The sequence below is a fragment of the Streptomyces sp. 796.1 genome (assembly GCF_047525675.1).
In the GTDB taxonomy this organism is placed as follows: Bacteria; Actinomycetota; Actinomycetes; order Streptomycetales; family Streptomycetaceae; genus Streptomyces.
On sequence record NZ_JBLIWA010000037.1, the window covers coordinates 1 to 57,671 of the forward strand.

Below are 57,671 nucleotides of genomic sequence, written 5' to 3' on the forward strand. Positions count from 1 at the left end.
GGGCGCCGCGGCGCCACGTCGGCGCGGGTTACGGGGCCACCGGGCCGGCCCCGCCGACCAGCGTGGCACCGGGGGCGGGGCCGGCGGCCACCCGGGCGGTGCGGCAGGTGCCCGAGGCGATGAGGGCCGCGGCGACCTGTTCCGCGCCGGCCGCGTCCTTGGCCAGGAAGGCGCAAGTGGGGCCGGACCCGGAGACCAGCGCTGCGAGGGAGCCGGCGGTCGTGCCGGCGTGCAGCGTGTCGGCGAGTGAGGGCCGCAGCGAGAGGGCCGCGGCCTGGAGGTCGTTGCTCGAACCGCCGGGGCCGGCCGTCAGCGCCGCGGCCAGCGCGGTCACGTCGCCCGCGCGCAGCGCGTCGAGCAGGGCGGCCGACGGCTCGGGGTCGGGCACGTCGGCGGTGGTGTCGCCGGGGCCGTGCGCGGCGCGCAGCCGGTCGCACTCGCCGTAGACGGCGGGGGTGGACAGGCCGCCGTCGGCGACGGCGAAGACCCAGTGGAAGGTGCCGCCGACGGTGAGCGGGGTGAGCAGTTCGCCTCGGCCGCGGCCCAGCGCCGCCCCGCCGACCAGGCTGAACGGCACGTCGCTGCCGAGTTCGGCGCAGATCTCCAGGAGTTCGGCGCGGGAGGCGCCGGTGCCCCACAGGGCGTCGCAGGCCAGCAGCGCACCGGCGCCGTCCGCGCTGCCGCCGGCCATGCCGCCGGCCACCGGGATGTCCTTGGTGATGTGCAGGTGCACCCGCGGTTCGACGCCGTGCCTGGCAGCCAGCAGTTCGGCGGCCCTGGCGGCGAGGTTCGTGCGGTCGCACGGCACCTGGTCGGCGTCCGGCCCCTCGACGGTGATCCGCAGTTCGTCGGCCGGGGTGGCCGTGACCTGGTCGTACAGGCCGACGGCGAAGAAGACGTTGGCCAGGTCGTGGAACCCGTCCGGCCGGCGGCCACCCACCGCGAGCTGGGCATTGACCTTGGCCGGGACGCGGACGGCGATGGAGTCGATCACGGGCTGTTGGCTCCTCGGTTCCGTGGCCACCGCGCGGGCGGGCGGCGGCGATTGGTGGTGCTCGCACCCTACGGACTTCCGGTGCCGCGCGGCTGACCGCCGTCTCAGCGGAAGGCGCGGTCGCCCGCGCGCGGGCGCGGCCCCGGATGCGGGTGCGGTCCCGTGCGCGGGTGCGGTCCCCCGCGCGGGTGCGCGCGAAGCGGTCAGGTGCGTACGGGGCGTGGGGTACGCGGGGACCGTACGGGCACGCGCAGGGGCGGGGTCCGGGTTCGCGCGGGCCCGCACGCGCGCGAGGCTCAGCCCCGCGGCCCGTGTTCCGCGATCGCCGCGAACTCCTCCACCGTCAGCGATTCGCCGCGGGCCTGCGGCGAGACGCCGGCGGCGACGAGCGCGGCCTCGGCGGCGGCGGCCGAACCCGCCCAGCCGGCGAGCGCGGCCCGGAGCGTCTTGCGGCGCTGCGCGAAGGCGGCGTCGACCACCGCGAACACCTGCCGCCTGGTCGCCGATGTGCGCACCGGCTCGGTCCGCCGCACCAGCGAGACCAGGCCGGAGTCGACGTTGGGCGCCGGCCAGAAGACGTTGCGCCCGATCGACCCGGCCCGCTTGACCTCCGCGTACCAGGCGGCCTTCACCGAGGGCACCCCGTACACCTTGGACCCGGGCGGCGCGGCGAGCCGGTCGGCCACCTCGGCCTGCACCATCACCAGGGTCCGCTCGATGGTCGGGAAGGTCGCGAGCATGTGCAGCAGGACGGGCACGGCGACGTTGTACGGCAGGTTGGCGACGAGCGCGCTGGGCGGCGGCCCGGGGAGCTCGGTGACCTGCATGGCGTCGGAGTGGACCAGCGCGAAGTGGTCGGCCCGGTGCGGCAGCCTGGCCGCCACGGTCGTCGGCAGCGCGCCGGCGAGCACGTCGTCGATCTCCACCGCCGTGACCCACTCGGCTGCCTCAAGCAGCGCCAGCGTCAGCGAGCCGAGCCCCGGGCCGACCTCCACGACGGTGTCGTCCGGCCGTACCTCAGCGGTGCGGATGATGCGGCGCACCGTGTTGGCGTCGATCACGAAGTTCTGGCCGCGCTGCTTGGTGGGCCGCACGCCGAGCGCGGCGGCCAGCTCCCGCACGTCGGCCGGGCCGAGCAGCGCATCGGCCGTACGGTCGTCGGCGGTCGGGTGGCCGCCCGGGGCGGCGTCCGGGGCCGCGTCCGGGGTGGTGCCCGGGGTGGCTACGGCCGCCGCGTCCGCGTGCGGTGCGGCGGGGTCGGCGGGCGGCGTCGCGGGGCCGGGGGCACCGGCGCGGTCATCGGCGTCAGGGGTGGAGCTCACCGCTTGAGTTTACGGCCGCCCCACGGCCCCCACCTCGGCCCGGCACCCGAGCGGCCTCCGCAAGGCCCGCGTACGACGTCCGCGCCGCGCCCCGCGGCCCCCGGCGCCGGGGTTCTGCTCCCACGCCCCGATCCGTACGTGCGCCCGCCCGGCAACCGCGCGACGACAGCTCGTACGACACCGCCCGCGTACGCGCGCGAGGACGCGACATCGCTTGGCCCCGCACGGCCGCACGGGGCGGGCCGTACGAGACGAGGCGTACGAGAGGGGGCGCCGCGCGGCTGACGCGCTCAGTAGGCGAAGGCGCGCGCCGTGTTGGCTGCCACCGCCGTCGCGAGGGCGTCCTCGTCGATGCCGCGCACCTCGGCCATCGCGCGCAGGGTGAGCGGGATCAGGTAGGGCGCGTTCGGGCGGCCCCGGTAGGGCATCGGGGTCAGGAACGGGGCGTCCGTCTCGACCAGGATGCGGTCGAGCGGGGCCACGGCGAGGGCGTCGCGCAGCGGCTGGGCGTTCTTGAAGGTGACGTTGCCGGCGAAGGACAGGTAGTAGCCGTGCCGGGCGCAGACCTCGGCCATCGCGGCGTCGCCCGAGTAGCAGTGGAAGACGACGGTCTCCGGCGCGCCCTCCTCCTGCAACACCCGCAGCACGTCGGCGTGGGCCTCGCGGTCGTGGATGACGAGCGCCTTGCCGTGCCGCTTGGCGATGTCGATGTGCCGCCGGAACGAGTACTCCTGCGCGGCCATCCCCTCCGGGCCGGTGCGGAAGTGGTCGAGGCCGGTCTCGCCGACGCCGCGCACCTGCGGGAGCGCGGCGAGCGCGTCGATCTCGGCGAGCGCCGCGTCGAGGGCCGCATCGCCACCCGGCGCGCGCACCGGCCGCGGCCGGCCGCCCGCCGGCGGTTCGGGGTCGCCGAGCACGAGGCGCGGGGCCTCGTTGGGGTGCAGCGCGACGGCGGCCCACACGGGCTCGTACGCGGCGGCCGTCTCCGCGGCCCAGCGCGAGCCCGCCACGTCGCAACCGACCTGAATGACGGTGTGCACGCCGACGGAAGCGGCCTTGGCGAGCGCGTCGGCGACCGTGCCCTGCTGCATGTCGAGGTGGGTGTGCGAGTCGGCGACCGGGACCCGCAGCGGCTCCGGGAGCGGCGGCGGGACGTCCTTGTCGCGGTCTGCCTTCGCACGGCCCGTCTTGGCGCCGTCCGCCTTGGCGCCGTCCGTCTTGGCGCGGTTCTTCTGGCCCGGCTCCGGGCGGGCGCCGTCGGAACCGGCCGCGGGGGCGGTCGCGGGGGCAGTCCCGGGGGCAGTCGCAGAACGGGGCTCGGAGCCGCCGGCCACCGGGGCGCCCGGCCCGCCCGCACGCCGCTCGTCCGCCGCGCCCTGCCCGCCGCCTCGCGTGGGGGCCGCGCCGCCGTTACCGCTGGTGTGTGCCGATTCCGCCATGGTCGCGATTGTATGAGCGCCCCCGCCGCGCCCCCGACGTGCCGTGTGCCAGGGGCTGGCACCGACACTCCCTCGCGTGCGCGCGCCCGCGTGGTGGGCGCGTGATGGGCGGTGGGTGCCACCGCGCGTACAGACTGCGCGTACGGACTGCACGTACGGACTGCACGTACGGATGCGCCGCACCGCACGTGTGCGCCTTCGCGCGTGCCCGCCCGCGTGCGTGCGTGCGAGGCCAGCGCGGCAGTCCCGTGCACGTACGTACGGAGGCCGCGGCGGCGCACCCCACCCCGCGGTACTCCGGTACGGAGCCCCGTGCGCGGGTCCACCCGGCTGCCGCCCCGACGGGCGGCGTGGCCCGGGCATCCGCGAACCCGCGCGCGGTCTTCCGCGCGGCCTCCCGTACGTGCCGGGGCCGCGCGCGGCGGGGCAGCTCCGGCGGAGTGCTCCCGTCCGGGCCGGTGGCCCGGTGGCGCGGGCCACCGCACCGTGCACTCCCCGGGCCCCGCCGGCACGCGGTCAGCCCACGGTCCTCCCCGCGGGCACCCCCACCCGCGGCCGTGCGGCTACTTGCGGTGGAACGGCCAGAGGTCCGCGAGGTGCCAGTGGTGGTCGGCGGCGGCCCGGCCGGTCGGCGACTTGGCCCCCGTGCGCCCGTGCGACATGGCCTCGCAGGCGGAGGAGACCTGGCCCGACCGCATGATGCGCAGCAGGTGCGCGCCGCAGTTCAGGCAGGTCGGCTTGGTGAGCGGCGAGGGCACCCGCTCGCCGTCCGCGTGGTAGCTCACGTACGGCTGCCCCAGGGCATCCACGTGGTGCTCGATCTCGTACGCCTGCTCCCAGCCGTGCCCGCAGTGCAGGCAGGCGAACGCGTACGCCTCGTGGGCGACGGGTTCGGCGGCCGGAGCGGCGTACGCGGGGATCTGCGTCCGGGCCGGGGCCTTGGCTATGGAGTGGCTACCGGCCGTGGTTCCTGCGGTTTCGCTCATGGCAGCTCCTCTTGTCCGTAGGACAAGCCTTCAGGGGTGAGGGAATTTCCCCCGCCTCCAGTGGACTCCCCCGGGCATCGAAGCGCAGCAGCCCTGCCGGCTCCTTGGGCCAGATTTGAATTCCCCGTGCCAAAAGGCCCAACGACGCGACCATCGCTTTGCTTTGGGCGGCTTCCCTTTTACCTTCCACGGGCTTCCTGCGGCACCACCCGATCGCCCGGGTGAACACGTTTCCGCAGGATAGGCGCTCATCCTCGGGGCGCACTCGCTCATCCGAGCCCCAGCGCCGACCTGCCGATAAAGGGGTGCCGGACCCCACCGAGCCTTCAGCCGAGTATGCGACGGCAAATTCGGTAACAGCCCGACGACGACTTCGCCACGGCATCGATAAATAGGGTAACGGGCGTCACCTTATGGCCATCTTATTTCCCGCCGGACATTTACCGGGCGGCTTTTTAGATCGCCGCGCGGGGGCAGTATTCGTCACTCGGGGCGGGGCGCGAGGCCCACCACCCGCGTCAGCCCGTGACGCCCCGCACCGCGTTCTTCGCCGCCACCACCGCGTCGAACACCTCCCGCTTGGGCAGCCCGGTCTCCGCGGCGACCGCCGCGATCGCCTCCTTGCGGCGCTCGCCCGCCTCCTCCTCGCGCACCGCGACCCGGCGGGCCAGTTCGGCGGGGGTGAGGTCGGCCGGGCCGGGCGCCGGGGCGCCCTCGACGACGAGGGTGAACTCGCCGCGCATCTCGCCGTCCGCCGCCCACTGCGCGAGTTCGCCCAGCGGGCCCCGCTTGACCTCCTCGTACGTCTTGGTCAGCTCGCGGCAGACGGCCGCGCGCCGCTGCGCGCCGAACGCCTCGGCCATCGCGCCCAGCGTCTCGGCCACCCGGTGCGGCGACTCGAAGTACACGAGGGTGCGCCGCTCGTCCGCGACCTCCCGCAGCCGACCGAGCCGCTCGCCCGCCTTGCGCGGCGGGAACCCCTCGAAGCAGAACCGGTCCACCGGCAGCCCGGAGACGGCCAGCGCGGTCAGCACGGCGGACGGGCCGGGCACGGCGGTCACCTTGATGTCCCGCTCGACGGCCGCGGCGACCAGCCGGTAGCCGGGGTCGGAGACCGACGGCATGCCCGCGTCGGTGACGAGCAGCACCCGCGCGCCCGCTTCGAGCGCCGCCACCAGGTCGGGCGTGCGGGCCGACTCGTTGCCCTCGAAGTACGAGACGACCCGGGCGGTCGTGCGCACGTCGAGCGCCTGCGTCAGCCGGCGCAGCCGCCGGGTGTCCTCGGCTGCGATCACCTCGGCCGCGGCCAGCTCGGCGGCCAGCCGCGGCGGCGCGTCGGCCAGGTCGCCGATCGGGGTCCCTGCGAGCACGAGCGTTCCAGTCACCGTTCCAGTCACCCGCCCATCCTCGCAGCCGTACGGGCCGGCCCGGGCGAGCCCCGCACGCGCCCGCGCGCGAGGCGCCCCACCGTCCGCGCACAGCTCGCCCCCGTCCGTGGGCCGCACCCGCCCGCGCGAGGCGCCCCGGGGGATAAGGCAGAGCCGACGCGGCCCCCGCGGGACGCCCAATCACCGCCCCCCCGGGACGCCCGTCACCGCACCCCCGCGGGACGCCCGTAACCCCGCCCCCACAACCCACCGGACACGGCCCATGGACGCCGCACCCACGACTGGCCCGGGGACGTTCCCTACGATGGCGCGGTGACGATTGACACCGCGACCGGGGCCCGAGAGGGCCGAGCCGCCGACGAACAGCCGCTGCCCTGGCAGCTCAGGCTGCGCCGATTCGGCTATCAGGGCCGGGCGCGGACCGACGTCCGTGACCGGCTGGCACCGCCGTTCCCCGAGCCGGGCACCCGGCTGTGGACGGCGCTCGGCCTCGGCCCCGCGACCGCGGCCCGGCTGGCCCGCTGGACGGGCTGGGGCGGGCCGCTGCTGGTCGCGCTGTTCGCCGGGCTGCTCAGGTTCTGGCGGCTCGGCAGCCCGAACGCGGTGATATTCGACGAGACGTACTACGCCAAGGACGCCTGGTCGCTGCTCCAGTACGGGTACGAGGGCACCTGGTCCAAGGACGCCAACGGCAAGCTCCTGGAGACCCCGCAACAGATCGCGCTCAGCGAGGCGCCCGCGTACGTGGTGCACCCACCGGTCGGCAAGTGGGTCATCGCGCTGGGCGAGAAGTTCTTCGGCCTCGAACCCTTCGGCTGGCGCTTCATGGTGGCGCTGCTCGGCACGCTCTCGGTGTTGATGCTGTGCCGCATCGGCCGCCGGCTGTTCCGCTCCACGGTCCTCGGCTGCCTGGCGGGCGGGCTGCTCGCGGTGGACGGACTGCACTTCGTGATGAGCCGCACCGCCCTGCTCGACCTGGTGCTGATGTTCTTCATCCTGGCCGCGTTCGGCGCCCTGCTGATCGACCGGGACCAGGCCAGGGCCCGCCTCGCCGCGGCCCTGCCGGTCGGCTCCGACGGCCTGGCCAGGCCCGATGCCGACATCGCCGAACGGCTCGGCCTCGGCTGGCGCCCGTGGCGCATCGCCGCCGGTGTCTGCCTCGGCCTCGCCTGCGGCACCAAGTGGAACGGCCTGTACGTGCTGGCCGCGTTCGGCCTGATGACGGTCGTCTGGGACGTGGGCGCGCGACGCATCGCCGGCGCCTGGCACCCGTACCGCACGGCCCTGCGCCGCGACGTGCCGTGGGCGTTCCTGGCCACCGTGCCGGTCGCGCTCGTCACCTACGTCGCCTCCTGGACCGGCTGGTTCCGCGCCAGCGGCAGCTTCTCCGAGGAACTCGGCTGGCAGCGCAGCGGCTACTTCCGGCACTGGGCCGAGACCGACGGCGGCCACTCGTCGGACGGCGCGTTCGCCTGGCTGCTCAACCCGCTGCGCAGCCTGTGGCACTACGAGAAGGAGGTCTACGACTTCCACGTGGGCCTGGACGCGCCGCACACCTACCAGTCCAACCCGTGGAGTTGGCTGGTCCAGTCGCGCCCGGTCTCCTACTTCTACGAGTCGCCCAAGCCGGGCGAGGACGGCTGCCCAGCCGACGCCGCGGGCAAGTGCGCCCGCGAGGTGCTCGCCCTTGGCACGCCGCTGCTGTGGTGGACGGCCTGCTTCGCCCTCCTCTACCTGCTCTACCGCTGGGCCCTGCGCCGCGACTGGCGCGCCGGTGCCGTCCTGTGCGGCGCGGGCGCGGGCCTGCTGCCCTGGTTCGCCTACCAGGACCGCACGATCTTCTCCTTCTACGCGGTGGTCTTCGTCCCGTTCCTGTGCCTGGCGGTGGCGATGCTGCTGGGCGCGATCCTCGGCCCGCAGGGCGCCAGCGAACGCCGCCGCGTGATCGGCGTGGCCACCACGGGCGCCCTGGTCCTGCTCATCGTGTGGAACTTCATCTACTTCTTCCCGATCTACACGGGGCAGCCGATTCCGCTGGATTCGTGGCGGGACCGGATGTGGCTCGATACGTGGATCTAGCTCGGGAACTCCCCGCGCGAGCGGGGATGGTCCGACGGTCGAAATGACCATAGGCGTCATGGAGCTGTGGTCCCCGCGCGAGCGGGGTGCTCCCCAACCTGCTCACAGGCCCACTCACCCGCACCGTAGCAACCCACCCGGCCGCCACGGAGGGCGGGCAAAGGCGTACGAAGAGTGCCGGTAGAGTGCCCGGCGCCGCCCCCTTCAGCAACTGATGAGGGGTCTGAGTAACTGTGGGGGTTCTCGAATGCGGAGTGGTGCCAAGGCCACCGTCGTTGGTGGGGTCATCGTTGCGGTGGTGGGTGCGGCCGGGTACGGCGCGTACAGCCTGGTTTCGGACGACGGCTCGTCAAACGACGAAACGGTCACGAGCGCACAGACGAACAGAACGAGCAAGAAGGCCGCTCCGGTGAAGACCGGGCCGCCGAGTGCCGAGGAGATAGCGACCACCTCGGGGGACTTCTTCGCGGCCTGGTCCGCGGGGGACGCCGCGAAGGCGGCGGCGCTCACCACCGACGAGCAGGCGGCCCGCGCCGCCCTGACCGACTACCGCAAGAAGGCGGGCGTACAGCAGGTCAGGCTGACGCCGAAGGCGCCGGGCGGCACGACGGCAGGCGGCACGACGGCGAGCAGCACGGCAGCGGACGGCGCGGCGGCGGACGGCGGCGCGACAGCGACCGCGACCGCGGCCGACGGGAAGGTGTCGTTCGGCGTCAGCGCGCAGGTCGCGCACAAGGGGGTGGCGACGAGTTGGACGTACGACTCGGCGCTGACGGTCAAGCGGGACGCGGAGACCGGCGAGGTGCTCGTCGACTGGAAGCCGGCGGTGCTCTTCCCCAAGCTGCAACCCGGCGACAAGCTCCAGGTGGGGCCCGCGAAGAAGCCGCCGATCAAGGCCGTTGACCGCAACGGCAAGGAACTCCTGCCCGACGAGCACCCGACGCTGAAGGCCGTGCTGGCCGGGCTGCGCGACAAGTACGGGGCGAAGGCCGGCGGCACCTCCAGCGTGGAGCTGTACATCGACCGGGCGGGCAAGACACCGGACGAGACGCTGAAGGTGCTCGCGCAGGGCAAGCCGGGGACGCTGCGGACGACGCTGGACGCCGGGCTCCAGCGGGTCGCCGAGCAGCAGGTGGCGAAGAAGCCGAAGTCGTCGGCGGTAGTGCTCAAGCCGAGTACGGGTGAGGTGTTGGCGTTCGCCAACTCGCCGGCCGAGGGGTTCAACGTGGCGCTCCAGGGTTCGCTGGCGCCCGGCTCCACCATGAAGGTCGTCTCCTCCTCGCTGCTCATCGACGAGGGGCTGGCGAAGGTCGGCAAGGAGCACCCGTGCCCGAAGTTCTCTTCGTACGGGGGGTGGAAGTTCCAGAACCTCGATGAGTTCGAGATAAAGGGCGGCACCTTCGACCAGAGCTTCGCGCGTTCCTGCAACACGGCCTTCATCACTCAGGCGTCGAAGCTGTCGGACGACGCGCTGACCAAGGAGGCCCGGGACGTCTTCGGGCTCGGCCTGAACTGGCAGGCCGGGGTGCCCACCTTCGACGGCGCGGTGCCCGTACAGCAGGACGCGAGCAAGGCGGCTTCGCTGATCGGCCAGGGCGGAGTGCGGATGAACCCGCTGACGATGGCTTCGGTGTCGGCGACGGCCAGCACCGGCACGTTCCGCCAGCCGTACCTGGTCGCCCCCAGCCTGGACGGCCGGACGCTGGCCAAGGCGCCGCGGTCGATGAAGCCGGACACGATGCGGCAGCTCAAGTCGCTGATGAAGCTGACGGCCACGTCCGGCACCGGCGCGCAGGCGATGTCCGGGCTGACCGGTGACATCGGGGCGAAGACGGGTTCGGCCGAGGTCGACGGCCAGAAGAAGCCCAACGGCTGGTTCACCGCCTACCGCGGCGACGTGGCCGCCGCGGCCGTCGTCCAGCAGGGCGGCCACGGCGGCAGCACGGCGGGCCCGATCGTCGCGGCGCTGCTCGGCGCGGGCTGAGCGGGGCGGGCCGGCCGGAGCGGTAGGGGCGGCTGGCCTGAGCGGTAGGCAGGGGCCGGCCGGCCGGAGAGGCCGGGGGCGGCGGGGCGGACCGAGTGGGTCCGCCCCGCCGCCCTTTCCGCTCGTTTTCCACCCGCCGGGGACGCCGTACGCCCCCGCCCCCGCGCCCCCGCGCCCCGGGGAAGCCCCACCCCGGGGAAGCCTCACCCCGGTGAAAGTCGCACTCCAGGCAATGCCTCACTCCAAAGAAGCAGCGATGACTGCAAAGTTGGGGAGTTGGGTGTAGCTCTCGATGCCGGGGGTGGTGGGCTCGGCGTCACGAGCCGCGGCGACGGACAGCCCGGGTTCGGCGAGTTCGCGGAGCCGACAGCCCAGGCCGGCCAGTTCGTTGAGGTAGGCGGAGAGCGGCCGGTGGTAGTCGGGGGCGTGGGTCTGCGGAATCTCGTACTCCTCCAGATACCGATGGATGCGGTACGCGCCGTGAGTGCGCCAGGTGCTCAGCAGTTGCTCGAACGCCGGGTGGTTGAGGGAGATCACGAGCAGCCCGCCGGGGCGCAGGGCCCGTACGCAGGAGCGCAGCGCCGGCTTCCAGTCCGGCACCGTCCCCAGCACCATGCTGCACACGACCACATCGAACTCCCCCTCTCCATCCAGTGGTTGGCCGAGTTCGGCGTGCACGTACCGGATGCCCTGGCGGCGCTCGGCCTCCTTCTCGCGGGCGAAGTCGAGCAGGGCCCGGGCCGGTTCGACCGCGGTGACGTGGGCCCCGCGGTCGGCCAACAGCCGGCTGAAGTACCCCTGGCCGCACCCCGCGTCGAGGACGCGCCGGCCCCGCACGTCGCCGAGCAGGCGAAACAGCACCGGGTTGAGCAGATGGCGCTTGGCGAAGTCACCTTCGGGTTCCATCGCCTCCATGGCGGCGCGCGGGTAGGTGTTCCACTGGTCGATGGCCGCACGGTTGGTGCGGTGGTGTGTGGTCACCGCCGGGAGGGTAGGCCCGCCCGGGCCCCCGACGCCGCCCCTTTTCCACCCACCACGACCTGGCTGCCGTACGGGATGACCTCCGCACGGCCCGAAGCGCGCGCACCACACGCGCACCCCGCCCCCCGGGGCTCCCCCACCCGCCGCGTACTGTGCCCGGATGATCGTGATTCCAGAGGAGTTCGCTCGGGACACCGTGGCGCGGGAGGGTGCCGCCGGGGCCGACTGGATCGGCGAACTGCCGGGCATTACTGAGGAGTTGCTGAGTCGCTGGGGATGCGTGCCGGACGGTGCGGTGACCCACGGGGCGGTCGGGCTCATCGTGCCGGTACGGTGCCCGCGACCGGCCGCGGGCGGCGGGCCGACCACCGACCCGAACCCGCCCACCGACCCCAGCACACCCGCCGGCCCAGCCTCGCCCACCGGCCCGAGCGCGCCCACCAGCCCCGACCCGGCCGCCCCCGCCCCCGCCCCGGGGCCCACCACCCCCGCCGTCCTCAAGATCTCCTTCCCGCACCCCGGGAACGTGCACGAGCCCGACGCGTTCGCGCTGTGGGGCGGGCAGGGGGCCGTGGCGCTGTACGAACGGGATGACGCGCGGTTCGCGATGCTCCTTGAGCGGGCCGGGCCCGGGTCGCTCGCGGAGCTGACGGACAGCGAGGAGGTCGGGCGCGTGGCGGGGCGGCTCAGCCGCCGGCTCGCGGTGCCCGCGCCGCCCGGGCTGCCCCGGCTGTCCGACCGCGTCGCGCCGTGGGCCGACGGACTCGCCAAGGACGCCGGCGAGTTGGAGCACCAGCTAGCTCCCCGGGTGCTGGACGTCGCGGCGGCGACCGTACGCGAGCTGGGCCCGGCCCAGCCGGAGACCCTGGTCCACGGCGACCTGCACACCCGCAACGTCCTGCGCTCCGAGCGCGAACCGTGGCTGGCGATCGACCCCAAGGGCTACGTGGGCGACCCGGCGTACGACTCCGGTGCGCTGCTCACCTCGCGGGCGCTGCCGCTGGCCAGCGCGGATGACCTCGGCCGGGCCCTGCACCGGATGCTCGCCGCCTTCGCCGAGGCGGCCGAACTCGACCGGGACCGCGCCCTGCGCTGGGCCCAACTACACGCCGTACGCGCCGCGTTCTGGGGCCGCAGACACGGCTTCCACGTGGCCCGCGACGGCGCGGAACGCGACCAGATCGTGCAGCTCGCGGAGTACGTGGCGACGCTCCTCACACCGGGTGCGGCCTAGCGAGTGTGTGGTGAACGTGCTGGTCACAGCCGTTCATTGCGGGCTGTGACCAGCACGGTCGGCGCAGAGCGGACCGTGCGCTCGCCCTGCCGGGTGGCTCCAGGCCGGAGGTGCTTGAGGTGGTTGCGGAGGCGGTCCGCCGAAGTGGTTGCGCAGGCGGTTGCGCGCAGGCGGTCCGCCGAGACCCCGATGAGCTTGCTTGGAGTGTGCTCCAAGGTCATAGCGTTGCGAAGGCTGAACCGAACAGCCAACGCGTCGACGCATCATCCCGCATGACCAACTGGAGAGATGGCAAGTGGTAGAAAACCCCTTCACGACGCATGCAGAACTTTTCGATCTGCGGGGGAAGCGCGCGCTCGTCACCGGTGGTACGCGAGGCATCGGCATGATGATCGCGCGTGGCCTTCTCCAAGCAGGCGCCCGCGTGGTCATCAGCTCACGCAACGCAGCAGCGTGTGCTCAGGCGCAGGAGCAGCTCTCCGCCTTTGGTGAGGTGCGGGCCGTCCCCGCCGACCTGTCCGGCCACGACGAGTGTCGGCGCCTGTCCGACCTGGTCACCGCCGACTCGGAGCGCCTCGACATCCTCGTCAACAACGCGGGCGCCATCTGGGACGAGCCGTTGGAGACGTTCCCGGACGAAGCCTGGGACACGGTCGTCGACCTCAATCTGAAGTCGCCGTTCTGGCTGGTCCAGGCGCTGCTGCCGGCACTTCGCAAGGCGGGCACCGCCGACGATCCCGCGCGGATCATCAACATCGGCAGCATCGCCGCCCTCCACGTCCCCCAGCGGCCCAACTACTCGTACTCCAGCAGCAAGGCCGCACTGCACCAACTCACCCGAGTGCTCGCCAAGGAGCTGGGACCGCAGCACGTCACGGTGAACGCCGTGGCGCCGGGACCGTTCCGGTCGGCGATGACGGCCGCGGCCCTCGACGAGTTCGGCGAGGCGGTCGTGGCGGCGGCCCCGCTGCGCCGGATCGGCCGCGACGACGACATGGCGGGTGTCACGGTGTTCCTCGCCAGCCGGGCAGGCGCCTACCTCACGGGCGCCGTGATCCCCGTCGACGGCGGCATCGCCACCACCGCGTAGACCGGCCAGCGTCACCCGTCCCAGCCAACAGCCGCCCGCTCCACACCCACCCGAGCCGCCCCCACCCTCCACTCCTCACCCACCCCGACAGATGCGCCCCGCCAGGTCCGCGGGCAGCGGATAGACCCGTTCCGTCGGCAGCAGCCGCTGCGCCTTGCCGGCCTGCCCGGCGTGGGTCAGTGTCGCGACCTTGCGGACCTGTGGGGTGAGGTCGGTGAGGCTGACGATCCAATCGTCGACGTACGTACGGATCAGGTGGCGGCCGATGCCGACCTGGATGCTGTAGTGGTTGAGGGCCGCGCCGCGCGGTGAGCGTTCCGGGTCCCACTGGACGTGTACGGCGGCCCGCGCCAGGGCCGTCTGGTCCGCCGTCGTGAGCGCGGCCAGGGACAGCGCCTCCTCCCAGCCCTGCCGGGTGATCCGTACGGCGAGTATCCGTTCCTGGCCCGGCTTGCGCGCCCAGTTGCTGCGGTGCATGAGCCAGCGGAGCGAGGGCTTGATCCAGGTCATCCGGTGGAAGGAGAACGGCGCGACGAAGCGGCCCGCGCGCAGCGCCGCGTCGGCCAGGGCGGGCGGGTACGCCTGGTAGACCACGATCGTGTCGGCGTCGTAGTCCGCGCGGATCTCGTATAGGTCCGTCATGCGCCGCACCCTCGCACCCGGTGCCCGCGCCCCGCACGCGGTTTTCCGCCCCGCACCCGCGCCGTGCTCGTTGCCCGTGCTCGTTGCCCGCGCCCGCGCCACACCCGCCCCGTACCCACGCGGGCGAACGTGAGTGACCGGTGTGACGCACCCCCCAATGCATGGCCCATACAACTTGAGTTAACGTGACGGCCATGCAAGCACCTCCTTGCACCAAAGGCCGCAGGTCGACCGGCATGCGCGGCGCGCGAGCCCAGACGTCGGGCGGCCGGCCGAGCCACCACCCATCCCCCCAACCGAACGGCCAACCAACCATCCACCCCTCGGTGCCCGCATGACGCCGCTCGTCGCGGCGGCGGTGCTGGCCGCGGCCGTCACGCACGCGAGTTGGAACGCCATCGCGCACGGCATCAGGGACCAACTGCTCGCGTTCACGCTGGTCTCCAGCGGCGGGCTGCTCTGTGGCCTGGTCATGGCGGCGGTGGCACCGCTGCCGGCCGCCGGCGCCTGGCCGTACCTGATCGCGTCGGCCGTGCTCCACATCGCGTACCAGGCGCTGCTGATGCGCTCGTTCCGGCTGGGCGACTTCGGGCAGATGTATCCGATCGCCCGCGGTACGGCGCCGCTGGTGGTGACCGTGCTGGCGGCGGTCTTCGTCCACGAGCGCCCGGACGGTTGGCAGACCGCCGGCGTCGCCCTCGCCTCGGCCGGCCTCGTCGGCCTCGCCCTGTGGGGCATCCGCGGCTCCGGCACCCGCCCGCACTGGGCCGCGCTGACCGCCGCGGTCGCCACGGGCCTGGCGATCGCCGCGTACACCGTCGTGGACGGCGTCGGCGTACGCGCCTCCGGCACCTCGATCGGCTACATCGGCTGGCTGATGATCCTGGAGGGCTTCGCCATCCCGGCCTACGCACTGGCCACCCGGGGCCGCGCGCTCGGCGCACAACTGCGGCCGGTCGCCGTGCGCGGCCTGGCGGGCGGCGTGCTGTCGGTGGCCGCGTACGGCCTCGTGCTGTGGGCGCAGACGCGAGCCCAACTCGCGCCGATCGCCGCGCTGCGCGAGTCCAGCATCATCGTGGGCGCGGCGATCGGGGCACTGTTCTTCAAGGAGCGGTTCGGTACGGTACGCATCGCCGCGGCCGGCCTGATGGTGGCCGGCATCGGCCTGATGCTGCACGCGGGCTGAGGCTGGGCGCGGGCTGACGGCGCGGCTGGGCTCGGCGACCGCCGGCCGGCGGTGGCCGAGCGCGCCCAGCGCACCCTCAGTTGATGTCGTGCGCGGGGTCGTACGGCAGCTCGTCCTCCTCCACGCGCTCGAAGATGAACGTGGGGGCCACGCCGACGGCCGCGCCGAGTGCCATGGCGAGGGCCGTGTAGTTGGCGCACGCCTGCTGGGTGGTGGCCCAGCGTCGCCGGTGGCCGCAGTGCCGCTCGTGTTCGCAGAGGCAGTCCGGGATCTCCAGCAGGTCGGCGTCCGTGCACCAGCCGCCGTCCATCATCAGGACGATCTCGGCGGGCACGTCGTCCGTCGCCGGGGTCTGGTCGACGGCGAGTACGCGGATCACGTTGGGCAGGGTCATGCCGAGCGTGCTGGCGATCCGCATCATCGCCTCCACGATCAGCTCGCCGTTCCGTACGACCACGCCCGGCGGTTCCCAGACGGTGCGGTCCTTCGACAGTTGCACCTGGAGTACGTGAGGCCAGCCCTCCGACAGGTTCATCGGCTCGTCCTCAACGCGCGGCTTCCACACCAACAGCACCACTCGTAACCGCAATTCCTCGTTCATGCGTCACCTCCGCATCCGGCGTTCTCCCACGCCTCGGCCACATCGAACCCGCACTCGTCGGGCGTCTTTCCGTTCACCGTCATGACTCCCGCTTCCGCGCGGCCGTCCGACCAGAAATACCCGCCCGTTCCCACCAGGGTGTCCAGGGCGAGTTGTACGTGCCGCGCATTGGGCCGGATCTCGTTCCGCCGCGCCGCTTCCATGTCGAACAGCGAATTTTCGTAAGCGAGTTGGAACTCACGATCGGATACCGGCCGCCATGCGCCACCACCCGCCCCGGGCCGCACCCGGTCGGCGATGAAGAACCGCAGCACGATCCCGGCGGCGGTGTGGATTTCATGTTCGCCGGTGAGCACATAGTGCAGGGCCCGGGAGTATCCCGCAGGGAATCCCGACTCCCCGTCCACGACCCCCGGCGGCGCGTCGGCGGCTCGGGCCGCCTCACTCACCGGACCGCCCCGTACGGTGCCGGGGGCACCGGCACGGCCCCCAGGCGGTCGGGAGGTAGAAGTCCTCAAGTTCCGTGCGGGTGACGGTGGTTGGGTCGATGTTGACGGTGGTCGTGGGGGTGAGAGGGGTCGGCGGTTCGCCGGGGCGTTGGCGGTAGACCTTCAGGGTCATCCTGTGGGGCATCGCTTCATTCCTGCCGTATCGGTGGGTCACCGGTTGTGACCATCCACTCACAGCTTCGGCCGAAACTGCGTACTCTCAACAGGGCAAAAGCAGTGACCGCACGTCGCTCACTCGAACATGCACAGAGCGGAAAGGCTTGGCCGCAGCATGATGCCTCGGATCACCGAAATCCCCAGCCAACCCATCGGTGGAATCGCCTACTTCGGGAGCGAAGTGCGCTTCGCGCGCGAGTACGCCGGAATGACTCAGGCGCAGCTCGCGATTGCGACTGCGTACGACCGCACGTACATCTCGCGCGTGGAGAACGGCGCTCTGCTGGGCTCCGAACTGTTCGCGCAGGCATGCGACCGCATCTTCAAGACCAGCGGTTACTTCGAGCGGCTGCGCAACCGCATCAGCGAGCACGGGCACCCCGACTGGTTCCGGCCGTACGTTGCGTTGGAGAAGGAAGCGGCGGAGATCGCGGACTTCTCCACGACGTTCCTGATGGGGGCGTTCCAGACTCCGGAGTACGCGGAAGCGATCTTCCGCGCTAGTCACCCGAGGGAGTCCATCGAGGGCATCAACGCGCGCGTGGCCGCCCGGATGGAGCGTCGCGCCGTTCTGGACCGTCCCTCACCACCGCAGTTCTGGTTGATCGTGCACGAGGCCGTGCTCCGGATTCCGGTTGGCAGCCCGAAAATCATGGCGGACCAGCTTGAGTACGTGCTAGAGAGGGCAGCGGAACCGCACGTTACGGTCCAGGTGTTCCCGTTCCGGGCCGGCGCTCCAGCAACTGGACGGCCCTTCACCATGCTGACGCCAGCAGCGGAGGACGAAGGGCCCGTTCTCTACGCGGAGACCACGGGGACGGGGCACATCAACGACTCACAGGAGGCCGTACGAATCTGGGCAGGTAGGTTTGATCACCTGCGCGCATCCGCAGCCTCGGAAGCGGACTCGTTGCGCCTCATCCAGCAGATCCGGAGGGAACACGAATGCACCGATGGGTGAAGTCCAGCTACAGCGACGGCGATGGTGGCCAGTGCGTGGAATGGGCCCCCGACCACGCCGCCACCACCGGCACCGTCCCCGTCCGCGACAGCAAGAACCCGCACGGCCCCGCCCTCACCTTCGAAGCCACCACCTGGAACGCCTTCATCACCAGCATCAAGGCGGGCGACTTCCCAAGCTGAGCCGCGGTGTTGGGCTAAGCCTCGCCCGCCAGGGCGGCCCGGAGGCCGAGGTTGCTGACCAGCAGGCCGCCGTCGACCGGGAGCGTCACCCCCGTGATCCACCCCGCGTCGCGCGAAGCGAGAAACGTGATCGCCGCGGCGATGTCCGCGGGTTCGCCGATCCGGCCCAGCGGGTAGGCCGCCGCGGCGCGGCGCAAGCTCTCGTCGCGGCCGGCCCACGCGTCCGTGCGGACCGTGCCGGGCGCGACGAGGTTGACCCGTACGCCGCGGGGCGCCGCGCGGCCCGCGAGCGTACGGGTCAGGCTGGCGAGGCCCGCCTTGGCCGCGCTGTACGCGTGGTTGCCGAAGTCCTGTTCGCCGTTGACGGAGCCGACGTTGACGATCGACGCCCGGCCGCCGGCCTCGGCGAGCAGCGGCAGCGCGGCCCGCGCGCAGCGGAACGCGCCGGTCAGCGTGATGTCCAGGTCGCGGTCCCACTCCTCGTCCGGCTGGTCCTCGAAGCGCGCCGCATCGGGGTGGCAGGACAGTGCGTTGTTGACCAGCACATCGAGCCGGCCGAGGCGTTCCGCGGCGTGCGCCACGGCCGCCTCCACCGCCGCCCGGTCCGCGACGTCGCAGGCCAGCCCGTACGCGACGCCGCCCGCCGCGCGGATCTCCGCCGCTGCTCGCTCGGCCCGCGCCCCGTCCAGGTCGGTGACCAGCACCTGCCCGCCCTCGTCCGCGAACCGCCGCGCGGTCACCGCGCCGATCCCCCGGCCCGCCCCCGTGAGCAGTACGCCGTAACCCTCGAACCGCCGCATCGCACGCCGCCCTTCTGGCTCTTGATCACCCGCACTCGTCCGGGCAGCGTAGGGCGCGGCTGCACCCGCCGTAAGAGGGCCGCACGCGCCGCCGCCGTGCCCCTACGCGCCCGTCAACCGCGCCGGCCAACCGCACGCCGTACGCGGCAGGCGTGAGACCTCATGCGTCACGAACCCCGCAGGGCGCGTACGAGCACGCGCGCGGGCGGGCCCGCAAGGGGGCCCGTCGGGTTCAGGCCAGACTCTGGCGGACCGCGCGGACCAGCGCCTGCGCACGCGGGTCGGCCGTCACGTTCTGCTGCATGCCGTTGGTGACGTAACCGAAGCCGATGCCCGACTCCGGGTCGGCGAAGGCCAGCGAGCCGCCGCGGCCGGGGTGGCCGAACGAGCCGGGCGCCAGCAGCGGCGACGCCGGGCCGTGCAGCATGTACCCGAGGCCGAACCGGGTCTGCACCACCAGCACCCGGTCCGGGCCCGCCGACTCCTCCGTACGGGCCAGGGTGAGCGTCGCGGGCGCGAACAGGCGGCGGGCGGCGGGGAGCGGGGCGGCCGGCGCGAACGGGTCCGCGGGCGTCGCCCCGGACGGCGGCTGTTCCGCGGCCACGTCGCCGATCAGCGCCGCGTAGAACCTGGCCAGCGCGCGGGCCGTGGCGACGCCGCCCGACGCGGGGAGTTCGGCCGCCCGGTAGGCCGGCGCGTTCTCGTCCGGCAGCGGGTCGACCACCCGGAAGGCCCGCCGGGTCAGCGAGTCCGGGTCGCGGTACGCGTCGGCGACGTTCTGCTTGGCCCGTACGCGCAGGCCCTGCGAGGGCGGCGGCGCGGGCGCCTCGATGGCGGCGATCCGGCCCACCCGCTCCCGCTCCGCGTCCGGCAGCCCGATCCACAGGTCGAGTCCGAGCGGCCCGGCGAACTCCTCGGCCACCCAGGCGCCGACGGTGCGGCCGGTGATCCGCCGCACCAACTCGCCGACCAGCCAACTGAAGGTGTGCGCGTGGTAGCCGTGCGCCGTGCCCGGCTCCCACACGGGCGCCTGCGCGGCCAGCGCCCGCGCGCCGCTCACGCCGTCGAGCGCCGCCTCCGGGCTGAGCGGCGCGTCGAGCACCGGCAGCCCGGCCCGGTGCGACAGCAGGTGCCGCACCAATACCCGCTCCTTGCCGTTCGCCTTGAACTCCGGCCAGTACGTGCCGACCGGCGCGTCGAGGTCCACCAGACCACGCTGGTGCAGCAGCAGCGGCACGGCCGCCGCGACGCCCTTGGTCGCCGACCGCACGACCTGCGCGGTGCCGGGCAGCCAGGGGGCGGCGGGGTCCGGGGCGGGGGCTGTGGCTGCGTTACCGGACTCGGGGGCGGGCGCCGTGGCCGCGCCGCCGGGCTCCGGGGTGGGTTCGGGGGCGGGCCCCGGCGTCGGCGGTGCGTCGCCGTCGCGGACGCCGGCCCACAGGTCGACGACCTTGCGGCCGTCCCGGTAGACGGAGACCGCCGCGCCGCGCTCGCCGCGCCGCGCGAAGTTGGCCGCGAAGGCGTCCCGCACCGGTTCGAAACCGGACTCCACCGTGCCCTGGACGTCCACCACTGTTGCCTACTCCCACATCTTCGTTACGCCCCGTCGTGCACTCCCCATGGTGCAATGCGGACGACGGTCGACTTATGCCGGGTCCCGGGGGAGCTTCGTGCGGGGTTCCGGACGCATGGGGTTCCGGACGCATGAGGTTCCGGTCGCATGGGGTTGCGGCTGGTACGGGCGGGGCTCCGGCTCGTACGGGCTCCGGGGCCGGGCGTCGCGGCGGTGCCCGGCCTTGGCGGGCGGGGCCGGCCCGTACCACCCGAGCCCTGCCGCCGCCTCGTACCACCCGAGGCCCGGCACCGCCCGTACGCCCGAACACGCCGACGGCGACCCCCTGCCCCAGGGAGCCGCCGCCGTATCTCACTGTGCGTGCCTGTCCCCGTCCCCACGGGCAGGCACTGCCCGGTGCGGCGGGAGGGACGTTCCCCTCCCGCCCCGCCGGGCGTCTGGTCGGTGGTCGGGTGACCACCTGGGCCGCCGCCGGTCGGCGGTGGCCCGGTCGGTCCGCGTGGCGCCCACCGGGAGCCGCGCGGACCCGCGCTCACACCCGGGTCAGTCGCGCGTCCGGGTCCTGGTGGGACTGCTGGTCGCCGGTGGCGGGCAGTTGCTGCTGGAGCTTCTCACCCTCGACGTCCACGTTGGGCAGCAGCTTGTCCAGCCAGCGCGGCAGCCACCAAGCGCTCTTGCCGAGCAGCGCGAGCACCGCCGGGACGATCGCCATGCGGACGATGAAGGCGTCGAAGAACACCGCGATCGCCAGGCCGAAGCCGATCATCTTGACCATCTGGTCGTGCGAGCCGATGAAGCCCGCGAAGACGCTGATCATGATGACGGCGGCGGCCGTCACGACGCGGGCGCCGTGCTTGAAGCCGGTCACCACGGCCTGGTGGGGCGTCTCGCCGTGCACGTACGCCTCGCGCATCCGGGTCACGAGGAACACCTCGTAGTCCATCGCGAGACCGAAGACGACACCGATCATGAAGATCGGCATCATGCTCATCACCGGGCCGGTCTGTTCGACACCGAACAGGCCCGACAGCCAGCCCCACTGGAAGACCGCGACCACGGCGCCGAGCGCCGCGACGACGGAGAGCAGGAAGCCGAGCGCCGCCTTGAGCGGGACCAGGACCGAGCGGAAGACGATCATCAGCAGCAGGAAGGCGAGGCCGACGACGAGCGCGAGGTAGGGCACCAGCGCGTCGTCCAGCTTCTGCGACACGTCGATGTTCATCGCCGTCGTACCGGTCACCAGCACCTTGGCGCCGGTGCCGGACTTCCAGCCGTCGGCCTGGTCACGGATGTTGTGGACCAGGTTCTCGGTCTCGATGCTGCTCGGCTTGGACGCCGGGATGACCATGATCGTCGCGGTGTCGCCGGCCTTGTTGAAGGAGTCCTTGCTGACCTCGCTGACGCTGGCGACGTCGTCGAGCTTCTTGATGCCCGCTGCCACGGTCTGCGCCGAACCGATCGGGTCCTTCGCGTTGGCCGCGTCCACGATCACCATCAGCGGACCGTTGGAACCGGCGCCGAAGCCCTCGGACACCAGGTCGTACGCCTTGCGCTGGGTGGTGCTCGTCGGCTGCGAGCCGTCATCCGGCAGGCCGAGTTCGAGCTTGCTGACCGGGGCCGCGGCGGCACCGAGCGCCACCACACCGATGAGCAGCACGGCGACCGGGCGGCGCAGCACCAACTGCGCCCAGCGGGTGCCAGCCTTCGGCTTCTCGGAGACAGCGGGAACGCCCTCGGCGGACTTCTTGCGGGCCTTGCGGCCGTAGATCCGCTTGCCGGCGAAGCCGAGCATCGCGGGAATCATGCTGATCGCGATGAGGACCGCGATGGCCACGGTGCCCGCGGCGGCGAAGCCCATCTTGCTGAGCATCGGGATGTTCACGACCGCGAGACCGACGAGCGCGATGATCACGGTCAGACCGGCGAAGACCACCGCGGAACCCGCCGTGCCAACGGCCCGGCCGGCCGCTTCCTCGCGCTCCCGGCCCTCGGCCAGCTCGGCCCGGTAGCGGGAGACGATGAACAGCGCGTAGTCGATGCCGACCGCGAGGCCGATCATCATGGCCAGCGTGGAGGTGGTGCTGCCCAGGTTGAGCACGTTGGCCAGCGCGGTGATCGAGGAGATGCCGATGCCGACCCCGATGAGGGCGGTGAGCAGCGGCAGACCGGCGGCCACCAGCGAGCCGAAGGTGATGATCAGGACCACGGCGGAGATGGCGATGCCGATGATCTCGGTCGCCCCCTGCTCGGGCATGGCCTCCAGGGCGTCACCGCCGACCTCGACGGTCGGGTTCTTGCCGTCCTTGTCGTCGTAGTCGACCACCGCCTCCTTCAGGCCGTCCTTGGTCTTGTCCTCAAGTTCCATTGAGGTGACCTTGTAGGTGGCCGTGGTGAAGGCGATCTCGCCGTTCTTACTGATGGTGCCGGACACGAACGGATCGTCGATGGAGCTCAGTTCGTCCGTGCTCTTCTTGACGTCCGCGATGACCTTCAGAACTTCAGCCTTGTTCTTCGGGTCAGTGATCTTCGTACCCTTGGGGGCGTGGAAGACGATGCGGGCGCTGGCGCCGTCGGCGGCTGACTCCGGCGAGCGCTTCTCCATCAGGTCGAAGGCTTCCTGCGCCTCGGTACCGGGAACGGAGAAGCTTTCATTGGTCGGCTTAGGGGCGGTCATGGCGCCGGCGATGGCAACCGCCAACAGCGCCACCCAGAACAAGGCGACGAACCGGCGTCGCCGGAAGGCGAATCGGCCGAGCTTGTATAGGAACGTGGCCACGAGAAGGGGTGCTCCCGTCGAAATAGTGGAGTGGCAAGGACGTGCTTGACCAGCCCGGCGACGAGAGCGGCGCGCCAGGATGGGGTCGTTCGGGTACGGCCGAATCTAGGTGACGGCCGTACGAGCAGGGACAGCAGGGTCGGCGCCGAGAGCGGGGAGGATCACGGCGTCGATGTACTCGTACAGGAAAGCGTCGTCCGCTTCTTTGGCATCGATCAGCGGACGGGCCACGAAGGCCCCGGTCATCATGTGCGGTACGAAGTGCATGGCGGGGGTGCCGGCCGCGATCTCGCCGCGGGCCACGGCCCGCGTCAAGAGCACGTCGAGCGCCGCCAACTCCGGAGCGATCAACAATTCCCGCAGCGCCTGCTGGAGGTCGGGATTGTCGTGCGCCGCGTGGGCGAGCCCGCGCAGCAGGTCCGCGTCACGCTCCGCATTGTGCTCGCCGCACCGGACCACCTCACGGAGATCACCCCGGAGCGAACCGGTGTCGATCTCCAGCAGCGGCACCGGCTTCAGCCACCGCAACGCGGTCGCGACCAGCACGGGCTTGCCCTGCCACTGCCGGTAGAGCGTGGCCTTGCTGGCGCGGGTCCGGGTGGCGACCGCATCCATCGTGAGCGCCTCGTACCCCACTTCGCGGAGCAGTTCGATGACCGCGTCGTACAGCTCGCCCTCCCGCTCGGGGGTCAACCGGCTACGCCGCGCGGTCTTGCGATCCGCGACCTGCATATGGGAAACCCCCCATCCGAACGAAACGGTTTCGTACGCATTCACCATACGCCGCACACCAGCGAAACGATGACGTTTCGCTGGTGTCGTCGGTCACAGCGCAACCATGCGCGGGTAAAACACCTCGCACGCATGAAGTGCGCCCAACCGAGTTGCCGCACGTCCGTCGGGCCGAAAGCATGGACGGGTGACCGATAGCGACGACGCCTATGTCCGCTTTCCGCATCTCCACGGGGACTTGCTCTGCTTCGTGGCCGAGGACGACCTCTGGGTCGCACCGCTCACTCCACCCTCAGGGACGCCGCAGCGGGCCTGGCGGTTGACCGTCGATCGCACCCGAGTGGGCCACCCGAGGTTCTCCCCGGACGGCGCACAGATCGCGTACACCCATTGGCGCAGCCTCGACCCCGAGATCTACCTCGCGCCGGTCGCCGGCGGCCCGGCGCGGCGGCTCACCTACTGGGGCGGCACCGACACCCGGGTGTGCGGCTGGACCCCGCCGGACCAGGACGGCCGCTCCGACGTGCTGGCCGTCTCCTCACACGGCCAGCCCTTCTCGTACTACTCCTGGGCGTACAGCCTGCCCACCGACGGCAGCCCGGGCGGGCGGCTGCCCTGGGGGCCGGTCTCCGACATCGCCGTCGCCGACCTGGACGCGGCCGACCTGCGCGCCGTCGAACTCGGCGGCGAGGAACTGACCGGCGAGGGCCCCGCCGACCGGTGCACGCTGCTGCTGACCGGCAAGCCGCCGCACGAACCGGCGTCCTGGAAGCGGTACCGGGGCGGGGCGATGGGGCGGCTGTGGCTGCACGGCACGCGGCTGGTGCCCGAGGTGTACGGGCACCTGGACAGCCCCATGTTCGTCGCCGGCCGGATCGCCTTCCTCTCCGACCACGAGGGCGTCGGCAACCTCTACTCCTGCCGCCCCGACGGCACCGACCTGCGGCGCCACACCGACCACGCCGATTTCTACGCCCGCCACGCGGCCACCGACGGGTCCCGCGTGGTCTACCAGTGCGCGGGCGAACTGTGGCTGGTGGAGGACCTCGGCCCGGCCGGCGTGCCGCGCAGGCTGCCGCTGCGCCTCGGCGGGCCGCGCACCGGGCGGCGCCCGTACCAGGTGCCGGCCGCGAACCACCTGCGCTCGCTCGCCGTGGACGAGACCGGCCGGGCCAGCGCGGTCGGCGTGCGCGGCAGCCTGTACTGGCTCACCCACCGCGACGGCCCGGCCCGCACCATCGCCGACACGCCGGGCGTGCGCGTACGGCTGCCGCAGATGCTCGGCCCGACCGGGCGGGTCGCGTACGTGACCGACGCGGCCGGCGCGGACGCGATCGAAATCGCCCAGCTCCCCCGGGCCACCGGCGCGGCCACGCCCCGCCGGCTGGCCACCGGGAAGCTGGGCCGGGTGCACGAGCTGGCCGCTTCCCCGGACGGCCAGTGGCTCGCCGTCGCCACGCACGACGGGCGCCTCCTGCTGGTGGACGCGGCGCCGGCACCGGAGGGGGAACCCGCGGTGGGAGCGCCTCACGCCGGCGGGGCTGGTGGGGGTGGGGTGGCTGACGCCGGTGGGGCTGGTGGGGCTGGTGGGGGTGAGGCTGGGGCTGGTGGGGCCGATGCGGCTCGTACGGCTGGCGCCGGTGGGGCGAGTGTGGTTGATGAGCCTGGCGCGGTTCGTACGGCTGACGCCGATGGGGCGGGAGCGGCTGGCGAGGGTGGTGACACCGGCGCGGCCAGCGAAGGTGTTGCGGCCAGTGAAGCTGTCGCTGCCACTGAGGCCGGCGAAGCAAGCGCGGTCAGTGAGGCCGATGAGGCAAGCGCGGTCGGTGGGGCCAGCCCGGCCAGTGAAGTCGGTGAAGTCGGTGAAGTCAGTGAGGCCAGTGAGCTCACGCGGTCCAGTAACGGGCCCGTACGGGATCTGTCGTTTTCGCCCGACTCGGCATGGTTGGCCTGGTCGCATCCGCACATCGGGCGGTCCCTGCGCAAGATCAAGATCGCCCGGCTGCGGCCCACCGGAACGCTCGGCCGGGCCATCGTGGACGTCACCGACGGCCGCTTCGAGGACGAACAGCCCGTCTTCACGCGCGACGGGCGCTATCTGGCCTTCCTCTCCTGGCGCGGCTTCGACCCGGTCTACGACGTGCACACCGGCGACCTCTCCTTCCCGCTGGGCTGCCGCCCGTACCTGGTGCCGCTCTCCTCCGCGACGCCCTCGCCGTTCGCGCTCTCGCCCGACGGGCGACCGGCCGCCGGTGGGCTCGATCCCGCGGTGAGCTCCGCTGACCAGGACAGCAAGGTGCTGGTGGAGGCGGAGGGGCTGGCCAGCCGGGTCACCGTGTTCCCGGTCGCCGCGTCGAAGTACTCCTCGCTGCACCCGGTCAGCGGCGGCGGCCTGGTGTGGCTGCGCTGGCCGATCTCCGGGGCGCTCGGCGAGACGTTCGCCAACCCGGCCGACACCTCGGGCCGCCCCACGCTGGAACACTTCGACCTGGCGAAGGCCCGTCGTACCGAACTGACCAGCGACGTCGACTGGTTCGCGGTCAGCGGCGACGGCTCCCGGCTGGTCGTCAACGACGACGGCGACCTGCGCGTGGTGCCCGCGAACGAGATCTCCGACCCCGACTCCACCGTCCAGATGGACCTGCGGCGCATCCTGCACGAGGTGGACCCGGCGGCCGAGTGGCAGCAGGCGTACGCGGAGGCCGGCCGGCTGATGCGGGCGTACTTCTGGGAGCCCGGCATGGGCGGCGTCGACTGGGACGCCGTGCTCGACCAGTACCGACCGCTGCTCGACCGGGTGGCCTCCCCCGACGAGTTCGCCGACCTGCTCCGCGAGGTGCTGGGCGAACTCGGCACCTCCCACGCGTACGTCTCGCCCGCCCGCCGCAACGAGGGGCCGCCGCACTACCAGCGCGCCATCGGCCTGCTCGGCGCCGACTTCACCCGCGGCAAGGACGGCGCCTGGCAGGTCACGCGCATCCTGCCGGGCGACTCGTCCGACTCCAAGGCCCGCTCCCCGCTGGCCGGTTCGGGCATCCGGGAGGGCGCCGCGCTGACCCATGTGGACGGGCGGCCGGTGGACCCGGTCGCCGGGCCCGCGCCGCTGCTCACGGCCGCCGGCGGGACCACGGTCGAGCTGACGTTCCGGCCGGCCGAAGGCGGCGGGCCGCCGCGCCGGGTCGCCGTCGTCCCACTCATCGACGAACGGCCGCTGCGCTACCAGCACTGGGTGGCCAAGCGCCGTGAGGTGGTGCGCGAACTCAGCGGCGGCAAGTGCGGCTACCTGCACATCCCCGACATGGGCGGCTCGGGGTGGGCCCAGTTCAACCGGGACGTACGGATGGAGATGTCCCGCCCGGCGCTGATCGTGGACGTACGCGGCAACGCCGGCGGCAACATCAGCGAACTCGTCGTGGAGAAGCTGACCCGCACCATCCTCGGCTGGGACCTGACCCGACACGCCCAGCCCGTGAGCTACGCCGGGGACGCGCCGCGCGGCCCCGTGGTGGCCGTCGCGGACGAGATGACCTCGTCCGACGGCGACATGATCACCGCCGCGTTCCGGCTGCTCGGCCTCGGCCCGGTGGTCGGGTTGCGGACCTGGGGCGGGGTGGTCGGGGTGACCGGCCGGCACCGGCTGGTGGACGGTACGGCGATCACCGTGCCGATGAACGCCGCCTGGTTCGACGCCTACGGCTGGGGCGTGGAGAACCACGGCGTGGAGCCGGACATCGAGGCCCTACGCTCCCCGCTGCACTGGGCCGAGGGCCGCCACCCGCAGTTGGCCGTGGCCGTCCGCACCGCCCTCGACCTGCTGGAACGCCATCCGGCGGCGGAGCCGCCCGACTATTCGGACGTGCCCAACCGCAGCCGGCCGCCGCTGCCGCCGCGTGGGTAGCCACGGGGAAACCGTGGGGTCGCCGCAGGGGGACCTTGGGTCAGCCGCGGGGTTAGCCGTGGGGGTTAGCGGCGGGGTTAGCCGTGGGGCAAATGACCCGACATGCGAAGCGTGCTGGCCCGTGTCAGGCTGATCGGGGCCCATCCCCGATCACTCCCGAGGAGGGAACACCATGGGCGTTTCGGACCAGTTCAAGGACAAGGCCGAACAACTTCAGCAACAGGCCAAGGAGAAGCTCGGCAAGTCCCGGGAGAAGAAGGACGAGGACGGCGGTCGCTCCCAGGACGACGCACAGGGCGACGCCAAGCAGCGCGCCAAGGAGAAGGGCTCCCAGGCGAAGGAGGGCGTCCAGGACACCCTGGACGACGCGAAGCGACGCTTCATGTGACCCCACTCCCCCGCCTCACCACGGCCCCCGGCCGCCCCGCCCGCGAAAGCAGCGAGCGACCCCCAGGAGGGACGCACCCCACGGGTGCGTCCCTTCGCCATGTGGCGGAGTGGGGACGGGGGGAGCGGAAACGGGAGGGGGAGCACGCGGGGGAACGAGCGCGCGTGATGCATACAAGTCGTATGCACGGGCGGGTGGGGCAGGCACGTGGGGCATACAAGCCGTATGCACAGCGGGCGGAGTGCGCGCGTGGCGCATACAAGCTGTATCCGCGGCAGCCGGGATGCGTACGTAGCGCATACAAGCCGTATGCGCAGCGGCGGGGGCGGGCGCGTGGTGCATACAAGCTGCATACATGGCAAGCAGGGAAGGTACGCAGCGCATACAAGCTGTACGCGCGGGGAGCGGAGTGCGCACGCTGCGTATACAAGCTGTATGCGCAATGAAGAGCGCGCCCGCGCTGCGCATACAAGCCACATGCATGTCGCACACCGCGTCGCCGATCGACACGGAGCCCAGAGGTCAGACGCGCTGCGGGCCCGGAGCCGTGGGGTGGCGTCGGGCCCGCGGCGCGTCAGGGTCGGCCGCTCCCGCTTCCGCTTCCGTTCCCGCGGGCGCGTTCGTCGGCTGTGCCGCCGGCGCCGACCAGGCCGGTGCGGGGGGCTCGGCGGGCTTCGAGGCGGGGAGCGAAGTGCCGCATCTCGCGTTGGCCCACGGTGCCGATGAGGGCCGGCAGGTAGCCGCGTACGGACTGCATGCCGCGCAGCCACCACTGCCCGTACACATGGGCCGAGCGGCGCTCGATGCCCGCCACCAGGCGGTCGACGGCGGGGCCCAGCGGATAGGTGCGGTTGCTCGGCCAGGGGAGCCTGGCGCGCAGGTCGCGCAGCACCTCGTCCTCGTCGGCGCCGCGCACCATGTCGGTGTCGGTCCAGCTCAGATAGCCGACCCCGACCCGTACGCCGCGGTAGCCGACCTCGGCGCGCAGGCTGTGGGCGAACGCCTCGACGCCGGACTTGGAGGCGCAGTACGCGCTCATCAGCGGCGCCGGCGTGATCGCGGCGAGCGAGGCGATCTGGAGCAGGTAGCCGCGGCTCTCCAGCAGGACCGGCAGGAAGGCGCGGGCGGTGGTGGCGCTGCCGATGAGGTTGACCTCGATGACGCGGTTCCAGGACTGTGCGTCGGAGTCGGCGAAGGGCCCGCCGGCGGCGACGCCCGCGTTTGCCACCACGATGTCGACCTTGCCGAAGCGATCCTTCACCTCGCTGGCGACGCGGGACATCGCCGCGTGGTCGGTGACGTCGGCGTACCAGTGCGCGCCCGGGCCGTGCAGGCTCGCGGCCACCCGCTTCAACTCGTCCGGCTCCAGGCCGACCAGGGCCACCGTCGCGCCGCGGGCCGAGAGCTTGCGGGCGAGGAGTTCGCCCACGCCGCGCGCCGCCCCGGTCACCACCGCCACCTGTCCGTCCAGGCTGCTGCGCGTGCTCATGCCGTCTGCTCCTTCGCCGTGCTGCCGCCGGGCACCGCCGGCGGGTGGGGGGGCGCTGCGGGGGTCCGGTCACCGAGGTGGTCCGTGCGGCCTTCGTCGGCCGCGCCGGTACGCGGGGGCGTGCTGGTACGCGGGGTGGCGCTGCGGGCGTCGGTGAGGTGCCGGGTGGGGTGGCCGATGAGGTGGTCGGCGACCAGGCCGCGGATGGCGCCGGCCACCGTCTCCGGCACCTCGATGGGGGTCATGTGGCCAATGCCGGGCAGTTCGGTCAGGCCCAGCGAGTTCGGCAGCGCGGAGACGATGCGACGCGCGTGCACGCGCGGGGTGAGGCGGTCCGCGGTGCCGACGATGACCGCGGTCGGCGGCGTGAGCGCGGCGACGTTGCCGCGCAGGTCCATGTCGCCCATCATGTGGCCCCACTTGGCGCGGACGAGCCGCGGACAGGCGTGCACGATGCGGGCGCAGAAATCGGCCATTGCGGGGGTCGCGCCGCGCCCCATCGTCACGTACTTCATCGTCCGCCGGGCGAGCGGGGTGACCCGGCCGAGCGGTGCGGCCGAGCCGAGGACGAAGGTGTGCACCCGCCGGCGCAGCCAGCCGCGCGGGGTCGGCACCACCAGCGTCTCGTCGAGCAACTGGCCCGCCCCGGTGCTGCACATCAGCACGGCAGCCGCCCGTTCGCGCAGTTCGGTCCTGCGGGCCGCGGCCATGATCGTCATGCCGCCCATCGAGTGGCCCACCACCAGGGCCCGTTCCTTGTCGCCGGTGGGACCGGTGGCGAGCGTCTGATCGAGCACCGCGGCCAGGTCGTCGGCGAGGGTCTCGACGGTGTAGCGGCCGTATTCGGGCGGGGCGCTGCGGCCGTGTCCGCGCTGGTCGTACGCGATGAGCCGGAACTCGCCGGCGAGCGCCGCGATCACCGGTGCCCAGAAGCCGATGGAGCAGGTCCAGCCGTGCGCGAGCACGACTGCGGGGGCGTCGTCAGGCCCGTACTGCTCGGTGTGGATGCGCGCGCCGTCGGCCGAGGTGACGGTCAGTTCCCGAGTGGGGGTAGGCAGGTTGTATACGTCTTGGCTGGCAGGGCTTGGCGGGTTCACGCGGCGGTCTCCGAGGACGGGCCATCGGCCTGCGGACCACCGGTCGGAGCGGCTGGTTCCGTGGCTTGCTTGGCGGGGTTGGCGGACTGGGATTGCTTGGTGGGGTGGGCGGACGTGCCCGTCCTACCCACGGCGGCGGTGCCGCCATGCCCCGCGGCCGGCGCACCGGCCGGTTCAGGACGCGCCGGCCGTGGGGCGCGCAGCACCTCGTACTCGGCCAGGTCGACCTCGCGGGTGGCGCGGCGGAACTCACTGGTGGTCCCCGGCCAGACAGTGGTGTTGCGCCCGCGCGCGTCCAGGTACCAGCTCTGGCAGCCGCCGACGTTCCACACGGTGCGCTGCATCCGCTGCTGTACGCGGTGCGACCAGGCGTGCACGGCGGACGGGTACGCGTCGAGCGCGACCTTCCCGCCGAGCACGTCCAACTGCCGCAGGTAGTCGACCAGGTAGTTCAGCTGTGACTCGATCATCAGGATCATGGAGCTGTTCCCGAGGCCCGTATTGGGGCCGATGATGGTGAGGAAGTTGGGGAACCCGGCGGCTGCGCTGCCGCGCAGCGCCTCCATCCCGTCCTTCCACTCCTCGGCCAGCGTGGTGCCGCGGGCGCCGGTGACCCGGTGGGCGATCGGCAGGTCGGTGACGTGGAACCCGGTACCGAAGACGATCGCGTCCGCCTCGGTCTCGGTGCCGTCGGCGGCGACCAGGGTGGAGCCGCGCACCTCGCGCAGCCCCGCGGCGACCAGCTCCACATTGGGCCGCGCGAGCGCCGGGTAGTAGCTGTTGGACAGCAGCACGCGCTTGCAGCCGATGCGGTAGTCGGGGGTCAACTTGGCCCGCAGCCCCGGGTCCTTGATCGCCTTGGCCAGGTGCTTCCTGGCCACTCGCTCCACCACCCGGAGCTGCCCCGGGCGCTTGGTGAACGCGCTGACCTGCAACTCCCTGATGCCCCACAGCAGTCCGCGGCGCAGCGCACGGGTCGCGGGGACCCTGCTGTGCAGCCACTGCTCCGCCCCGCTGATCTTCCGGTCGGCGCGCGGCAGCACCCACGGCGGGGTGCGCTGGAAGAGGGTGAGCCGTCCGACGGTGGGCTGGATGGCGGGCACGATCTGGATGGCGGAGGCGCCGGTTCCGACCATGGCGACGCGCTTGCCGCGCAGGTCGTAGTCGTGGTCCCAGCGCGCCGAGTGGAAGACCCGACCGGGGAAGCCGTCGAGCCCTGGCACGTCGGGGAGTTGCGGGTCGGAGAGCGGCCCGGTGGCGGAGACGACGACGTCGGCGGTGTACGTGCCGCCGGCGGTCTCCAGCTCCCAGTGCAGCGCATCGCCGTCCCACCGGGCGCTGTTCACCTCGGAGTTGAACCGCAGGTGCGGGCGGAGCCCGAAGGTGTCGGCGACCCGCTCCAGATAGGCCCGGATGTGCGGCTGCCCGGAGAAGTTGCGCGGCCACTCGGGGTTGGGCGCGAAGGAGAAGGAGTACAGGTGGGACGGCACGTCGCAGGCGCACCCGGGGTAGCTGTTGTCGCGCCAGGTGCCCCCCACGGCGTCGGCCCGCTCCAGCACGACGAAGTCGGTGACCCCCGCCCGCCGCAGCCGTACCGCCGCCCCCAACCCACCGAAGCCGCTGCCGATCACCGCCACCCGCACATGCCCCTGCTCGGCCATGCCGCCGCCTCCCGAAGACGAGGAACCACGCCAGCAACCACTGGCACAGTCAGGAGCGTAGGGCAGCCCCATACCGAGCGGTAGGGGTCGTACGACGGGAAGTTGCCACGGCCCGCACGGGGACCCTGCGGGGCAGGCTGCGGGGGGGCTTGGCGGCGGGGGGCTCGGCAGCGGGGCGGCGGGGGCGGGGCGGTGGGGCGGTGGGGCGGCGCAGGTCGTGCGCACCTTGTATGCGACCTGTGCACGACGACCGGCCGGCATGACCAAGCACCCGACCACCGGGGGCGGGTTGCGGACAGGTTGTATGCAATCCGTACACGGCGAACTCCGGGAGCCCCCGCGGCCAGCCCGTGGGAGGCAAGTTGCGCACACCTTGTATGCAAGCCGTACACGGCCCGGTGGGGTGCAAGGACCAGACCGGCCGGCGGCTCGCACCCGGCGGCAGCCCACCCGCGGGAAGCGGACGGTACGGGGCGGGGGCCGGCCGGGCTGGGCCGAGATGGGGCGGGGCGCGGAACGTGGCCCAAGTGGGCCGATACCGCTGGCATACCCCGGTGACATCCGTACGGGCCGGCATAGGCTGCTCGGGTGGCGAAGACGACGCAGGCGCAGCAGGGGCGCGAGTACCGGATGGCGGAGCTGGCCGAGGCGGCCGGGATCACCGTGCGGACGTTGCGCTTCTACCGGGAGCGCAAGCTGCTCCCGCCGCCCCGGCGGGAGGGTCGGATCGCCTGGTACACGGAGCACCACCTGGCCAGGCTGCGCACCATCGCGGCGCTGCTTGAGCGCGGCCACACCCTGGGCGGCATAGCGGAGTTGCTCGCCGCCTTCGAGAGCGGCCGGGACGTGGGCGAGGTGCTCGGTCTCGCGGACGCGCTGCCGATGCCCTGGCCGCAGGAGACACCGGTCAAGCTCACGCCACAGGAGCTCGCCGACTACTTCACCGGCGAGGTCACCCCGGAGAACCTCGCCGCCTCACTCGACCTCGGCTACCTCGCGGTGGACGGCGACGACTTCGTGCACGTCAGCCGGCGTCTGTTGGACGCCTCACGCGAGTTGGTCGGCAAGGGCGTGCCGCTCTCCGCCGTGCTGGCCGCCGGTCGCGAGTTGCGGCAGCACATGGACGCCGTGTCGGAGACCTTCACCCGGCTGGTACGCACCCACGTGCTCGCCGACGCCATCGCCCGGGCCGCCGCCGGCGACGGCCCGACCGCGGACGAGGCCGCGCACATCACCAAGACCCTGGAGACGCTGCGGCAGAACGCCAAGTCGATCGTCGACGCGGAACTTTCCCTGTCCCTGGACCGCCACATCCGGGCCGAGCTGGAGAAATGGATCGACCGGCCGCCGTCCGGACGGGCCGGCGAGGACGCCGGTGGGCAGACCGGCGACCAGGCCGGCGGGCAGGTCACCGAGGCGGGCGGCTGAGTCGGCCGGGCCCGCCACAGGAACGGCGGGCCGCCCCGCACGCCGCCGCGAACCCCACCCGCTGAGCCAGGGCGACGCAGGACCTGAGCGCCCGGCCCCGCGGAGCCCGTACGCACCGCATCCGCGGAGCCCGTACGCAACCACTGCGCAGAGCCCGTACGAGCCAGGAGCGCCCCGCCACGAAGCCCACACGGGGCGCCGCCCGGCGGCGCGAGCCGCGGCTACTCCGCCGCGTACGTGACCGTCACCGGCGCATGATCTGACCAGCGCAGATCGTAGGAAGCGGCGCGTTCGACCACGGCGGTGGCGGCGCGGGCGGCCAGGCCGGGGGTGGCGACGTGGTAGTCGATGCGCCAGCCGCTGTCGTTGTCGAACGCCTTGCCGCGGTAGGACCACCAGGAGTACGGGCCCTCGACGTCCGGGTGCAGGCTGCGGACGACGTCCACGTAGCCGTTCTCGTCGAACACGCGGCTGAGCCAGTCGCGCTCCTCGGGCAGGAAGCCGGCGCTCTTGCGGTTGGCCTTCCAGTTCTTGAGGTCGGCCTCGCGGTGGGCGATGTTCCAGTCGCCGCAGACCAGCACCTCGCGCCCGGCGGCAGCGGCGCGCTCGCGCAGCTCCTTCAGGTACGGCAGGAACTCGCCCATGAAGCGTTCCTTCTCCTCCTGCCGCTCCGTGCCCACCTCGCCGGACGGCAGGTAGAGGCTCGCGACGGTCAGGCCCGGAAGGTCCGCTTCCACGTAGCGTCCGCTGCCGTCGAACTCGGTGGAGCCGAATCCGATCTGGCTGCGCTCGGGCCGCTGTCGCGTGTAGAGCGAGACGCCGGCCCGGCCCTTGGCCTCCGCCGGGGCGTGCAGCACGTGCCAGCCCGCCGGCTCACGCACCTCTGCCGGAAGCTGCGCCGGCTCCGCGCGCACCTCCTGGAGGCAGACCACGTCCGCTTCGGTCGCCGCCAACCAGGCCACGAAGCCCTTCTTCGTGGCGGCCCGCAGACCGTTCACGTTCACCGTCGTCACCGTCGAAACCGTACGCAAGGCGTCACTCCCGGATCGTTCACCAAACCCCTGGCAGCCTACGCGCCGCCCGGCTCAGCCCCGGTGCACCACGGACGCCGGTACGGCGATGCCCTCGGCCGCCGCGGTGACCTCGACGGCCCGGGCCGCGAGCGACAGGCCGATCTTCTCCAGCGCCACGACCGACTCGATGAGCAGCGTCTCGACCGTGGCGGCCATCGCCTCGCCACAGCGGTTCTGCTCGGCCACGTCCTCCGGCGTCCGCGCCTCGGCCATGCCGTCCAGGCGGGTCCGCAACTCCTCGTGCTGCTGCTCCAAGGCGTGGACGCGGCGGACCGCACGCAAGATCTCCGCGTCGGTCAACGTCTGGCCCATCGTGCTCCCTCTCCGTCACTCGGCACGCCCGCACCTCGCCCCATCGGTAGCGGCCCCCTCCGCCCAGAAAGAGGAGAAAAGCCGACACCGCGCCCCCGAGAGAAGCCCAATGTGACGAAGATCTCACTACTTGTCGTGCAACTGACGCTTTCAACGCGTCCCCCGCCCCCGCCCCGCCGGACCGGACCGCACCGGCCCCGTCGAGCAGCAGCCCACAACCCCGCCGCCCGAAAACAGCACACCCGTACGATATGGAGCATGCAGATCGCGCCCGTGCCGTACGACCACCCCGATGCCGTCAAGCTCAACGACCTGGTGCAGCAGGAGTACGTCGAGCGGTACGGCGATCCGGACCTGACCGCGCTCGACCCGCGCCAGTTCGCCCCGCCGAACGGCCTGTACCTGCTGGCGTACGACGCCGACGGCGCGCCGGTGGCCAGCGGCGGCTGGCGGCGGCAGGACCGCAGCGACGAGGGGTACGCGGACGGCGACGCGGAATTGAAGCGGATGTACGTGGTGCCCGCAGCGCGCGGGCAGCGGCTGGCCCGCCGCATCCTGGCCACCCTGGAGGAGGACGCCCGCGCCGCCGGCCGCACCCGGATGGTCCTGGAGTCGGGCATCGCCCAGCCGGAGGCGCTGGCCCTGTACGCGTCCTGCGGGTACGCGTACCAGGAGGAGAAGTTCGGCCTGTACCGGGAGTACGACTCCAGCCGCTGCATGGTGAAGCCGCTCGTCTGACACCGCGTGCGGCAGCCGGGACAGGGCGGGCGACAGGTGAGGGCGCGCGCCAGGGCGGTGGGCGGTGCGCGGCCGGCGGGGCGTGCGACAGATGGGACGCGGCGACCTACCGTCCGCACCGGCCAACGACCAGCCCGCGACGGCAAGTTCGAGCCACCGCAGCAGACGGAACCGGTGATGTCACCACCGAACCCGACATGCCCCACAGGCCCGCCAGACACCGCGACACCAACGGGCGCACCGCCCCCCTGACCCCCCACGGGCGCCTCCACCCCGACCGCCGGGCGACCCGTCACCAGCCGCCCCCACCGCCCGGCCCACCCCGGCCCGCCCTCCCATCAAAGGCCAATACCCGCTGGTCAGCGACGTACGGGAGGCGCTCGGAGCGCTCACCCAGACGAACGCTGAGCGGCGTCCGCGATCGGCGACCCGGCCGCGGACGTCCCCGGCCGCGCCCCTCACGAACCCAGCACACCGGGCGCCGCCCGGCCCCCACCCACGCCGGACACGAGACGCCCACCCGCCCTCGCGGAGGTGGCCCGCTCACCGCGACACGGCGCCGCGACCGGCCGTACGACGGCACAAAGACGATGACGGTCCGTCGCCGTCGCCGCACGCACGGCGCAACCGGACCCGGCACACGGCGCCCCAGGCGTCCGCAACATCCCCCCAACCCACCGTAAATCCGCTGTTCCAGCCCCCGACAACACCCGTTCGCCGCCCCGGGCCAACGAGGTCCCAACTAGGTGGCCCATCAAAGTAATCCGTAGACTCGTCACACGCCGTGCACACCGTGGACGGCCACCGACGAGGGAGCGAGCAAGATGGCCAAAAACGGTTACCCTGCCGACCGCATCAACACCCAAGAGGCGCACTCCGCGCGCGTGTACGACTACATCCTGGGCGGCAAGACGAACTACGTCGTCGACCAGGAGGCCGGCGACATCATGACGCAGGAGTGGCCGGCGCTCCCCGTGCACATGAGAGAGAACCGGTTCTTCATGCACCGGGCCGCGCAGTACCTCGCGCGCGAGGAGGGCATCCGCCAGTTCCTCGACATCGGCACCGGCATCCCCACCGAACCCAACCTGCACGAGGTCGTCCAGGAGACCGCGCCCGACGCCCGTGTGGTCTACGTCGACAACGACCCGATCGTCCTGACGCACGCTCAAGCGCTGCTGGTCAGCAAGCCGCAGGGGCGCACCGCGTACATCGACGCCGACATGCGCGACCCGGCCGCGATCCTGGCGGCCCCCGAGGTCGCCGACACGCTGGACCTCAGCAAGCCGGTCGGCCTGATGATCATCGGCATCGTGCACTTCCTGGTGGACGAGGACGACGCGATCGGCATCGTCCGCCGGCTGCTCGACCCGCTGCCGTCCGGCAGTTTCCTCGCGATGACCATCGGTACGGCCGACTTCGCGCCGGCCGAGGTCGGCAAGGTGGCCAGCGAGTACGAGCGGCGCGGTATGCCGATGCGGCTGCGCACCCGCCCGGAGGCCGAGGCGTTCTTCGCCGGCCTCGACCTGGTGGAGCCCGGTATCACCCAGGTCCACCACTGGAAGCCGGACGCCTCGACGGACCCGAACATCGACGACCGGGACATCGCCATGTACGGGGCGGTCGCCCGCAAGGGCTGAGTGACGCGGCGCACGGGTGCCCCGTCCGGCGGGACGGGGCGCACGCCCGCAGCGCCCCGCCCCACCGCCACGCACCCCCACGCGCCCCACCGCCACCGCCCCTCCCCACGCGCCAGCCATCCGCCCACCGCCCTACCCCTCGGCCTCCCCCTCCCCCTCGCTGTAGAACTGCCGCGCCCACCTGCGGTACTTCGTGATGGGCCCGTCGCCCTGAGCCAGTCGCGGATGGGCGAGATAGGTGCTGTTCGCCCAGATGGGGACGTCCCGGTTGGTTTCGAAGGAGCTGAGGTAGGCGAGCGGGCGCGGGGCCACCGCGGCCAGCGCCCGGGCGACCCCGCGGGGGCGCAGCCGCGGGAACCCCACGCTCACGGCCAGCCGCAGGTCAACGCGGGTCGGGCCGACGGGCGTCGGGCAGAACCACGCCCGCACCCGCATGCCGAGCGGCCGGATGAACGCATCGGTGATGAAGATCCCGAGCCCCTGCACGGTGGCGCTGGTGGCCGGGGCCGAGTTGAAGAGCACGTTGTTCTTGCCGGTCGCGCGACCGAGCCGGTACGTGGTGGTCATCCGCGGACCGTCGAACCTCGGGGCCTCGACCACCTCCACGGCGAGTTGGTGCACGGGCTCCAGATGCCCCACGTCGATGACGTTCTCCATGAAGTCCTGCGGGTGCACCACCAGGGCCCGCACCGTGCACCCCGGCGGCCCGAGGCCGTCCGCCGGTGGCGCCTCGATCTCCCAGGACGGCGGCGCGTTGCGGGCGTGCCGCCAGACGAAGACCAGGCCGGCGACCTCCCGGCACTCCCGCACGCCCAGCCGCGCCCTGGGCGGGGGCGCCCCGTACCCGGTGCGTACGCACGTACCGTCGGGCCCGAAAGCGAAGTGGTGGAAGGGGCAGACCAGTTCCTCACCGGCCACCCGCCCGCCGTGCCCCAGGTGCGCGCCCAGGTGCGGGCAGAACGGCCGCACCGCCCGAAGCCGCCCCTGCCGCGTGCGGTAGACCACCACGTCCTCGCCGGCCAGGCGCCGGCTGACCACTCGCCCCGGCCGCAGCTCGGCGCTGGTCGCCACCGCGAACCAGCCGTCCGGACACGGGCGCACGGCCGGCGCAGCACCGGCCCCGGCGCCGGGTACGGAATCGGGTACGCGTGCGGGAACGCCTGCGGCTGCGGATACAGGTCCAGGCGCGGGTGCGGGCCCGGGCGCGGGTGGGCGGGCCTGGCGCGGCCCGGGTCGTACGGGTGCGGAGGTCGTGGGCTGGTGCCGGTCCGACCGGCCCGGTTTCGACACCGTCATGGCATCCCCCTCGTTCGGCTGCCGCGCCGGCCCGGGCGTCGTGCTGCCCGGCCGTGCCGTGCGGCTCGTCCCAGCGTCACCGCGGCCCGCGGCCGGGGGCAACGCCCACCGGACGGCTCACCAGAACCCGTGAACCGGGTGCACCAGGGGTTTAGCCACGCCGGGCGCCCCGCCCGGGCGGCCCACCGCACCGTGCGCCCCAGCCGCCCCGTTCGCCCCTGCCGCCCGGCAGCCCCGGTCGAAGCACGCAACGGGGCGCGGCGTACGGCCCGAGCGCGGCCCGGCGGGGGGGGACGGCCCGGCGGTGAGGACGGCCCGGCGGTGGGGCGGCCCGCCGGCGCGGGAACACGGCCGCACGGGAGCACGGCCGCACAAGATCACGGTGGCCCGGAAGCACTGCGCGCGGGAATACTTCAGCGGGTCGGTGCGCCCATTCCCGGCTCCCCCGCGGCCGGCCAGAAAGCTGCCCGGCCAAAAGCCGTGCGCGGAACGGAATCCGGAAGGTTCAGGAAAGCGCCTCGATGCGGTCGATGTGCTCTTCTCCCCAGGCGCCGAGCGGTGCGAGTGCCGCATTGAGGGAGTGCCCGAATTCGGTGAGCGAATACTCGACCTTGGGCGGCACCTGGTCATGGACCTCACGGTGCACCAGCCCGCTCGCCTCCATCTCCCGCAGTTGCAGCGTCAATATGCGTTCGCTGATTCCCGGCACCGCGCGCCGCAACTGCCCGAACCGCAGCGGTCCCTCTCCCAGCGCGAAGAGCGTCAGCCCCTTCCATTTGCCACCCATGACGGCCATCGCGGCGTCAAAGCCACACACATAGGTCCGCTTCGGCAACGGATGCCCCCTGACAAGAAGGTAAGTGCCCACAAAATTGTCGGTACTTGAAGGAAATCACGGACCCACCCAGTATGAGTCGGGCGCCACCCCGAAACGGAATCGCCACCGGCCCGACCGCCCGCAACAGGGCATATCGGCGCCGACCCCCTTCTCCCGAACTCCCCCCGAATTTCCCCCTACACCTTCCCTCTGAAGTGGAGCACACCATGCGTACGGAGAACGATCGGCTGCCCGTGACGGTCATCGGCCTGGGTTCGATGGGGCGGGCACTGGCCGCGGCGTACCTCGCCGCCGGCCACCCCACGACGGTGTGGAACCGTACGCCCGGCAAGGACGGGCCGCTGTTGGCGCGGGGCGCGGTGGCGGCGCCCGACGTGGCGGCGGCCGTCGCCGCGAGCCCGCTGGTGATCACGTGCCTGACCACCTTCGACGCCACGCGCGAGGCCCTGGAGCCGGCCCGCGGCGCACTGGCCGGGCGCACGCTGGTCACCCTGAACAGCGGCTCGCCCGCCGGTGCCCGCGCCACGGCCGGTTGGGCCGCCGAGCAGGGCGCCGCGTTCCTGGCCGGGGCGGTCAAGAACGTACCGGCGGCCGTGGGCGCCCCGGACACCCTGCTCTACTACGGCGGTGACCAGGCAGTTTTCGCCCAGTACCGGCAGACGCTCCAGGTCATGGGCGGCGACACGGTGCACCTCGGCGAGGCCGTTGACCTCGCGGCGCTGTACGAGATGGCGGTGGGCGCCATGCTGCTGCCGGCGCTCGTCGGCTTCTTCCAGGGCGCGGCGGCGCTCCAGTCGCGCGGCCTGCCGGTGGACAGCATGGTGCCGTTCGCGGGCAAGTGGCTGGACATGATCAAGGCGCTGCTGCCCACGTACGCCCACGAGATCGACAGCGGCGACTACACCGACGCCGCCTCCTCGGTGAACCTCTTCCACGCGGGCGCGGCGCACGATGCGGAGCTGGCCGACGAGGCCCATGTCGACACGTCCTGGCAGGCACCGCTGCACGAGCTGGTGCGCCGGGCCGTCGACGCGGGCCACGGCGAACACAGCGTCGCCGCCCTCACCGAGGTGCTCCGCAAGCCGGCCCCCGCGGCCTGACGCCGACCGGCCACCGGGCCGGCGCGGCCACCGTCCGCGCGCCGCGCCCGCGCCGGTGAGCCCGCGTCCCGCACCCGCGGCCCGCCCGTACGCGTCCCGTACGCGCCCCGCACGTGCCACCGCCCGCGCGCCGCTTCCCGCTACCGCTTCCTGCGGTACGTCCTGATGAGGACGCCGTTGTCGAAGGTCTGCACGCCGTCCAGGGTGAAGTCCGTGACGCCGAACCCGGCCCCGAACATCGGCATGCCCGCCCCGTACACCTGCGGATAGGTCTTGATGATCAGCTCGTCGATCTCGTCGAGCAACGCGCCGGCGAGCTGCGATCCACCGCACAGGTAGATCCCCAGTTCGCTCTCTTCGGCCTTGAGTTCGCGCACCGCGGCCACCAGGTCGCCGGAGATGAGCGTCACGTTCGGATCGGGTGACGCTTCGATGCTCCGCGAGGCGACGTACTCCCGCAGGTGCCCGTAGGGGCTGGTGACGTTGGCGTCCAACGCCACCTGATAGCTGCCGCGCCCCTGGATGACCGTGTCGAAACGGCGGTGCTCCCGGTCGGTGAGACCGAGGTGCTCCCGCGTCGCGGTCGGCAGCGTCTCCGGGTACTCGGCGGCGAGGTGCCCGAAGAACTGCTCGTCCAGGAACGCGAACATGGAGGAGGCATCACCACTCGGGTCGCCGATGAACCCGTCGATCGAGCAGGCGACGAAGTAGGTGAGCTTGCGCAAGATGGTCCTCTTCTTCTGTGGACGACAAGGATGCTACGGAGGGCCGCATCGGGCGTTCCCCCGCGACCACTGCATTCATAGTGCTCCATCCGTAGTGGTTCGGCAAGGGGTTTGCCGCCCCGGTTGGGCTTCGACGGTGCGGGGGCCCGCCGGGGCGGCCCTTCGGGGCGCCTCCCCGGGGCAGCTCTCCGAAGCGGCAGCCACGCGGGATGGGGCAACAATGCGCCGGCACACCGTCCGAGGGAACCCCCGTACGGCAGGCGGCCCCAGCGGCCCCAGCGGCCACCCCGCCGCCAGCCCCGCCGCTGCGGCCTACGACTCCTCGGCCCGGGACCCCGCCGGGCCCGCCATGAAGGGCCGTTCCGTGATGTAGTCGCGGAACTTCAGGGCCGCTTCCGAGAGATAGGCGTCCCGGTGCCAGACCAGGGTGAGCACCCGGTGGCAGTCGGGCGCGTCGACGCGTATCCAGGCGAGCGGGGTCAACAGCACCGCCTGGCGCGACATCTCGGGCAGCAGCCCGATGCCGAGTCCTGCGGCTATCAGCTCGTGGCTGGCGCCGAGTTCGTCACCCTCGCAGGCGACCACCGGAGTCAGCCCTTCGGCGGCGAAGAGCCGGTCGAGCAGGGTGCGCTGCCAGTTGCCCCGCCGGTTGACGACGAAGGGTTCGTCGGCGAGCTCCGGAACGGTCACGCTCTCCCGGCCGGCGAGACGGTGCCCGAGCGGCACGACCAGCAACACCGACTCCTGCATCAGCTCGATGCGGCCGAGCCTGGCCCCCGAAAGCGGCTGCGAGGCGACGCAGAAGTCGACGTCGCCGACGCGCAACCGGCGTTCCATCTCCACCGCGTTGGACTGGTGGAGTCGGATCGCGGCGTCCGGATAGGCGGCGCGGAACCCGCCGAGCACCCGGGAGACGGTGAGCAGCGTCTCGGCGGCGATGCTGACCCGGCCGAGACCGCGGTCGCGGGCGTCGGCCACCGCCCGCCGCCCGTCATCGAGCTCGCTCAACGCCCGCTCGACATGGCGCAGGAACAGCGCCCCGTACTGGTTGAGCCGGATACGCCGGCCCTGCCGGTCAAAGAGCGCCGTGCCCAACTCGGCCTCAAGGCGCGCGATCGTACGGCTCACCGACGGCTGGGCGACACAGAGTTCCTCCGCGGCGCGGCTGATGTGCTCGAAGCGAGCCACGGCCCGGAAATAGCGCAGTTGCAGCAGGTCCATCGCTCCCCCACCATGCCGACCACGTCATCATGACACGGCCCAAGCCCCCCGGAACGGGCGAGCGCCCACCGCCGGACCGCGCCCCGACCCACTCCAGAACACCCCCTGAAACACGCTCCGAGCACACCCTGGGCACACCCACCCCGCCCCCACACCCTGGGGCCCACCCTGGACAAACCCACACCCACCTGCCACCCACACCCGCGCCCTCGCAACCTCCCAGGCACACACCCAGGCACGCCCACAAACATCCACAGCAACTCCAAGCCCGCAACTCACCTCCAAGTCACCCACACCCGGGCGAGCGGGGCACCGCGACACCGGCGCGTACGAGTGAATACGCGCCGGGGCACATACGCCGTGTCGTGCTCTTGCATCGGGGCGCCTGGTGTAGTCCGCTAACCCCCATGAGGAAGAGGAGCGTTGCCACGCTGATCACCGCCGTACTGGCGGGATCCCTGCTGACCGGGGCGCCGAGCCCGCGCGCGGAAGCAGCCACATCACCCGGTGGAGCACCACCCGCAGATGCGCCGCAGCGGCTGGGGGTGGATCTGGATACGGTGACGATCCCCGAACTCCAGGCCCGCATGAAGAAGGGGTCGCTGACCTCTACGGCCCTGACCAACGCCTATCTGTGGCGGATCAAGACCGTCGACCGCACGGTCAACTCGGTACTGCGCACCGACCCCACGGCCCGCCGCCAGGCAGCCGCCAGCGACTACCGGCACCGCAAGGGCAAGACGCTGGGCCCGCTCGACGGCATCCCCGTCCTCATCAAGGACAACGTGCAGACCCGCGGGCTGGCATCGACGGCCGGTTCGCTGGCGCTGGCCGAGCCGCCGACCGTCGACGCCGCCCTGGTCACCCGGTTGCGCAAGGCCGGAGCGGTGATCCTGGGCAAGACCAACCTCTCCGAATGGGCGAACTTCCGCGCCGCGAAGCCCACGTCCGGCTGGTCCGCGGTCGGCGGCCAGACCCACAACCCGTACGTGCTCGACCGCAGTCCGTGCGGCTCCTCCGCCGGCTCGGGCGCCGCGCTCGCCGCCTCGCTGTCGCAGGTGACGATCGGCAGCGAGACCGACGGTTCCATCGTCTGCCCGGCCGGCATGAACGGCGTGGTCGGCCACAAGCCGAGCCTCGGCCTTGTCAGCGGGGACGGCGTGGTGCCGATCTCCGTCGAGCAGGACACCGCGGGCCCGATGGCGCGCAACGTCATCGACACCGCCCTCACCCTGGCCGTGCTCAGCGAGGAGGGCGCCGCCCGCCGCGCCGGCCTCTCCACCCGCCCGGTCTCCGGCGACCTGCACGGCAAGCGGATCGGCCTGTGGCGGCTGCCCGTGCTCGGCGCCGACGTGGACGCTCTCATGACCCGTACGGCACGGAAGCTGCGCGCCGCCGGGGCCGAGGTGGTCGAGGTCGAACTGCCCTACCAGGACCGGCTCGCCGAGTTGGAGTTCCCGGCGCTGCTCAGCGAGTTCCACCGGGACATCGACGCCTATCTGGCCACCCGCAAGGGGCCGCAGAACCTCGCCGAGCTCATCGAGTTCAACCGCGCCCACCCGGAGGAGCAGACCTGCTTCGCCGGCCAGGAACTCTTCGAGCAGGCCCTCGCCGCGCCGCCCACCTCCGACCCGGCGTACAAGGCCGCACGGGCGGAGCTCAACGACCTCTCGCGGCGCTCCATCGACGAGACCATGGCCAAGCACCGGCTGGACGCCATCGCCGCGCCGACCAACCCGCCGGCCTGGACCATCGACTGCGCCCGCGGCGACAACGACGTGGTCCCCTCCTCCACGCCGGCCGCGGTCTCCGGCTACCCCTCGCTCTCGGTGCCGGCCGGCTCGGTGGGCGAACTGCCCGTCGGCGTACTCCTGACGGCCGGCAACTTCCAGGACGGCAAGCTCCTGAAGCTCGGCGCCGCCGTGGAAGACCGCCTGGACGCCTGGCGCGCCCCGCGCTACCTCCGCACGGTGGACCCGAAGACCCACCGCTGACCCCGTCGCCAACCCGCCCCGGCCCCGCCCCCACGCACCTCGGGGGGCGGGGCCGGGCTCGCTCCGTCCCGGGGCGCGCCCCCGCGCGACACCGGGCGGAACTTCCCGCGCCACGCCGGGCCGAGGCCGTCGCGCCACTGCGGGCGGAGCTTCCCGCACCGCAGCCGGCCGAGGCCGTCGCGCCACTGCGGGCGGGGCCTCCCGCGCTACGGCAACCGGAGGTTGTCGTACCTGCTGTTCCGCTCCCCGCTGGCGTACACCCGCGGTGAGGTGAAGACGCCGACCAGGTCCGCACCGGCGGTGCTGGTGCGCGGCAGGTCCACCCCGTAGTACTCGCCCACCAGCCGGTACACCTCCCGGATCGGCGGTATGTGCAACCCCCACTCGTCCGGGTCGTCGGGGAAGTCGGGGTCCGGGTCGGCGGTCCCGAGCCCGATCTCGGCGACCATGCGCTGGGTCAGCGGATGGTCCGCACGGACCATCTCGTGCACCTCGCCGTCGAAGTAGCTCCAGTCCAGGGCACCGTCCACGACGACGTCGACGGTCGGCGGGTCCATCGTGGTGTCCGTGACGGAGAGCCAGGTCCGCCCCTCCCACAGGTGCCGCACGTGATCGGGGTGCCGCATGTAGAAACCGTCACTCCCCCCGAGCCAGGCGTACGCCCACCCGCCGTGCTCCCCCAGCCTCGCCCAGTCGGGCACCGTACCGGCGCCGCCCACCGCCGCGTTGAACACGTCCGGGGCCACGATGCCGAGTCCGGCGTCGGCCCCGAGCATCGCCGCCAACTCCTCCACTCCCACACCCTTGACCACCTCCAGGCAGAAGCCGAAAGAGCCGAGGTCGTCCTGGAGCCACGCGAAACCACATCCACCTTCGCTCATGCCTCGAAGTGTGGCAGCAGCCTCTGACAATCGAGCCCGACCACCACCCCGCGCCCCCACCGGCACACCCCACCCCCCGCCACCGCCCCCGCACGCCGCCCAACCACCCGCGGTACGCCCCCACTCACCACCCCGGAAGTCCCACACCCAGCCCCACACCCCACACCCACCACACAATCCACCGCACCCTCCCGACGCCCCACCCGATGCGGCCCCCAACCCCACCCCCACCCTTCACCGCCCCCATACGCGCAAAAGTGATGGTCAATCACCAAGCAACTGTTAGCCGCGTGTTAGGCGTTTCCGAGAAGCTCAGTGATGTCGGGACCACCACCCCAAACACCTCAGGGGAGACATCATGAACATCTCCGCACTTTCCCACCGCACCCTGCGCGGGGCCGCGCTCGTCGCCGTGGCCGTCGTGACCGCCAGCGCGTTCGGCGCCGGTGTGGCATCCGCCGCCGGCCCGCACGGCGCCACGGCCGCCAAGACCCCCACCTGCACGGCGGCGAACACCAAGGTCACCGTGGAGAAGTTGCAGCGCCCGATCAACCACCTGCTGATCACCGCGAAGAACACGTCCAAGAAGTCCTGCAACGCCTACAACTACGTGTTCCTCCAGTACGGCGAGGCCCAGTCGCCCGCCCAGGTGTGGGGCGAGAAGCCGCAGTCCGTGGTCACCCTCAAGCCCGGCCAGTCCGCGTACGCCTCCACCCAGCCGTCCTCCCCCGCCGACGACGGCACCGATGGCTACTACACCTCCAAGCTCGGCGTGTACTTCAACAGCGCCAATGACCAGGGCAGCGAGGGCCCGGGCGTCACCCTGAACCTCCCGGGCGGCAAGACCTACGTCAACGACCCGCACGTCACGTACTGGCACGACAACGTGGCCGACGCCATCTACTAGGCCACCCGGCCGCCAAGCCCCCGGCCCACCGGCCCCGTTCGCACGCCGCCCTCCCCCGCCCGTGCGCCCGGCGACCGGTGGGCCGGTCACCTTCCCCCCTCACTGCTACGCGCCGGCGCACCCTGCTACAACACGCGCCTGCTCCCGCTCCCGCCCACCCCGTGCCCGCTCACTGGGCGCTCGCAGCCGGCCGGACCACGATCTCGTTGACGTCGACCTCCGGGGGCTGGGACAGCGCGTAGGCGATGGCGTCCGCGATGGTCGACGCGGGCAGCGCCACCGCCCGGTAGGACTCCATGGCCTTGCGGGCCACCGGATTGGAGATGCTGTCGGCGAGTTCGGACTCGGTCACGCCCGGCGAGACGAGCGTGACCCGGATGTCCCCCGCGGACTCCTGGCGCAGCCCCTCGGAGACCGCCCGTACCGCGAACTTGGTGGCGCAGTAGACGGCCGCGGTGGGCGACACCTCGTACGCGCCGACGGAGGCGACGTTCACCACGTGCCCGCCGCCCTGGGCGCGCATCACGGGCAGGGCGGCGGCGATCCCGTACAGCACGCCCCGCAGGTTCACGTCGATCATCCGGTCCCACTCGTGGGTCAGCAGCGCCTCAAGCGGCGACAGCGGCATCACCCCCGCGTTGTTCACCAGCACGTCCAACCGGCCGTACCGCGCGCGGGCGGCGGCCACGAAGGACCGCACGTCGGCGGCGTCCGTGACGTCCAACCGCTGGTACGCGGCCCCGCCGCCGGCAGCGGCGATCTCCGCGGTCAACGCGGCCAGCCGCTCGGTGCGCCGTGCTCCGAGGAACACGCGGTGCCCGTCGGCGGCGAGCCTGCGGGCGGTCGCCTCGCCGATCCCGCTGCTCGCCCCGGTGATCGCGACGACCTTGCTCTGCTCCATCACGTTCGTACTCCCCCTCGATGCTGGACGGGGCGCCCGACCAGTGCGTACGCGCATGCGCCGGTACGCACGGTCGCGGGCTCCCCCGTCCCTGGGTGCGACGTCACCTGGGTGTGACGTCGGCTGCCCGGCCGAGTCTGGGCCGGCCGGCGCGGGCCGACCAGGACGCTTCCTGCCTGGGTGTGACACACCCAGGCAACACACCGGGCCCGCGACCTAGCCTGGGCGGCATGACCGACAACCACCTGGGAGAGTTCCTCCGCGCGCGCAGGGCCGCCCTACAACCGACGGATGTCGGCATGCCGAGCCACGGCACGCGCAGGGTCGCCGGGCTGCGCCGTGAGGAGGTCGCCGTCCTGGCCGGGATGAACGCGGACTACTACACCCGCCTGGAACAGGGGCGCGACCGCCACCCGTCGGCCCAGGTGCTCGACGCGCTCGGCCGCGCCCTACGGCTCGATCCCGATGCCAGGGCGCATCTGTACCGGCTGGCCGGTACGGTGCCCGTCGACCGGTTCGCCACCACTACGGACCAGGTCAGTGCCGCCCTACGGCAGGTGGTCGACGGGCATCCGGGCGCCCCGACCCTCGTCATCAACCGGACGCTCGACGTGCTGGCGTCCAACGCCATCGCCGACGCCCTGCACGCGCCGTTCGATCCGGCGGACAACCTGGCCCGGATGGCGTTCATCGACCCGGCTGGCCCGCAGTTCTACACCCGCTGGGACAGTACGGCACGGGCCACCGTGGGTCATCTGCGCCAGGCAGCCGGACGCGACCCGAACAACCCGCGGCTGTGGGAACTCGTCGGCCTCCTCACCGAACACAGCGCCGACTTCGCCCGCCTGTGGAACACCCACACCGTGCGCGGCAAGACCCAGGACAACAAGCACTTCCACCACCCGGACGTCGGCCCGCTGACCCTCGGCTACCAGGTCTTCGACGTGGCCGACGCCCCCGGCCAGCAACTCGTCATCTACCAGGCCGAACCCGGCAGCCCCAGCGCCCAGGCCCTGGCCCTGCTGGGCTCCGTCCACGCCACCCGCACCTCCCCGCCCCCGGAGCGGACGTGACGCCGCGTACGACGGGCCGCAGGCGTCGCTGCCCCACGGCCGTGCGGTACGGCGTGCGCACCAGGCACTGACGGGCGGTCAGCAGCCGGTCGCAACACCGCGCCCATGGAAGGCCGCCCCCGCCGGCCCACCGACGCGCCACGTCCTGCCAGCCCACCGAGCCGCCGACCCGCCAGCCCGAACCGCCGAGCCCCCCGCACGCCCACCCGCCCCCGGCCCTCACCCCAACAACCGGGCAAACTCCACCATTTGCCGCTCCGGGTCCACCACGGGTTGGATCAACAGCTCGTCGACGCCCGCCCGCTCCAGCGCTGCGATCCGCTCGACGACCTCGCCCCGCGTACCGACCAGGCCGAACCTGTCCACCAGGGAGGGCACGATGAGCTCGCGCTCCGCGGCGGACAGCCGGCCCAGGTAGTTGCGGTAGAGCGCCTGGTGCAGTCGGGGATCGGTGGCGGTGGTGTCGCGCATCTGGAGCAGCCGGTCGACGGCCGCGGCCTCGGCCGGCGGCAGGCCCGCGCGAAAGGCGGGCTCCTCCGCCCCGAGGACCAGCGCGCCGAGCGCGATGTGCCCCACCGAGTCCCTGACCGGATCGCCGTAACGGTCCTCGCCGTCGGCGAGGACGTGCAGCGCGGAGATGAGGTACGAACGGGCCCGGCAGGCCCGACCATCCCCGCCAACCTGCCCCACCCCCTCGGTCCGACCAGCCCCGCCCACCACCCGTACCGCCCCTCGGCCCGCCCCGTACGCCTCCTGCGCCGCCGCCCGCCGGGCCTCGCCGAGGGTGGACCAGGCCGCGGGGTCGTGCAGTGCGAAGGAGATCAGGCCGGCCCCGAGCCGCCCGGCGACCGCGGCGGCCTTCGGCCCGAACGCGGCCACGACGAACTCCACCGGTGCCGCGGTGTCGACGTACGGCCCGACGTGCAGGAACCGCACCCTGCTGGCCCGACCCGGCTCGCGGTACGCCACCTCGCGGCCGGCGGTGAGGTCCCGCAGATCAGCAGCGAACCCCTCCAACTCGGCTAGCTTCGTGGGCCGCATACCGAGCGCGCGGCGCGCCGTGTTCCCGGTGCCGACGCCGCAGATGACGCGGCCGGGAGCGAGTGCGTTGAGGCTTCCGACGGCCGCCGCTGCGGCGGGCGCAGAACGCAGCGCCGGCGAGGTGACGCCGATGCCGAGCCTGATCCGACGAGTGGCCCTGGCACACAGCGCGAGCCCCACGAACGGATCGCCGTAGACCATCGGCGTGTCATACACCCAAAAACTGTCGAACCCCAACGCCTCCGCCCGCACGGCCAGCCCCTCCACCCCCGGCCCCGGCGCCGCCACGATGCCGATCCGCATACCGAACCCTCCTCACCGTCGAGCAGAATCCTTAGGCCCGCGCACGCCTGCCGCGCCGGGGCTGCCGCGTCGGTCCCAAGAGCATGGTGCCCGGGGCCGGGCGGGCACAGTGCGGTGGTCGCTTCACCCGATGCGCCCCCACAGCCCGTACATGCACGCCTCACCCGCTTCCCCCGCCCGGACCCCGTCCGGCTGCCACTGGTTGGTGGCCACGATGCCCGGGGGCAGGACGGTGACACCAGCCTGTTCCACGAGCGCCCGCACCTCGTCCTCGCTGCGCATGCGGGAGGGGATGCCGTGGGCCTCGTAGACCTCCTGCATCCGCTGCACCTTGGGCCGGTCGAAGTCGTAGGTGCCGTGGGAGAGTACGAGGATGCTGCCGGGGGCGAGGGCGTCCGCGTACTCCCTGAGCATGTCGGGGACGTCGACCTCGGTGAGGTACGGGACGACGGCGCCCAGGAGCACGGCCGTGGGGCGGGCGGGGTCGATGGTCTCGCGGACGGCGGTGGAATCCAGAACCGCTCGGGGATCACCGATGTCGGCCACGAGGTAGGAGACCCGGCCTTCGCTGGCGGTGGGGCCCTGCTCTTCCAGTTGGGCCACGGCCGCGTGGGAGTGGTCGACGTAGCAGAGGGAGACCGTCGGATCGGCCTCGTGGGCGACATCGTGGACGTTGCGCCCGGTGGGCCGCCCGGCGCCGAGGTCCAGGATCTGCGTCATGCCGTACTGGCGCACGCAAGCCGCCGCGGCAGCGAGGACGAAGGCCCGGTTGTGCCGGGCGACCAGGGCGGCGGAGGGCACCGCGGCGAGCAAGGCACGGGCCAACTCCTGCTCACGGCCGTGCACTGCGCCCGCCCCGGCCCCCAGAACTCCGGCGTAGACGTCGGGGACCTGCATGGCCGGGCTGTCGCTGTGGGTCATCGTGGGTGGGCCTTCCTACACTGTGGGCCGTCGAGTCGGACCGGGGAGGGGACCGAACGCACGGGCGGATGCGGGGCAGGGCGGGCTGGTCGGTCAGTCGGTCGAGCAAGGGCAAGCCCCCCAGGGCGCGCGGCGACCCGAGCTCCCGGTTACAGCCAACCGGTGGCGGGGCGGGGCAGCCGGGCAACCCTCGTCGACGCCCATGGCCACGACGATCCCGCAGTGCGCCCCTGATGGGTAGACCGGGACTGCGGAGGGCCGGGACGTACGGTGGGAGGGGCAGGCGGGGCGAGGGCTTGCAGAGGGCGGGCGCGGGCGACCGGGGCTCTCACGTGCCGTGCCGTGGGCCGTTCACGGGTGGGGTCCACCTGCACGAACGCGGACGTCCGCAGAGACCTTCCCAACGCCGCACAGCCAATTTCCCAAATCAATGCGGAATGCATCCAAATTCGACCGCACCCAAGATCGTCAGCCACGTATCGAGCACAGGTACGCCAGAGGAGCCGACAGCCAGGGAGGCGACCGTGGCGACCACGAGGGCCGGCTTGGCGAAGATGCTAGGGCCAGTCACACCGAGGACGACGAGCTCGGCAAAACCTGCTGACGAGTGGGTCCGACCCGCAACGATCCGACGCCCTCGACCACTCCCCTTTCCGCGAACTAGAAGATTGCCCCTGGCCTGCCACGTCCTCGCCAATCAGATCACCCTTCCGCCCGAACCGACTGGCTATATAACTAGCCGATCGTGAGGCTTGCGGCGTGCCTCATCTGCCAGCCTCACGGTTCCGCCGTATCGCCAAGGACATCGCGATCGACGCGACCCATCGGATCGCTTTGCTTCCGCATCTGGCCAACAACCGGGCGTGGCGGTTGCCTCAGCACTCGGCGCGGCTGAACGAGCCCTACGCGGACACCGTGGTCCGGCTCTGCCGTGACCTGCTCTCGCCGTACCCCACGAGGCTAGGCACGGTCACCGGCCGCCGCTGGGCCCCGGCGCCCGAGGGTCCGGCCCGGGAAGCGGAGGTGCGGTTCTACATCGTCCGGGTCGACACGGAGCCGGACAACGAAGGTCCGGGAGGGCGCATCCTCTGGGTGCCCCGAGCCGTCCTGGGGCTCTGGCTGGGATGTCCGGAAGTCAAGAGTGTGAGCGTCCTAGTCGACGGATATCTCAACGGCTGGCTACCGGATGGGCCGATCACACTCGACTGACCGAGCTCGTCACAGTGGACGCAGCCGGTTGTCAGGGGCCGCCGCGCCCGGATCACTCGGAGCTCACACGAGCCGGGCAATATCCGCTTCGACGACGTCACCTTCACCTACCCCGGTACGCCCGACGGCGAGCCCGCATTCAAGAACGTCAGCGTCACGATCCCCACCAGGAAGATCATCGCGCTCGTGGGCAACAACGGCAGCGGCAAGTCCACCTTGGCTAAGCTCCTCTGCGGCCTCTACCTCCCCGACGCCGGCCAGATCCGCTGGGATGACGTCGACGCCGCGGAGGCCGACCGCGCTGGCCTCTTCGCCCGCACCGCAGTCGTCGCCCAGGACTTCTATCGCTGTCCTTTCACCGCCCGCATCAACGTCGCCATCGGACGCCTCGACGCCCCGCACGGCGAAGACCTCCTGCATAGGGCGGCCGAGTACGCCGGCGCCGATGAAACCATGGAGTCCCTCCCGCGGGGATGGGACACCCTGCTTGCACGGGGATACAAGGGCGGTCACCAGATCTCCGGCGGACAATGGCAGCGCATCGGAATTGCACGAGCTCGCCACAGAGACGCGCAGATTCTGGTGGTCGACAAGCCGACCAGCGCGCTCGACACGGAAGCCGAACAGCGAGTTTGCGACCAGATCCGCAACCTCGCTGCTGGGGGGGGCAGACGGTCATCCTAATCACACACCGGCTGCATAGCGTTCGGCATGCTGATGAGATCTATGCACTGGAATAGGGGCGCGTCGCCGAGCACGGGACTTTTCATGAGCTTGTGAGAGCGCAGAATGGTGAGGCGGGACTCTTCCGTCGCATGTACCGAGTTCAGTCCGAGCAGTATCGCCTCGATGCCCTCACGCTGCCAACGCAAAATGGCTTCCCCCAGCCGTCGTGAGCCTGGCCCAGGAGCCGCGCTAGTGGCCCAGATCGGGGAGTTCCGCTGGCTCGGTCGGTGGAGTGCGGTTCGCACCCCACCGACCGAGTTATGATCACTTGAAGGGCTCGCCCAGGTTTACCCGAGCTCGCGGCCTTGCCTTATCTCCCAAGAGCCGGTGGGTACTACCCGCACTTCACCGAAGTAGCGAAGCCATTCAGCGATGTTCTCTGCTGCGCGTCGCGCTGCTTCCTCTTCGCAGCTGTCAGCCTCAAGGATTGACCGCTGTAGGTCAGCAAGGTTGAGGGCGCCCGTGGTGGTCAGTTCGGCTACCTCGGGGAGCTCGTACAGCCGGGAGCTCACAACCTTCGCGAAACCAGTCTCGTCGAGGCCAGGGGGAATATTCAGATAGGCAAGATCACGAACTACCCCGGCAAGGATCTCGCCGGGGTAGTCGTACTTCTGTCCCCTGTACACGGGGAAGAGCCGGACAGGCATGCGCGTCTCGGGACGCCAGCACCCCGCCGGTGACTCTGTCTCGTCTACGACGACCACCAAGCTCGGACGATCCTCATCTGCAGCCAGGAGGTTGGCCTGTTCGCGAAGTTGCCTTGCCGTCGTCACATCGGCAGGAGTAGCCGTCTGTTGGATCTGGCCGAGTACGGACTGCACTTCCGGATGCTCGACGGAGACCTCGACAAGCAGCTCTAGGTTCTTCGGGATTCGCCGCCCGGTTGCACGACCTGTCAAGTTGGCAGAGCCCACAAGGCAACGCTCGTCAGCGACATACAACTTCGCGTGCAAATTATGGCAGAGCATGATTTGCACGCGATCGTCATGCTCCGCGATCTCGGCGATCTCTGGGTCCGACACACCTGCGGCGATTTCCATGACTGCCCAGCGGGTTACGCACAACAGCTCGACGTCCCGATCACCGAGAGCTGCAATTGCCGCGGCGAACACTTCCTTCTTTATGAAGGGAGCGACCAGAACGACGCGTTCGTGAGCGGACGTGAGCAGCTCATGGAGCTGATTCCAGATGTGGTCCTGCCTCACTCGTCGTCCTCTTCGTCGACGGTGAGGAAGTCCTTCGATACTCGCCCCCAGTCCTGACGGTAATCCTTGATCCGCTCCGCCATCTTCGAGCCGGACTCGAACTCGAAACGTGCCCATGAAAAGAGGAGGAGCTTGAAGGCGTTCGATGCTCGTTGCAATCGATCAACGAGCTCGCTCTGACCAGCCTCTTCAACACCCTCATCGAGGACCGCCACGAGGTCTTCGTAGACGGGGTGGTCCATGTTCAGGGCGACTTGGAGCACACCGGGAATGAACTCGACGTTGAAGAACGCGGGGGAGTCGGGGTTGCGGCTCGTCACAAGCTGAACGGTCTTGTGATTGGTGATCCGTTCCTCGATCAGACGCTCTGCATCGGACGGCGAGAACTTGTGGCGCTCAATCAAGCTCTTACGCTGCTCGTTTGCGCTCTCCTCCGCCGTCGTCTCGCTGTCAGCTGCGTCGGCGGGAGCCGGGCGGTTCGCGCGACGCCGCTGGACTGCCTCGTCGGCCTGCTTCTCGGCCGGCGCGTGGCGACTTCGGCTTTGCCGTGTTCCTCGCCTCTGCTCGGCGAGGTCCTTCCGCAAACGCGTGATGAGCTCGTCGCGGACATAGTGAACGATCTCAAGCAGCGGAACCCGCGGGTCGCCTTCTTCGGCAAGTCTCTCGTTGAACTCAATCCGCGTGGCTCCCTCCGCCTCCTCCTTCCAGTCGAAATGGGACAGTTGGGAGAAGAGCGTTGCCGCCTGCTTGTTATTGGTGACGCCGAACACCTCGTCGAGCTCCGGCGGGAAATCGATCTCGATACCCCACCAGCGTTCCACCGGGTCGTATGTGCTGACCCACCCCTTGTCGAGGTCAAGCTCCCTGTCAGCCCTGATCAGCGAGACGCCAAGATTTCGCGCAGCGTGCTTACCCCAGGGCGTGTGCCCAGGGTCGAGGTTGGGAGAGATTCCCTCCGGCCACGGGGCACCATCGATGTCAGATCGCCGCGCCGCATCTGTGGCGATGGACGCCCGTACGGTGACGGGGTAGCTTTCCCCATCGATTCCCTTCACCATGAACCGCTCAACGCCGATCTTGCCGACAGAACCTGCCCCGAAGGGGCGGAACATGGGCTTGTCGTTGAACGGGGCAGGGGTAGAGGACCGCTCGGTCAAGTACAGCGGGTCGTTGGGCCGAGCGTCATCGGCACCGTCGAGCTCATCCCATCCCTGAACCGGAACGAGCCGGATGCGGCATTTCCCCTTGGCGATATACCTTCGGTAAATGCGCCCGATGAGCTCCTCGGTGTGGCGGAGTGTGGTGCGGGCACCCAGCCACTGCACACGGTCAAGGTCCGTCCAGACGACGAGGGTGCCCGAGGGGCCGAGACCTTGACTGAGGTTCTGCCATTCCTTGGGGAGGGCAAGGTGCTCGGGCTCGGGAACTTCGGCGTCGTTGCTGTCGATCCGTGAAAGGTCAAGGAACGTGTGCAGGGCGTTCTCCGGTCCGTTCTGCCAAGACCAGACGTCGACACGCTTACACTGCGACATACTGGAGTTGGGCAGTCCAACGCCGAACCGCCCTATCCCCTTGCGGTCCCTCCGGCTGCCCACGCCGAAGCGCAGGGAGCGTCGCAGAGTCTCGCGGTCCATTCCCTCACCGTTGTCCATGACGGCGATCTTTTCGATACGGAAGCGAGACCGGGCAGAGGGGCGCTCTGTACCTTCTACGGCAAAGAGCTCCACGACATCGGCCTCGGCTTCGATTCCGTTGTCGATGAGCTCGGCAATGGCATGAGCGGTGGACTTGTACCCGCTGTCACGCATCGCCTGGATCGTCATGTCAGAGCTGACGATCGGGTATTTCTCGTCGCCGTCGATCACTAGTTGCTCCATACGTCTTCCCAGTTGGTGAATGCCTCTGCCACGTCCCCGAACCCTGGGAGCTCGGGGTCAATCACGGTTACCACTTCGCACGTAGCCGTCCCGCCTGCCTTCGGCCCGCGAATGACCCTCCCCACCATCTGGCTGTACAACACCAGAGACGTCGTGGGGCGCGCGATCACGGCAGCACTGGCGGCCGGCGCGTCAAAACCGGTCGTCAGTACGCCGTAGTTTGAGAGCACCATCGGGCGATCGGAGTTCCCCTTGAAGCGTCCGATCACCTTCTCCCTGTGCCGCTTCGAAGACTCAGCCGTCACCTGATCCGCCTCGACGCCGAGCGCCGAGAGTGTCGCTACGAGCAGCCGGCTGTGCTCGACCGACCCCGCAAAGAGCAGAATCCGCCGGTGTTCCTTGATCAGTTCGAGGACTGTTTGAACGACTTGCAGGTTCCACTGCACGTTCATCGCCAGGCGCTCAAGTAGTTCTTTCGGGATGTCGAAGGCATCAGCCAGTGCGTGGTGGTCGCTCGCGCTCAACTTCACGCCGGAACTTGCGGCGACTGTGCGGAATGTGGGTTTGGCCAGATATTCCTGCTCGATCAAGGCGCTGACCGGGTTGTCGTGGCCCTCGATCTCCAGCATGACCTTCTGTCGAGAGAAGAACTCCGATAGTTGCTCGTCCTCGCTGATGTTTGCCCATGAGCGCCCCGGCGTCGCGGTAAGTCCGAGCAAGCTCGAGTCACGACGCAGGGTCAATGCGTCTGTGACTCTGCTGTATGTCGGTGCGATGGCCTGATGCGCTTCATCGAAGACGGTCAGCGTGGTCTTCAGCGCCAAGCGGTCCAAGAACTCCCTGTCCCTCTTCGCTGCCGCCACTGCTTTGTCGAGTCCTAGGATCACGATGCCGTCGGTGATCCCGTCTAGGTCCGTTGCGGAATCTCCCCACATCCGGACGACGTGCACTTCCCTGCTTCCAAGGGACGCCCATGCCCGTTCGAACTCCGAGGCAGCCTGTTCCAGGAGCTCGTTGCCCCGCGCCAGCCAGACGACGAGAGCCGGCTCTCGTGACCGCAGGTGGTCACAGATCATGTTCATCGCCGTCCGGGTCTTTCCAACACCGGTCGGTAGGTGAAGCACAACGCGGCGCTCATGCCCGTAGAGAAGATCACGGGCGCGCGCGGCGGCACGGCGCTGATGAGAAAAGAGCCCATAATCAGGTTCTGCGATTCGCCGGGCGGCAGCCGGAGCCTTCGGCGCCCGCTCGACGATCAGGCCGAGGAACCCCAGAAGGGCCTGCCTCTGCTCTGCTCCCCACTCGCACTTTGCCATGAAGACGGAAGAGCGACCGGACCGTTTCCACCCCAGCCTCCCCGCGAGCTCTGTCTTCTTCTCGTCGGGCAGCAGTGCAAGAAAGCGGTCCCGTTGGTCCGAGTCGGCGAGTAGCTCGTCTGGCGAGACCGCAGCCGTCGCAACCGAGCGGAGCATGGCCTCGTCAGTGGATCCTCCGTTCAAGAGGTCAAGCAGCGCGCAAGTGTCTTCCCCGAGTAGCCCCCGCACGTATTCAAGGGGCGCTGTGTCGAGAACGCGTGCGAATGCGATGCCGGGGGCGCTCATCCGGCCTTCACTCCCTCGCACATCTGACGAGACGTCCCCACGCCTCGTACGCTCTCACCACGCACTTCCCGGAGCCCTTCGCTGTGCAATGTTCCCTCGCTGTCGTCGTCCCATGCTGAGAGCACGAGCCATGCGATCAACAGTAGGGCCGACCACTGACAACGAGGGCCGGACGGAAGATTGGCTCCCGCTCAGTGCACTCTCGTGCCGGTCGTGCGCCGTACGGTCGGGAGTGGACACTCTGCGGAAGGATTCACTCACGCAAGGTTAGGGAGGGCACTTCCTGCGGCGCGCCGGTCTAACTAGCCTCCGACGTTCGTTAGGATCTCAGAGTACTCCTGGTGGAACATGAGCTACCGCCTGAGGAAACTCACCAGGAGCGAAATAGGGAGCGAAGCCGATCGTAGGGGGCATTTCATGGAGCCTGACACACTCCGAGCGCAGCCGGTGTACCTCGACTACAACGCCACCGCCCCCTTGCGCCCGGAAGCACTCAAGGCCACCTGTGACGCT

Annotated in this window: 48 protein-coding genes and 1 pseudogene (1 of these 49 running past the window's edge); 19 read left to right on the forward strand and 30 right to left on the reverse strand. The window is 71.6% G+C overall.

All coding sequences use genetic code 11. The features are described 5' to 3' along the window. Positions 1-28: 28 nt before the first annotated feature. From ACMA1D_RS23185 to rsmI, 5 genes are all read right to left on the reverse strand, one after another. Complete coding sequence (locus ACMA1D_RS23185) at positions 29-994, reverse strand: 4-(cytidine 5'-diphospho)-2-C-methyl-D-erythritol kinase (RefSeq protein WP_414725936.1); 966 nt, start codon at positions 992-994, stop codon at positions 29-31. Between the two features lie 296 nt (positions 995-1,290). Next, entirely contained in the window at positions 1,291-2,133 is an 843-nt protein-coding gene (rsmA, locus tag ACMA1D_RS23190; protein WP_414725991.1) for a 16S rRNA (adenine(1518)-N(6)/adenine(1519)-N(6))-dimethyltransferase RsmA, read from the reverse strand. A gap of 473 nt (positions 2,134-2,606) precedes the next feature. Continuing rightward, complete coding sequence (locus ACMA1D_RS23195) at positions 2,607-3,446, reverse strand: TatD family hydrolase (RefSeq protein WP_414725992.1); 840 nt, start codon at positions 3,444-3,446, stop codon at positions 2,607-2,609. A gap of 872 nt (positions 3,447-4,318) precedes the next feature. Continuing rightward, entirely contained in the window at positions 4,319-4,741 is a 423-nt protein-coding gene (locus tag ACMA1D_RS23200) for a hypothetical protein (protein WP_414725937.1), read from the reverse strand. A 518-nt stretch (positions 4,742-5,259) separates the two neighbouring features. Next, the gene (gene rsmI / locus ACMA1D_RS23205) at positions 5,260-6,126 is read right to left on the reverse strand and encodes a 16S rRNA (cytidine(1402)-2'-O)-methyltransferase (protein ID WP_414725938.1); all 867 of its coding nucleotides are present in this window, start codon (positions 6,124-6,126) and stop codon (positions 5,260-5,262) included. Positions 6,127-6,441: 315 nt separating this feature from the next. Between rsmI and ACMA1D_RS23210 the strand changes: the two genes are divergently transcribed. Both ACMA1D_RS23210 and ACMA1D_RS23215 read left to right on the forward strand, forming a co-directional pair. After that, positions 6,442-8,208 (forward strand): dolichyl-phosphate-mannose--protein mannosyltransferase, encoded by a 1,767-nt coding sequence (locus tag ACMA1D_RS23210; protein ID WP_414725939.1) that lies wholly within the window; start codon positions 6,442-6,444, stop codon positions 8,206-8,208. A gap of 247 nt (positions 8,209-8,455) precedes the next feature. Next, positions 8,456-10,192 carry a penicillin-binding transpeptidase domain-containing protein gene (locus ACMA1D_RS23215; protein WP_414725940.1) on the forward strand — a complete coding sequence of 579 codons (1,737 nt, stop codon included), beginning with the start codon at positions 8,456-8,458 and terminating at the stop codon, positions 10,190-10,192. A 237-nt stretch (positions 10,193-10,429) separates the two neighbouring features. On the opposite strand, the gene ACMA1D_RS23220 is transcribed toward ACMA1D_RS23215, so the two are convergent. Continuing rightward, the gene (locus ACMA1D_RS23220) at positions 10,430-11,173 is read right to left on the reverse strand and encodes a class I SAM-dependent methyltransferase (protein ID WP_414725941.1); all 744 of its coding nucleotides are present in this window, start codon (positions 11,171-11,173) and stop codon (positions 10,430-10,432) included. Between the two features lie 160 nt (positions 11,174-11,333). Between ACMA1D_RS23220 and ACMA1D_RS23225 the strand changes: the two genes are divergently transcribed. Together ACMA1D_RS23225 and ACMA1D_RS23230 are read left to right on the forward strand one after the other, a co-directional pair. Continuing rightward, a complete protein-coding gene (locus ACMA1D_RS23225) occupies positions 11,334-12,407 on the forward strand; it encodes an aminoglycoside phosphotransferase family protein (RefSeq protein ID WP_414725942.1) in 1,074 nt (357 codons plus the stop codon). 295 nt (positions 12,408-12,702) lie between these two features. Then, positions 12,703-13,497, forward strand: a complete 795-nt coding sequence (locus ACMA1D_RS23230; RefSeq protein ID WP_414725943.1) for an SDR family oxidoreductase — start codon at positions 12,703-12,705, stop codon at positions 13,495-13,497. Between the two features lie 75 nt (positions 13,498-13,572). Here the strand turns inward: ACMA1D_RS23230 and ACMA1D_RS23235 are convergent, their stop codons facing one another. Further along, the gene (locus ACMA1D_RS23235) at positions 13,573-14,139 is read right to left on the reverse strand and encodes a DUF4291 domain-containing protein (RefSeq protein ID WP_414725944.1); all 567 of its coding nucleotides are present in this window, start codon (positions 14,137-14,139) and stop codon (positions 13,573-13,575) included. A 334-nt stretch (positions 14,140-14,473) separates the two neighbouring features. On the opposite strand from ACMA1D_RS23235, the gene ACMA1D_RS23240 reads away from it, so the two are divergent. Further along, a complete protein-coding gene (locus tag ACMA1D_RS23240) occupies positions 14,474-15,325 on the forward strand; it encodes an EamA family transporter (protein ID WP_414725945.1) in 852 nt (283 codons plus the stop codon). 76 nt (positions 15,326-15,401) lie between these two features. On the opposite strand, the gene ACMA1D_RS23245 is transcribed toward ACMA1D_RS23240, so the two are convergent. The 3 genes from ACMA1D_RS23245 to ACMA1D_RS23255 form a co-directional block, all read right to left on the reverse strand. Then, complete coding sequence (locus ACMA1D_RS23245) at positions 15,402-15,926, reverse strand: hypothetical protein (protein ID WP_414725946.1); 525 nt, start codon at positions 15,924-15,926, stop codon at positions 15,402-15,404. Continuing rightward, the gene (locus ACMA1D_RS23250; RefSeq protein WP_414725947.1) at positions 15,923-16,282 is read right to left on the reverse strand and encodes a hypothetical protein; all 360 of its coding nucleotides are present in this window, start codon (positions 16,280-16,282) and stop codon (positions 15,923-15,925) included. Before ACMA1D_RS23250 ends, ACMA1D_RS23245 begins: the two co-directional genes overlap by 4 nt. 85 nt (positions 16,283-16,367) lie before the next feature. Next, complete coding sequence (locus ACMA1D_RS23255) at positions 16,368-16,559, reverse strand: hypothetical protein (RefSeq protein WP_414725948.1); 192 nt, start codon at positions 16,557-16,559, stop codon at positions 16,368-16,370. 147 nt (positions 16,560-16,706) lie between these two features. Here ACMA1D_RS23255 and ACMA1D_RS23260 point away from each other — a divergent pair, with 147 nt between their 5' ends. After that, a complete protein-coding gene (locus ACMA1D_RS23260; protein WP_414725949.1) occupies positions 16,707-17,552 on the forward strand; it encodes a helix-turn-helix domain-containing protein in 846 nt (281 codons plus the stop codon). Further along, positions 17,537-17,734, forward strand: coding sequence for a DUF397 domain-containing protein (locus ACMA1D_RS23265; RefSeq protein ID WP_414725950.1), 198 nt, complete (start codon positions 17,537-17,539; stop codon positions 17,732-17,734). Before ACMA1D_RS23260 ends, ACMA1D_RS23265 begins: the two co-directional genes overlap by 16 nt. 14 nt (positions 17,735-17,748) lie before the next feature. Here the strand turns inward: ACMA1D_RS23265 and ACMA1D_RS23270 are convergent, their stop codons facing one another. From ACMA1D_RS23270 to ACMA1D_RS23285, 4 genes are all read right to left on the reverse strand, one after another. Beyond that, complete coding sequence (locus ACMA1D_RS23270; protein WP_414725951.1) at positions 17,749-18,534, reverse strand: SDR family NAD(P)-dependent oxidoreductase; 786 nt, start codon at positions 18,532-18,534, stop codon at positions 17,749-17,751. Positions 18,535-18,766: 232 nt separating this feature from the next. Next, the gene (locus ACMA1D_RS23275) at positions 18,767-20,104 is read right to left on the reverse strand and encodes a serine hydrolase domain-containing protein (RefSeq protein ID WP_414725952.1); all 1,338 of its coding nucleotides are present in this window, start codon (positions 20,102-20,104) and stop codon (positions 18,767-18,769) included. A 535-nt stretch (positions 20,105-20,639) separates the two neighbouring features. Further along, positions 20,640-22,883: an MMPL family transporter gene (locus tag ACMA1D_RS23280; RefSeq protein ID WP_414725953.1), complete on the reverse strand. Its 2,244-nt coding sequence runs from the start codon at positions 22,881-22,883 to the stop codon at positions 20,640-20,642. Between the two features lie 105 nt (positions 22,884-22,988). Then, positions 22,989-23,615, reverse strand: a complete 627-nt coding sequence (locus tag ACMA1D_RS23285) for a TetR/AcrR family transcriptional regulator (protein WP_414725954.1) — start codon at positions 23,613-23,615, stop codon at positions 22,989-22,991. A 187-nt stretch (positions 23,616-23,802) separates the two neighbouring features. Here ACMA1D_RS23285 and ACMA1D_RS23290 point away from each other — a divergent pair, with 187 nt between their 5' ends. Both ACMA1D_RS23290 and ACMA1D_RS23295 read left to right on the forward strand, forming a co-directional pair. After that, positions 23,803-27,513: a S41 family peptidase gene (locus ACMA1D_RS23290; protein ID WP_414725955.1), complete on the forward strand. Its 3,711-nt coding sequence runs from the start codon at positions 23,803-23,805 to the stop codon at positions 27,511-27,513. 172 nt (positions 27,514-27,685) lie between these two features. Beyond that, positions 27,686-27,901 (forward strand): hypothetical protein, encoded by a 216-nt coding sequence (locus ACMA1D_RS23295; RefSeq protein WP_414725956.1) that lies wholly within the window; start codon positions 27,686-27,688, stop codon positions 27,899-27,901. A gap of 574 nt (positions 27,902-28,475) precedes the next feature. Here the strand turns inward: ACMA1D_RS23295 and ACMA1D_RS23300 are convergent. From ACMA1D_RS23300 to ACMA1D_RS23310, 3 genes are read right to left on the reverse strand one after another with little or no spacing between them, the layout of a single operon-like run. Next, a complete protein-coding gene (locus ACMA1D_RS23300) occupies positions 28,476-29,390 on the reverse strand; it encodes an SDR family oxidoreductase (protein WP_414725957.1) in 915 nt (304 codons plus the stop codon). Continuing rightward, the gene (locus tag ACMA1D_RS23305) at positions 29,387-30,487 is read right to left on the reverse strand and encodes an alpha/beta fold hydrolase (protein ID WP_414725958.1); all 1,101 of its coding nucleotides are present in this window, start codon (positions 30,485-30,487) and stop codon (positions 29,387-29,389) included. The genes ACMA1D_RS23300 and ACMA1D_RS23305 overlap by 4 nt, the downstream gene beginning before the upstream one ends. Beyond that, on the reverse strand, positions 30,484-32,148 hold the full coding sequence (locus ACMA1D_RS23310) for a flavin-containing monooxygenase (RefSeq protein ID WP_414725959.1): 1,665 nt from the start codon (positions 32,146-32,148) through the stop codon (positions 30,484-30,486). Before ACMA1D_RS23310 ends, ACMA1D_RS23305 begins: the two co-directional genes overlap by 4 nt. Before the next feature lie 630 nt (positions 32,149-32,778). Here ACMA1D_RS23310 and ACMA1D_RS23315 point away from each other — a divergent pair. Beyond that, positions 32,779-33,576, forward strand: coding sequence for a MerR family transcriptional regulator (locus ACMA1D_RS23315; protein ID WP_414725993.1), 798 nt, complete (start codon positions 32,779-32,781; stop codon positions 33,574-33,576). 221 nt (positions 33,577-33,797) lie between these two features. Here ACMA1D_RS23315 and ACMA1D_RS23320 read toward each other — a convergent pair whose 3' ends face one another. Both ACMA1D_RS23320 and ACMA1D_RS23325 read right to left on the reverse strand, forming a co-directional pair. Next, the gene (locus ACMA1D_RS23320; protein WP_414725960.1) at positions 33,798-34,589 is read right to left on the reverse strand and encodes an exodeoxyribonuclease III; all 792 of its coding nucleotides are present in this window, start codon (positions 34,587-34,589) and stop codon (positions 33,798-33,800) included. 72 nt (positions 34,590-34,661) lie between these two features. After that, positions 34,662-34,961, reverse strand: coding sequence for a hypothetical protein (locus ACMA1D_RS23325; RefSeq protein ID WP_349992907.1), 300 nt, complete (start codon positions 34,959-34,961; stop codon positions 34,662-34,664). Positions 34,962-35,219: 258 nt separating this feature from the next. Here ACMA1D_RS23325 and ACMA1D_RS23330 point away from each other — a divergent pair, with 258 nt between their 5' ends. Together ACMA1D_RS23330 and ACMA1D_RS23335 are read left to right on the forward strand one after the other, a co-directional pair. Continuing rightward, complete coding sequence (locus tag ACMA1D_RS23330; protein ID WP_414725961.1) at positions 35,220-35,699, forward strand: GNAT family N-acetyltransferase; 480 nt, start codon at positions 35,220-35,222, stop codon at positions 35,697-35,699. 824 nt (positions 35,700-36,523) lie between these two features. After that, on the forward strand, positions 36,524-37,339 hold the full coding sequence (locus ACMA1D_RS23335) for an SAM-dependent methyltransferase (protein ID WP_414725962.1): 816 nt from the start codon (positions 36,524-36,526) through the stop codon (positions 37,337-37,339). 132 nt (positions 37,340-37,471) lie between these two features. Here ACMA1D_RS23335 and ACMA1D_RS23340 read toward each other — a convergent pair whose 3' ends face one another. Further along, complete coding sequence (locus ACMA1D_RS23340; protein ID WP_414725963.1) at positions 37,472-38,440, reverse strand: Rieske 2Fe-2S domain-containing protein; 969 nt, start codon at positions 38,438-38,440, stop codon at positions 37,472-37,474. Between the two features lie 700 nt (positions 38,441-39,140). Next, positions 39,141-39,470 carry a winged helix-turn-helix transcriptional regulator gene (locus tag ACMA1D_RS23345; protein WP_414725994.1) on the reverse strand — a complete coding sequence of 110 codons (330 nt, stop codon included), beginning with the start codon at positions 39,468-39,470 and terminating at the stop codon, positions 39,141-39,143. A 209-nt stretch (positions 39,471-39,679) separates the two neighbouring features. Between ACMA1D_RS23345 and ACMA1D_RS23350 the strand changes: the two genes are divergently transcribed. Beyond that, positions 39,680-40,573, forward strand: coding sequence for an NAD(P)-dependent oxidoreductase (locus tag ACMA1D_RS23350; protein ID WP_414725964.1), 894 nt, complete (start codon positions 39,680-39,682; stop codon positions 40,571-40,573). A gap of 140 nt (positions 40,574-40,713) precedes the next feature. Here ACMA1D_RS23350 and ACMA1D_RS23355 read toward each other — a convergent pair whose 3' ends face one another. Together ACMA1D_RS23355 and ACMA1D_RS23360 are read right to left on the reverse strand one after the other, a co-directional pair. After that, positions 40,714-41,298 carry a dihydrofolate reductase family protein gene (locus tag ACMA1D_RS23355; RefSeq protein ID WP_414725965.1) on the reverse strand — a complete coding sequence of 195 codons (585 nt, stop codon included), beginning with the start codon at positions 41,296-41,298 and terminating at the stop codon, positions 40,714-40,716. A gap of 312 nt (positions 41,299-41,610) precedes the next feature. Then, complete coding sequence (locus tag ACMA1D_RS23360; RefSeq protein WP_414725966.1) at positions 41,611-42,519, reverse strand: LysR family transcriptional regulator; 909 nt, start codon at positions 42,517-42,519, stop codon at positions 41,611-41,613. A 407-nt stretch (positions 42,520-42,926) separates the two neighbouring features. On the opposite strand from ACMA1D_RS23360, the gene ACMA1D_RS23365 reads away from it, so the two are divergent. Continuing rightward, entirely contained in the window at positions 42,927-44,513 is a 1,587-nt protein-coding gene (locus ACMA1D_RS23365) for an amidase family protein (protein WP_414725967.1), read from the forward strand. A gap of 206 nt (positions 44,514-44,719) precedes the next feature. On the opposite strand, the gene ACMA1D_RS23370 is transcribed toward ACMA1D_RS23365, so the two are convergent. Continuing rightward, entirely contained in the window at positions 44,720-45,394 is a 675-nt protein-coding gene (locus ACMA1D_RS23370; RefSeq protein WP_414725968.1) for a hypothetical protein, read from the reverse strand. Between the two features lie 358 nt (positions 45,395-45,752). Here ACMA1D_RS23370 and ACMA1D_RS23375 point away from each other — a divergent pair, with 358 nt between their 5' ends. Continuing rightward, entirely contained in the window at positions 45,753-46,301 is a 549-nt protein-coding gene (locus tag ACMA1D_RS23375) for a DUF4232 domain-containing protein (protein ID WP_414725969.1), read from the forward strand. 169 nt (positions 46,302-46,470) lie between these two features. Here the strand turns inward: ACMA1D_RS23375 and ACMA1D_RS23380 are convergent, their stop codons facing one another. Continuing rightward, positions 46,471-47,202, reverse strand: a complete 732-nt coding sequence (locus ACMA1D_RS23380; RefSeq protein ID WP_414725970.1) for an SDR family oxidoreductase — start codon at positions 47,200-47,202, stop codon at positions 46,471-46,473. A gap of 230 nt (positions 47,203-47,432) precedes the next feature. Here ACMA1D_RS23380 and ACMA1D_RS23385 point away from each other — a divergent pair, with 230 nt between their 5' ends. Continuing rightward, a complete protein-coding gene (locus ACMA1D_RS23385; protein ID WP_414725971.1) occupies positions 47,433-48,275 on the forward strand; it encodes a helix-turn-helix transcriptional regulator in 843 nt (280 codons plus the stop codon). Between the two features lie 219 nt (positions 48,276-48,494). On the opposite strand, the gene ACMA1D_RS23390 is transcribed toward ACMA1D_RS23385, so the two are convergent. Both ACMA1D_RS23390 and ACMA1D_RS23395 read right to left on the reverse strand, forming a co-directional pair. Next, entirely contained in the window at positions 48,495-49,619 is a 1,125-nt protein-coding gene (locus ACMA1D_RS23390) for an LLM class flavin-dependent oxidoreductase (RefSeq protein WP_414725972.1), read from the reverse strand. A 123-nt stretch (positions 49,620-49,742) separates the two neighbouring features. Next, positions 49,743-50,540: an SAM-dependent methyltransferase gene (locus ACMA1D_RS23395; protein WP_414725973.1), complete on the reverse strand. Its 798-nt coding sequence runs from the start codon at positions 50,538-50,540 to the stop codon at positions 49,743-49,745. Between the two features lie 759 nt (positions 50,541-51,299). Between ACMA1D_RS23395 and ACMA1D_RS23400 the strand changes: the two genes are divergently transcribed. Together ACMA1D_RS23400 and ACMA1D_RS23405 are read left to right on the forward strand one after the other, a co-directional pair. Beyond that, positions 51,300-51,749, forward strand: coding sequence for a hypothetical protein (locus ACMA1D_RS23400; protein WP_414725974.1), 450 nt, complete (start codon positions 51,300-51,302; stop codon positions 51,747-51,749). Positions 51,750-51,827: 78 nt separating this feature from the next. Then, positions 51,828-52,645 (forward strand): annotated as a pseudogene (locus ACMA1D_RS23405) (ATP-binding cassette domain-containing protein); the annotation flags it as partial. Positions 52,646-52,762: 117 nt separating this feature from the next. Here the strand turns inward: ACMA1D_RS23405 and ACMA1D_RS23410 are convergent. The 3 genes from ACMA1D_RS23410 to ACMA1D_RS23420 are packed head-to-tail and all read right to left on the reverse strand — an operon-like array spanning position 52,763 to position 57,158. Continuing rightward, positions 52,763-53,680 (reverse strand): phospholipase D family protein, encoded by a 918-nt coding sequence (locus ACMA1D_RS23410; RefSeq protein ID WP_414725975.1) that lies wholly within the window; start codon positions 53,678-53,680, stop codon positions 52,763-52,765. After that, positions 53,677-55,545 carry an ATP-binding protein gene (locus tag ACMA1D_RS23415; protein ID WP_414725976.1) on the reverse strand — a complete coding sequence of 623 codons (1,869 nt, stop codon included), beginning with the start codon at positions 55,543-55,545 and terminating at the stop codon, positions 53,677-53,679. Before ACMA1D_RS23415 ends, ACMA1D_RS23410 begins: the two co-directional genes overlap by 4 nt. After that, positions 55,545-57,158: a DEAD/DEAH box helicase gene (locus ACMA1D_RS23420; RefSeq protein ID WP_414725977.1), complete on the reverse strand. Its 1,614-nt coding sequence runs from the start codon at positions 57,156-57,158 to the stop codon at positions 55,545-55,547. Before ACMA1D_RS23420 ends, ACMA1D_RS23415 begins: the two co-directional genes overlap by 1 nt. A 447-nt stretch (positions 57,159-57,605) precedes the next feature. On the opposite strand from ACMA1D_RS23420, the gene ACMA1D_RS23425 reads away from it, so the two are divergent. Continuing rightward, positions 57,606-57,671, forward strand: the 5' end (the start) of a protein-coding gene (locus ACMA1D_RS23425) for a cysteine desulfurase family protein (protein WP_414725978.1). 1,080 nt of this gene lie beyond the right edge of the window; 66 of the gene's 1,146 nt are visible here — the first part of the coding sequence; it begins with the start codon at positions 57,606-57,608; its stop codon lies beyond the right edge, outside the window.

Bases quoted from the DNA above. Each gene is read 5' to 3' on its own strand.
- ACMA1D_RS23200 (WP_414725937.1), bottom strand. From the start codon at position 4,741: ATGAGCGAAACCGCAGGAACCACGGCCGGTAGCCACTCCATAGCCAAG.
- ACMA1D_RS23215 (WP_414725940.1), top strand. From the start codon at position 8,456: ATGCGGAGTGGTGCCAAGGCCACCGTCGTTGGTGGGGTCATCGTTGCG.
- ACMA1D_RS23225 (WP_414725942.1), top strand. From the start codon at position 11,334: ATGATCGTGATTCCAGAGGAGTTCGCTCGGGACACCGTGGCGCGGGAG.
- ACMA1D_RS23235 (WP_414725944.1), bottom strand. From the start codon at position 14,139: ATGACGGACCTATACGAGATCCGCGCGGACTACGACGCCGACACGATC.
- ACMA1D_RS23240 (WP_414725945.1), top strand. From the start codon at position 14,474: ATGACGCCGCTCGTCGCGGCGGCGGTGCTGGCCGCGGCCGTCACGCAC.
- ACMA1D_RS23245 (WP_414725946.1), bottom strand. From the start codon at position 15,926: ATGAACGAGGAATTGCGGTTACGAGTGGTGCTGTTGGTGTGGAAGCCG.
- ACMA1D_RS23255 (WP_414725948.1), bottom strand. From the start codon at position 16,559: ATGCCCCACAGGATGACCCTGAAGGTCTACCGCCAACGCCCCGGCGAA.
- ACMA1D_RS23260 (WP_414725949.1), top strand. From the start codon at position 16,707: ATGATGCCTCGGATCACCGAAATCCCCAGCCAACCCATCGGTGGAATC.
- ACMA1D_RS23265 (WP_414725950.1), top strand. From the start codon at position 17,537: ATGCACCGATGGGTGAAGTCCAGCTACAGCGACGGCGATGGTGGCCAG.
- ACMA1D_RS23270 (WP_414725951.1), bottom strand. From the start codon at position 18,534: ATGCGGCGGTTCGAGGGTTACGGCGTACTGCTCACGGGGGCGGGCCGG.
- ACMA1D_RS23285 (WP_414725954.1), bottom strand. From the start codon at position 23,615: ATGCAGGTCGCGGATCGCAAGACCGCGCGGCGTAGCCGGTTGACCCCC.
- ACMA1D_RS23295 (WP_414725956.1), top strand. From the start codon at position 27,686: ATGGGCGTTTCGGACCAGTTCAAGGACAAGGCCGAACAACTTCAGCAA.
- ACMA1D_RS23300 (WP_414725957.1), bottom strand. From the start codon at position 29,390: ATGAGCACGCGCAGCAGCCTGGACGGACAGGTGGCGGTGGTGACCGGG.
- ACMA1D_RS23310 (WP_414725959.1), bottom strand. From the start codon at position 32,148: ATGGCCGAGCAGGGGCATGTGCGGGTGGCGGTGATCGGCAGCGGCTTC.
- ACMA1D_RS23315 (WP_414725993.1), top strand. From the start codon at position 32,779: ATGGCGGAGCTGGCCGAGGCGGCCGGGATCACCGTGCGGACGTTGCGC.
- ACMA1D_RS23325 (WP_349992907.1), bottom strand. From the start codon at position 34,961: ATGGGCCAGACGTTGACCGACGCGGAGATCTTGCGTGCGGTCCGCCGC.
- ACMA1D_RS23330 (WP_414725961.1), top strand. From the start codon at position 35,220: ATGCAGATCGCGCCCGTGCCGTACGACCACCCCGATGCCGTCAAGCTC.
- ACMA1D_RS23335 (WP_414725962.1), top strand. From the start codon at position 36,524: ATGGCCAAAAACGGTTACCCTGCCGACCGCATCAACACCCAAGAGGCG.
- ACMA1D_RS23350 (WP_414725964.1), top strand. From the start codon at position 39,680: ATGCGTACGGAGAACGATCGGCTGCCCGTGACGGTCATCGGCCTGGGT.
- ACMA1D_RS23360 (WP_414725966.1), bottom strand. From the start codon at position 42,519: ATGGACCTGCTGCAACTGCGCTATTTCCGGGCCGTGGCTCGCTTCGAG.
- ACMA1D_RS23365 (WP_414725967.1), top strand. From the start codon at position 42,927: ATGAGGAAGAGGAGCGTTGCCACGCTGATCACCGCCGTACTGGCGGGA.
- ACMA1D_RS23370 (WP_414725968.1), bottom strand. From the start codon at position 45,394: ATGAGCGAAGGTGGATGTGGTTTCGCGTGGCTCCAGGACGACCTCGGC.
- ACMA1D_RS23375 (WP_414725969.1), top strand. From the start codon at position 45,753: ATGAACATCTCCGCACTTTCCCACCGCACCCTGCGCGGGGCCGCGCTC.
- ACMA1D_RS23380 (WP_414725970.1), bottom strand. From the start codon at position 47,202: ATGGAGCAGAGCAAGGTCGTCGCGATCACCGGGGCGAGCAGCGGGATC.
- ACMA1D_RS23385 (WP_414725971.1), top strand. From the start codon at position 47,433: ATGACCGACAACCACCTGGGAGAGTTCCTCCGCGCGCGCAGGGCCGCC.
- ACMA1D_RS23390 (WP_414725972.1), bottom strand. From the start codon at position 49,619: ATGCGGATCGGCATCGTGGCGGCGCCGGGGCCGGGGGTGGAGGGGCTG.
- ACMA1D_RS23395 (WP_414725973.1), bottom strand. From the start codon at position 50,540: ATGACCCACAGCGACAGCCCGGCCATGCAGGTCCCCGACGTCTACGCC.
- ACMA1D_RS23420 (WP_414725977.1), bottom strand. From the start codon at position 57,158: ATGAGCGCCCCCGGCATCGCATTCGCACGCGTTCTCGACACAGCGCCC.